Origin of the sequence: Pantoea sp. SO10, assembly GCF_005281435.1 — a bacterium.
In the GTDB taxonomy this organism is placed as follows: Bacteria; Pseudomonadota; Gammaproteobacteria; order Enterobacterales; family Enterobacteriaceae; genus Pantoea; species Pantoea leporis.
This window is the reverse complement of record NZ_CP040095.1, coordinates 3794093-3846775: the sequence shown is the minus strand read 5'-3', so window position 1 is coordinate 3846775 and position 52683 is coordinate 3794093. Positions and strand designations below refer to the sequence as shown.

Sequence of the window (52683 nt, the reverse complement as noted above, 5' to 3'; positions counted from 1 at the left end):
GCTGCGGTGCGTAACGCGGTGGATTTGAATGACAGATAACTGCGCAGCGCCGGCAACAGCGGCAAACGGCGCTGGCGATCGGCCATCAGGTCACGCGTGTAGAGCGGCTTCTGCGTACGCAACACGCGGGCGATGCGACTGAAGTGATACAGGCAGAAGTTGCCGACCGGATTATCCGGATGCTGGCGTGCAATTTTCTCCAGCGCGCCGAGCTGTTTCTCCATGTGAAAACGATCCGGCAGCTGATGGTAGAGAATCGCATCCGCCAGCACGCGCAGCCGCGCCGAGATAATTTTGGCGTTCCAGCGAATCACCGCTTCAGCGTGGCTCTCCTCAACCAGCTTCTGCACCTCTTCGGGCTGATGCAAACTCACGGAGATGTGTTCCTGTAAATCCAGCGCAACCTGGAAAGCGCGCGTCAGGCGTTTGTGGCTGTTATCGCGGCTCGCCGACAGCATATGCATTTGCTGATAACAGGTGGTGATGAGGTCGACCGCCTTTTGCTGGCGCGCCAGCAGCGGCGGCAGCGCTTTCTCTGGATCGGTCAGCTGCGTCAGTAAGGTGTATTTGGCATCGCAGTAATCCGCCAGCTCGCGGAACAGCAGGCTGAGCGATTCGCGCATCGGCTGCTCTTTCCACAGCCAGAACCAGAACCAGTTGAACAAGCCGTACCACAGCGTGCCGCCAATATAGAGCAGCGGCGGCACCCATATCGGCATGCGTCCCACTAAGCTGAGCGTAAAGATGGCGGCGATGAGTGTGGCGGGCAGCAGGCGCGCGTGCAGCGGGCCGATTTCGCCGGTTACGCCAATCAGCAGCGGCAGCGCCAGTAAAATCAGCGGCAGCGGTATCTGGTAAGCGGTGAGGATTTGCATCAGGAAACTGCCGGTGGCAAACAGCGAACCACCCACAATCAGGCGTTTGAAGAAGCGTTTGTGCGGCGTATCCAGTCCCGCCATGTTGCAGCAGGCGGGCACTAACGAGAACAGCAGACCTTTTTGCAGATCGCCAAACAGCCAACCGAGAGCCACAGGCAGGCACAGCACCAGCGTTTGCCGCAGCGCATAGTTAACTTCGGGATGATAGATGATTCGGCGCCACATCAGCTCATCGCAAATAGAAACGGCGCGATGTTGCCATCACGCCGTGGGTGAGAAGAAATTAGCGGGTGCCGTAAACGACGATGGTTTTACCGTGTGCGGAGATCAGGTTCTGATCTTCCAGCATTTTCAGGATACGACCCACGGTTTCGCGTGAGCAGCCCACGATCTGACCAATCTCCTGACGGGTGATTTTGATTTGCATCCCGTCTGGGTGAGTCATCGCATCTGGCTGTTTGGCCAGATTTAGCAGCGTTTGCGCAATACGTCCGGTGACATCGAGGAAGGCAAGGTTGCCCACTTTCTCAGATGTCACTTGCAGACGACGCGCCATTTGCGAAGAAAGTCGCATTAAAATATCCGGGTTTACCTGAATCAGCTGACGGAATTTTTTGTATGAAATTTCAGCCACTTCGCAGGCAGACTTCGCACGCACCCAAGCACTACGTTCCTGGCCTTCTTCGAAAAGACCGAGTTCGCCGATGAAATCCCCCTGATTGAGGTAGGAGAGAATCATCTCTTTGCCTTCTTCATCTTTAATCAGTACCGCTACGGAACCTTTTACGATGTAGTACAGCGTTTCCGCTTTCTCACCCTGATGGATGAGCGTGCTTTTGGATGGATATTTGTGAATATGGCAATGGGACAGGAACCATTCGAGTGTAGGGTCTGTTTGCGGTTTGCCGAGAACCATTCGCTATTATCCTCTGTTGTAATCGTGCCCAAAACACAGGGGGCATTTTTTTCCCTGTCAGGCGGTTTAATCGTCGAGCGTTTCCAGTAAAGGAAAAATTATTCCGGGTGGACTCTTAAGCTACGCTTTTGATTCTTCCGGCCTTCGTCTGTGATGACGAAAATATTTTCAGCACTGTTTGTAGCACAGCTTTTGCGAGCTGTCTTGTGTTGTCTCGCTTCAGCAGAAGGGGGATTACTCTGGATTGCTGTTTGTCAGGTGAAAGCGTACTCTGGCGGCAAAACCGCCGCTTCAGGAGAAAGAATCATGCAGGCACGAGTGAAATGGGTGGAAGGTCTTACCTTTCTCGGAGAATCCTCATCCGGCCATCAGGTATTGATGGATGGTAATTCCGGTGATAAAGCGCCAAGTCCAATGGAGATGGTGCTGATGGCCGCGGGCGGCTGTAGCGCTATTGATGTGGTGTCGATCCTGCAAAAAGGGCGCAGCGATGTGGCCGATTGCGAAGTGAAGCTCACATCGGAACGCCGTGAAGAAGCGCCACGCATTTTTACCCACATCAACCTGCATTTTATTGTCAGCGGTAAAGCATTGAGCGACAAGGCCGTTTCGCGTGCGGTTGATCTGTCAGCGGAAAAATATTGTTCGGTAGCGATCATGCTGGGTAAAGGCGTCGAAATTACCCACAGCTATGAGGTGATCGAGTTATAACTCGGATTGTAGCGGCGCAATTCATTGCGCAATAAATTGCGCCGCTACGGAATGACTTCGCTTATTCAATCCGCTTCCCTTCAATCAGTCGCTGTACCAGCGGCAGCATAATCAGCTCCATCGCCAATCCCATTTTGCCACCCGGCACCACCAGCGTATTGATGTGCGAAATAAACGATCCCTGAATCATCGCCAGCAGATAGGGGAACGCGATGCCTTCCAGACCACGGAAATGGATCACCACGAAGCTTTCGTCGAGCGACGGAATTTCGCGTGCGGCAAACGGGTTTGAGGTATCAACGGTCGGCACGCGCTGGAAGTTAATGTGGGTGCGCGAGAACTGTGGCGTGATGAAGTTAATGTAATCCTCCATTGACCGTACCACCGAATCCATCACCGCTTCGCGTGAATGGCCGCGCTCGCTGGTGTCACGCACCAGCTTCTGAATCCACTCAAGGTTAACAATCGGCACCACGCCAACCAGCAGATCGACATGCTCCGCCACATTTTGCTGCTGCGTGACCACGCCGCCGTGTAAGCCTTCATAGAACAGCACATCGGTGTTTTCCGGCAGCGGCTGCCACGGCGTAAAAGTGCCCGGCACCTGATTCCACGGCACGGCTTCATCGTAGGTATGTAGATATTTGCGCGATTCGCCAAGGCCGGTTTGGCCGTAATGTTTAAACGTCTGCTCCAGCAGGCCGAAGTCGTTGGCTTCCGGGCCGAAGTAGCTGATGTGACGCCCGAGATCGCGCGCCTTGCGGATCGCCATGTCCATTTCCGGACGTGTGTAGCGATGGAAACTGTCGCCTTCGAGTTCCGCCGCATGCAAATTCAGCTGCTGGAAAATTTTACGGAAGGCGAGGCTGGTGGTGGTGGTTCCGGCGCCGCTGGAACCGGTGACGGCAATAATTGGATGCCTGGCTGACATAACAGAGCTCCCTGTGAAGTCCGGCGATGAGCATTGTTACCACGAATTGCCGCGGGGTGCATCAGCCGCGGAATTCACCCTTCGGCATAATATTGATCGATTCATGCAGTTCCGACCACACCAGCACCACGTCGCCGCGCTCCAGTTGGCGGCGTACGTCGGTGACTTTTTGCAGCAAACTGCGTTCCTGCTCGCCGTAATCAGTGCCTTCGCGTAACACGAAGGTTTCAATCAGGTTTTCCAGCGTGTCCGCTTCGAGTTCTTGCCAGGGAATAATCACAATTACACATCCAGATAAGTTGAGAGCCAGTCGGGCACGCGCTGTTCCAGCCACATTTTCGGTTTAAGAACGGTGCCGCCGACGAAACCGACGTGGCCGCCTTGCTGCGTCAGCTGATACTGAATGGAGGCTGACAGCTGGTCAGGTTGCGGAATAACGGCATCGGTCATAAAGGGATCGTCTTGCGCGTGAATGATCAACAGCGGTTTACGCACGCCGGTCAGCAACGGCATCGCGCTGGCTCGTTGATAATAGTCGTTGGCGTCAATAAAACCGTGCGCACGTGCGGTTATCGCATCATCGAACTCGCGTAAGCGGCGGAAAGCACGTAACTGGCTGAGATCGACCGGCAGCGTGCCAGGCCAGGCGCGCAGTTTGCGCGTGGCGTTCTTTTTCAGCTGCGTCAGTAAATAGTGCTGATAAAAGCGTGAAAACCCCACATCCAGCTTGCCGCTGCAAGGCTCGAGCGCCAGCGGCGCTGAGATGGCGATGCCGGCATCAATCGGTACATCGTGACCTTGCTGACCCAGCAAACAAGCGAGCATGTTGCCGCCCAGCGAAACGCCGACGGCGGCGGTGGGTACGCTGCCCCATTCGCGCTGCAGCCAGTGAAGGAAGTAGGTGGCGTCTTCGGTTTCACCGGAGTGATAGATGCGCTTTAAGCGATTAGGCTCGCCGCTGCAGCCGCGAAAGTGCATTACCACCGCCAGCCAGCCGCGTGCCTGACACGCCTGCATCAGGCCGTGCGCATACGGGCTGCGAAAGCTGCCTTCCAGGCCGTGAAACATCACCATGCGCGGTTTATGACGCGCCTGCGCCGGATCTTCACTCCACGCTAAATCGACAAAATCGCCGTCCGGCAGGTCAAGACGCTGCCAGTGCGGACGTAACGTAACGCGGCGCCGCAGAATACGCGGCAGCAGCGTTTGCAGATGCGCGTTACTGAATCCGCGCAGGGGTTTAAAACGCTCGCCGCTGGGGCGATCAAAATAGCTTGGGTAAAGGCTTGTCTGATGCATAAGTCGCTGATAGCTTCGATGGGTTGTTCGCTTTACTGGGTGAGGAGCACCCGAATATACATGGAACTGAGTCTTTTTTTATCAATGTTAGGTTTTCTCTGGGTCGCGGCCATCACGCCCGGGCCCAATAATATGTTACTTACCGCCTCGGGTGCTAATTTTGGCTTCCTGCGCACCATTCCGCTGCTGATTGGTATCATGATTGGTATGCAAGTCATGTTGCTAATGGTGGCATTTGGCATCGGCGGCCTCATCCTGCTTTATCCCTCGCTGCATCTCATCCTGAAGATTGCCGGTAGCCTTTATCTGCTGTGGCTGGCATGGAAAATCGCCAGCGCCGAGTATGAAAAACTGGAAACCGACGATGTCACGGTGAAGCAGATGCCTTTCTGGCAAGGCGGCTTGCTGCAGTTGATCAACCCGAAAGCCTGGCTGATGGCGCTCGGCGCGGTGGCCAGCTTCAGCCTGGCGGGCAGCGAATATCTGCATTCGGTGGTGGCGATCAGCATCGGCATGTTCATGGTGAACGTGGTTTCCGGGGTGATCTGGATGGGCTTTGGCTCGCTGATTGGACGTCTGCTGCGCAGCCCACGCGCGTGGAAAATCTTCAATCTGGCGATGGGCTTGCTCACCGCTGCCTGCGTATTGCTGATTTGGCGCTAAGTTAGCTGGAAGCGCGTTCAACGCGCTTCCACGGCAATACTTCATGGACTACCGACGCGTTAGGCTGGCGGATGCGTTGCAGCAACAGCTGTACGCTGCGCACACCCATACGATTCATCGGCTGCTCAATCGTGGTCAGCGGTGGATTCAGGCTGCTGGTAAAGTTGATGCCATCAAATCCCACCACCGCTAAATCTTCCGGTACGCGTAAACCTGCTTCCAACGCCGCGTGGATGACGCCGACCGCCAACACATCTGATACCGCAAACACCGCATCCGGCGGTTCCGGCTGCGTGAGCAGTTCGCGCAAAGCCGCACTGCCCGCTTCGCAGGTGATATTCTCGGCATAAGCCACACCGCACCAGCTGAGATCCAGCTTCTCCAGCGCCGCGCGATATCCCTCTTCACGCTTATGTGAATAGAGGTAGCGCATATCACAGTTCACCAGCGCAATACGACGTCGGCCTTTGCTCGCCAGATAACGCACGGTTTCGAAAGCCGCTTCTTTATTATCAATCGCCACGCTTGAGGCGGCGATTGACGGATCGTATTCCGCGCACTGCACCCAAGGCTGATCGCCAATCAATTCTTTCAGCTCATGCAGGCTGCTGGCGGCATCCATGGTGATCACGCCGTCGACCACTTTGCCGGTGAGCAACGCAATGTAGGCCGCTTCGCGCCGCAGCTGCGATCCTGAGTTACACAGCAGAATGTGGTAACCCTGCGCTTCAGCTTCGGCTTCAATGCCCTGAACCACGCGTGAGCAGAATGGATTGGTGATGTCGGGAATCAGCACTAACAACATATGGCTTTGCGAAGTGCGCAACTGGCGCGCCAGCAGGTTGGGCTGATAGTCGCAGATGTCGATGGCCGCCAGCACTTTGGCACGCGTATCCGGGCGCACGCCGGGATTCTGGTTCAAAACCCGTGAAACGGTGGCTTTTGACACGCCAGCCAGGTGTGCGACTTTTTCTATCGACATGGATTCAGGACCGTTAGTAAAGAGTTAAAAAATGAGATCTCTATCAATATCACAGCTGCCATGTGAGCGTGTGACATATTTACCGCTTTCCCTTTTCTTTCCATTTGCACTTTTTGCATAGCCTTGCCCGATGTTGATCTAAGAACGGATCGTCATTAGGGATAATTTTTAATTCCTTTATGAAATTACTGTTGCTGGAGAAACTGCCCAGACAAAACACATTAGGGTGAATGATGATGGCAATGAAAAAAACAATAACGGCGGTCACAGCGGCTCTGGCCCTGATGGCGTTCCAGGCGCAAGCGGTCAACGTTACCGTGGCGTATCAGACCTCGGCTGAACCAGCCAAAGTGGCGCAGGCGGATAACACCTTCGCCAAAGAGAGCGGTGCTACCGTCGACTGGCGCAAATTTGATAGCGGGGCCAGCGTGTTACGTGCACTGGCGTCGGGCGACGTGCAGATTGGTAATATCGGTTCCAGCCCGCTGGCGGTCGCCGCCACGCAAAAGCTGCCGATTGAAGCTTTCCTGCTGGCCTCTCAGCTCGGTAACTCCGAAGCGCTGGTGGTGAAGAAAACCATCAAAGATCCTAAAGACCTGATTGGCAAGCGCATCGCCGTGCCGTTCATCTCGACTACGCACTACAGCTTCCTCGCCGCGCTCAAGCATTGGGGCATCAAGCCTTCGCAAGTGACCTTAGTCAACCTGCAGCCGCCGGCGATTATTGCTGCCTGGAAACGCGGTGACATTGACGGCGCTTACGTCTGGTCTCCGGCGGTTAACGAGCTGGAGAAAGATGGCAAGGTGCTGACGGACTCTTCGCAGGTCGGCAAGTGGGGCGCGCCAACGCTTGATGTGTGGGTGGTGCGTAAAGACTTTGCGCAGCAGCATCCAGAAATCGTCACCGCCTTTGCCCGCAGCGCCGTTGAAGCGCAGCAAGCTTACATTGCCAATCCGGATCAATGGCTGAAGCAGTCAGACAACCTGAGCAAGCTGGCGCGCCTGAGCGGTGTACCCGAAGCGGATGTGCCGGTGCTGGTAAAAGGCAACACGTACCTCACCGCGCAGCAGCAGGTGGAGCAGCTCGGCAAGCCGGTGAACAAGGCGATTGTCGATACTGCCGGCTTCCTGAAAGAGCAGGGCAAAGTGCCAGAAGCGGATAGCGATTACAGCAGCTTCGTCACCACGCGCTTCGTTGCACCCTTAGTGAAATAACCGGAGGCCGTATGCTTAACATCACCCATCTCAATGCGCGTTACGCCGGACAACCCGCGCTGCAGGACATCAACCTGCAGCTGGGCAGCCGAGACCTGCTGGTGGTGTTAGGTCCCTCCGGCTGTGGCAAAACCACGCTGCTGAACCTCATCGCCGGCTTTCTGCCGCTGGAATCTGGCAGCATTACGCTGGATGGCAAAGCGGTAAAAGGGCCGGGCGCTGAGCGCGGCGTAGTGTTTCAAAATGAAGGATTGCTGCCGTGGCGCAACGTGATCGATAACGTTTCGTTTGGTTTGCAACTGGCGGGAATGGCGAAGGCGGAGCGCCATACCATTGCACGCCGTTTGATCCGCAAAGTAGGACTGGAAGGTGCAGAGCAGCGTTATATCTGGCAGCTCTCTGGGGGTCAACGTCAGCGCGTGGGCATTGCGCGTGCGCTGGCGGCTGATCCTCAGTTGCTGCTGTTAGATGAGCCGTTTGGCGCGCTGGACGCCTTTACCCGTGAACAGATGCAAACCCTGCTGCTAACGCTGTGGCGTGATACCGGCAAGCAGATTCTGCTGATCACCCACGACATCGAAGAAGCGGTGTTCCTCGCCAGCGAACTGGTGCTGCTGTCGCCGGGACCGGGCCGCGTCGTGGAGCGTTTGAAACTCGACTTCGGCCAACGCTTCGCCGCCGGGGAACCGTGCCGCAGCATCAAATCCGATCCGGCGTTTATCGAACGTCGTGAATATGTACTGAATCAGGTGTTTTCCCAGCGTGAGGCGTTTATATGAGTGCAGTGATTGATGGGAAGACCCAAATGCGTCGTCGTGGACTGCGCTGGCCGTTCTCGCGCCAGTTCTCACTCAGCCTGCTCAGCGTGGGCTTGTTACTGCTGTTGTGGTGGGCTATTACCGCGCTCGGCTTAGTGGCACCGCTGTTCTTACCGCCGCCGCAAGTGGTGCTGCAGAAGCTGATATTGATTGCCAGCCCGCAAGGTTTTATGGACGCCACATTATGGCAGCATCTGGGTGCCAGCCTGGCGCGTATGCTGGTGGCGCTGTTCTTCGCCGCGCTGATTGGGATTCCGGTCGGCATCGCCATGGGCCTGAGCCCGGCGATTCGCGGCTTGCTTGATCCGCTGATCGAACTCTATCGCCCGGTGCCGCCGCTGGCTTATTTGCCGCTGATGGTGATCTGGTTTGGCATCGGCGAAACCTCGAAGATTTTACTGATTTATCTGGCGATTTTCGCGCCGGTGACTTTATCGACGCTGGCGGGAGTGAAGAATGCTCAGCAGGTACGGATTCGCGCGGCGCAGGCGCTGGGCGCATCGCGCTGGCAGCTGCTGCGCTACGTGATTCTGCCCGGCGCGCTGCCGGAGATTCTCACCGGCTTGCGTATTGGTCTCGGTGTAGGTTGGTCAACGCTGGTGGCGGCGGAACTGATTGCCGCTACGCGGGGACTCGGCTTTATGGTGCAGTCGGCCGGTGAGTTCCTCGCCACCGACGTGGTGCTGGCCGGTATCGCCGTGATTGCCCTGATTGCCTTTGGCTTAGAACTGGGTCTGCGCGCCTTGCAGCGCCGACTGACGCCCTGGAATGGAGAACAGCAATGAACGAACGACTTTCTTTTACCGCTCTGGGCCCGAATATCGGGGCGCAGGTTAGCGATGTCGATCTCAGCCGTCCGCTGAGTGATGCCCAGTTTGAACAGCTCTATCATGGCCTGCTGCGCCATCAGGTGCTGTTCCTGCGTAATCAGGTGATTACCCCGGAACAGCAGCGCGCGCTGGCGATTCGCTTTGGCGATCTGCATATCCATCCGGTCTATCCGCATGCGGAAGGCGTGGAAGAGATCATCGTGCTGGATACGCATCAGGATAATCCGCCGGATAACGACAACTGGCACACCGATGTGACCTTTATTCAAACCCCGCCGGCAATTGCAATCCTGGCTTCGAAGCTGCTGCCGGAAAGCGGCGGCGATACCTTGTGGTCAACCGGCATTGCGGCCTATGAAGCGCTGTCTGAACCGTTTAAGACGCTGTTGAATGGGCTGCAGGCGGAGCACGACTTTAAGAAGTCGTTTCAGGAGTACAAATACCGCAAAACCGAGGAAGAGCATCAGCGCTGGCAGCAAGCGGTGGCAAAGAACCCGCCGGTGCAGCATCCGGTGATTCGTACCCACCCGGTGAGCGGACGCAAGGCGCTGTTTGTCAACGAAGGTTTTACCACGCGTTTGTTGGGCTTGAGCGAAAAAGAGAGCGATACGCTGCTTAACTTCCTGTTTTGGCATAGCGCCAAACCGGAATTCCAGGTGCGCTGGCGCTGGCAGGAGAATGATGTGGCGATTTGGGATAACCGCGTGACCCAACACTATGCTAATGCGGATTATTATCCGGCGCGGCGGGTGATGCATCGTGCGACGGTGTTAGGGGATAAGCCGTTTTAATTTGGAATAGTGCTCGCATTCCCCCATCCCGGCCTTCCCCCGCTTGCGGGGGAAGGAGATGCTGCCACATGCAGCTTCATCACCAACATGTGGCAGCATCTTCCTCCCCCATTTATGGGGGAGGACCGAGGAGGGGGACAGCGCGCACACTCAACTCGCCAGCATCTGCTCCAGCTGTTCCTGCGCATCCAGCCACGCCATTTCGACCTCTTCCAGCGCGGCCTTGCTCTCGGCCTGACGTAGCAGCGCCACATTCAAATCGGCTTTGCGGCTCTGATCGTAAATCTCGCTGTCGGCTAACTGGGCTTCCGCGTCGCTGAGCTGGCTCTGCCACTTCACCATCTGCTTCTCAAGCTTCTCGATCTCTTTACGCAGCGGCTGCGTTTGTGCGCGCAGTTCGGCGTCGCGGCGTTTCTGGTCTTTGCGCGATTGCGCGCTGTTGCCGTTGTCCTGCTTCGGTGCGGCATCCTGTTGCGCTTGCTGCTTCTGCAAATCGCTCAGCCACTGCTGATAATCTTCCAGATCGCCCTCAAACACGTCGACCTTGCCGTCGTGCACCAGATAGAGATCGTCGGTGGTGGCGCGCAGCAGATGGCGATCGTGCGAGACCACCACCAGCGCGCCTTCGAAATCAATCAGCGCTTCGGTCAGCGCCTGACGCATATCAAGATCGAGGTGGTTAGTTGGTTCATCAAGCAGCAGCAGGTTCGGGCGCTGCCAGACGATTAATGCCAGCACCAGACGCGCTTTTTCGCCGCCGGAGAAACGTTCGGTAATTTCGCTGACTTTATCGCCCTGGAAGCCGAAGCCGCCAAGGTAGTCGCGCAACTGCTGCTCCAGCACTTTCGGCGCGATGCGTGATAAATGCTGCAAGGGTGATTCATCGGCGCGCAGATATTCCAGCTGATGCTGGGCGAAGTAACCGAGCTTAATGCCTTTCGCCAGGCCAACTTTGCCATCCAGCGCGTCGAGCTCACCGGCTAGCAGCTTAATCAGCGTCGATTTACCCGCGCCGTTACGGCCCAGCAGGCCAATACGTGAACCCGGCACAAGGTTGAGTTTGATGGCGTCGAGAATAATGCGTTCGCCATAACCGGCGGTAACGCGCTCCATCTTCAGCAACGGATTCGGCAAGCTTTCTGGCGCGCGGAAACTGAAGCTGAATGGGTTATCGACGTGTGCCGGCGCAATCAACTCCATGCGCTCCAGCATTTTGATGCGGCTCTGCGCCTGCTTGGCTTTGGTCGCCTGCGCGCGGAAGCGATCGATATACTTCTGCAGGTGCGCCACTTTTTCCTGCTGGCTCTGGAACAGCGCTTGCTGCTGCGCCAGCTTGGCGCCGCGCTGACGTTCGAACGAGCTGTAGTTACCGGTGTATTCAAACATCGTCTGCTGTTCGATGTGGATGATCTTATCGACCACCGGATCGAGGAAGTCGCGGTCGTGCGAAATCAGCACCAGCGTGCCTTCGTAGCTTTTCAGCCAGCGTTCAAGCCAGATCACCGCATCCAGATCGAGGTGGTTAGTCGGTTCATCCAGCAGCAGCAGATCGGAACGGCACACCAGCGCCTGCGCGAGGTTAAGGCGCATGCGCCAGCCACCGGAGAAATCGCTCACCGGCCGCATTAATTGTTCCTGGCTAAAGCCCAAACCGTGCAACAAACTTGATGCGCGAGCAGGTATGCTCCACGCCTGAATCGCATCCAGCTTGCCGTGCAGCAGGGCGATGGCGTTGCCATCGTTGCGCGCATTGGCGTCGGCCAATTCGGATTCAAGCTGACGATATTCACGGTCGCCGTCGATAACATACTCCAGCGCGGGTTTGCTCAGCGCCGGGGTTTCCTGATTGACCCACGCCAGCGCCCAGTTGCTCGGGAACGTAGCGTTACCTTCATCGCTGCTGATTTCGCCCTTCAGCAATGACAGCAGCGTCGATTTGCCGCAGCCATTTTTGCCCACTAAGCCAACTTTCTGGCCTGGGTTAATGGTGGCTGTTGCGTTATCCAGCAGCACATTGGTGCCGCGGCGAATTTGTAGTGCTGAAAAGACAATCATAAGCGCCGTATCGTCAGAATATGTTAATTTACCGGCAACATAATTCGAGAAAATTTGTTGCGTCGAGCATGGTAGCGGAATTCCTGTGCCGTGACGACGCTTTGGAGGGGAACGATGTCGCAGCCACCCAAAATATTGCTGCTTTACGCCCATCCGGAATCACAGGATTCGATTGCTAATCGGGTTTTGCTGCAGTCGGCTATGGAACTGGACCACGTCACGGTGCACGATTTATACGCCCACTATCCGGATTTTTTTATTGATATTCACTATGAGCAGCAGCTGCTGCGCGACCATCAAATCGTTGTATTCCAACATCCACTTTATACCTACAGCTGCCCGGCGCTCCTGAAGGAGTGGCTGGATCGTGTGCTGTCGCGCGGCTTTGCCAGCGGACCGGATGGTAATGCGCTGGAAGGCAAATACTGGCGCAGCGTGGTCACCACCGGCGAACCGGAAGCGGCTTATCACCCTAGCGGCCTGAATCGCTATCCGATGAGTGACATCATGCGTCCGTTTGAGCTGACGGCGCAGATGTGCCGCATGCACTGGATGACGCCGATGGTGATTTACTGGGCGCGTCGACAAACGCCGGAAGTGATGCGTAATTTTGCGCGCGCGTATGGTGACTGGCTGGCTTCACCGCTGCCGCAGGGAGGTGTGTGATGGAAGGCGAAACGTTACTGACGGCGGGCGTGATTTATCTGGTTGCGGCGGTGCTGATTGTGCCGATTGCGGCGCGTCTCGGCATTGGCGCGGTGCTGGGCTATCTGTTGGCCGGTATCGCGATTGGTCCGTGGGGTTTGGGGTTCATCAGCGACGTCGAGGAGATTTTGCACTTCTCGGAACTCGGCGTGGTGTTCCTGATGTTCATCATCGGGCTTGAACTGAACCCCTCGAAACTGTGGGCGCTGCGCCGTTCGATATTTGGCGTTGGTGCGGCTCAGGTGCTGATTTCCGCCGCCATTCTCGGCGGATTGCTGTGGCTGACCGATTTTAGCTGGCAGGCGGCGGTGATTGGCGGCATTGGTCTGGCAATGTCATCCACGGCGATGGCGCTGCAGCTGATGCGCGATAAAGGCATGAACCGCAGTGAATCGGGACAGCTCGGCTTCTCAGTGTTGCTGTTCCAGGATCTAGCGGTGATTCCCGCGTTGGCGCTGGTGCCGCTGCTGGCGGGCGGCGACAGCGGTCATGTTGACTGGTTGAAAGTTGGGATGAAAGTGCTGGCGTTCGGCGGGATGCTGATTGGTGGTCGTTATCTGCTGCGCCCGATTCTGCGCTTCATTGCCGCATCCGGCGTGCGCGAAGTGTTTACTGCCGCCTCGCTGCTGCTGGTGCTGGGTTCGGCACTGTTTATGGATGCGCTCGGTCTGTCGATGGCGCTCGGTACTTTCATCGCGGGTATTCTGTTGGCGGAAAGCGAGTATCGCCACGAGCTGGAAGTGGCCATCGAACCGTTCAAAGGTTTGTTGCTGGGCTTGTTCTTTATTTCGGTTGGCATGGCGCTGAATCTCGGCGTGCTTTATACCCACATCACTGAAATTTTGTTGGGCGTGCTGATTCTGGTGACGGTGAAAACGCTGGTGCTGTATGTGCTGGGGCGCATTTATGGCCTGCGCAGTTCGGAGCGCCAGCAGTTTGCCGGTGTATTAAGCCAGGGCGGCGAGTTCGCCTTTGTGCTGTTCTCGGCGGCGTCGTCGGCCAAAATGTTCAGCGGCGACCAAATGCCGCTGCTGCTGGTGACGGTGACGTTATCCATGATGACCACGCCGCTGCTGATGAACGGCATCGATCGTCTACTGGCGCACCGCTTTAATGAGCCCGATGAAAATGCCGAGAAGCACTTTGTTGAGGACGATCGGCCGCAGGTCATTGTGGTGGGCTTTGGTCGTTTTGGTCAGGTTGTTGGCCGTTTGCTGATGGCGAACAACAAGCGCATTACCGTGCTGGAGCGTGATATCTCCGCGGTGAGCCTGATGCGTAAATATGGCTATAAGGTTTACTATGGCGACGCCACCGAGCTGGAGCTGCTGCGTGCGGCGGGCGCGGAGAATGCGCAATCCATCGTCATTACCTGTAACGATCCGGAAGATTCGATGACCATCGTGCAACTGTGTCAGCAGCATTTCCCGCAGCTGGAAATCCTGGCGCGTGCGCGTGGACGTGTTGAGGCGCACGAACTGTTGCAGGCGGGTGTTACGCTGTTCTCGCGTGAGACGTTCTCCAGTGCGCTGGAGCTGGGTCGTAAAACGCTGATCTCGCTGGGCATGCATCCGCATCAGGCGCAGCGCGCGCAGCAACATTTCCGTCGTCTGGATATGCGTATGCTGCGTGAGCTGGTGCCCAGCCACGATGACAGCGCGCAGGTTTCGCGTGTGCGTGAGGCGCGGCGCGAGCTGGAGGATATCTTCCAGCGCGAAATGCAGCACGAGAAACGTCAGTTTGACGGCTGGGATGACGAGTAGAACTATACTTACTTAATCCGTTCACTAACGACGGCAGGAAACAGTATGCGTAAACAATTTATTGCCGGTGCGGTTTGCCCGCACTGCCAGGAAAAAGACACGTTGGCATTGTGGCGTGAGAACAATGTTGATGTGGTGGAGTGCGTCGAGTGCGGTCATCAAATGCGGGAAGCGGATAAGCAGGTGCGCGATCAGGTTCGCAGCAATGAGCAAGTGATCGGCATTTTTCATCCTGAGTAGCGCAATGGCTCAGCTTTTTTTAAGCTTGAACTTACAGCGGGATTGAATTCCGTTACAATCGGCGCCATTAACGCTGAGCAGTATGCAATAACACATTTGTTGGCATCCTCAGTCTTGAACCTTTCTGGTTGGTTATTGCACGCAAAATTGACCAATGGGACGGGATCTTAGTTCTCAACGGTTAGGAGATATCATGAAAGTAGCAAAAGACCTGGTGGTGAGCCTGGCGTATCAGGTTCGTACCGAAGACGGTGTGTTGGTTGACGAGTCACCGGTGAGTGCACCGTTGGACTATCTGCACGGTCATGGTTCCCTGATTTCTGGTCTGGAAAAAGCGCTGGAAAATCATGATGTAGGCGATAAGTTTGACGTGCATATTCCGGCGAACGACGCTTACGGTCAATACGATGACAACCTCGTACAGCGCGTGCCAAAAGACGTGTTTATGGGCGTTGACGAACTGCAGGTTGGCATGCGCTTCCTGGCAGAAACCGATCAGGGTCCAGTGCCGGTTGAAATCACCGAAGTTGAAGATGAGCACGTAGTGGTTGATGGTAACCACATGCTGGCGGGTCAGAACCTGAACTTCAACGTGGAAGTTGTGGCGATTCGCGCAGCGACCGAAGAAGAGCTGGCGCACGGTCACGTGCATGGCGCTGATGGTCATCATCACGATCATGACCACGACCATGGTCACGATCACGGCCAGGGCGGTTGTGGCACTGGCGGTTGCGGCTGCAGCCACTAATTAGTGTGATGCTGGCGAGGCCACCTTCGGGTGGCCTTTTCTTTTTAGTAATGTGGCGGCGGGGTTTCTTCAGATTGCGAGGCAATTATCGACGGCGCGCTATCTTTCACTTTATCGATTAACAGACGGACCTGCTCACGCAGTCTGATCATCTCCAGCTCATGCTGAACCACCGTTTGATTAAGCTGATCGATGGTGTATTCCTGAAAAGCCAGCTTGCTCTCCAGCGCCTCAAGGCGTTGTTCCCATTCTGTTGGTTGCATGATCTTTCCTCATCTTGCGGTGCTGCACGTTAGTCTGTTTCGGGCCTGATTCTACGGCCTTTCGCTTCAGAATCACCTGATATTTTACCTTTCCGCGCCATGCTGCATTGAAACGGCGCATAACGCCTATATCTCTGATGAAACTTCCTGAAGCAAAAAAGGTCGGAGGTTGGACGGGTAATTACATTGTGGGAGTGTTCGCCGCTGCCACGTAAAGTTATAGTGTGGGCCTCAGTCCGCAATGATTCCCGAGGTTAGAGGCTTCGGTTTTGGAGAAAGGATGAATTCACTGTTTAAAGTCACATTGTTAGCTACCACCATGGCCTTCGCGCTGAATGCACCGCTGGCAATGGCAGCAGAAACCGCCGCTGCTCCAGCTGACGCCGCTCAGGCTGCGCCGCAAGCACCGAAAAATGCTGCCTTCAAAAACGAAGACCAGCAATCAGCTTATGCACTTGGCGCGTCCCTGGGTCGCTACATGGACAACTCTCTGAAGGAACAAGAGAAGCTGGGCATCAAACTGGATAAAGATCAGTTGATCGCGGGTGTTCAGGACGCCTTTGGCGGCAAGAGCAAACTCTCTGATCAAGAGATCGAGCAAACCCTGCAGGCCTTTGAAGGCCGCGTAAAAGGTGCTGCTCAGGCGAAGATGGAAAAAGACGCGAAAGAGAACTCCGATAAGGGTTCCGCTTACGCTGACAAATTCGCTAAAGAAAAAGGCGTGAAGAAAACCGAATCTGGCCTGCTGTATCAGGTAGAGAAAGAAGGTACCGGTAGCGCGCCGAAAGACAGCGACACTGTGGTTGTGAACTACAAAGGGACGCTGATCGACGGTACTGAGTTCGATAACTCTTATACCCGCGGTGAGCCGCTGTCGTTCCGTCTGGACGGTGTGATTCTGGGCTGGACCGAAGGTCTGAAGCACGTGAAGAAAGGCGGTAAAATCAAGCTGGTGATCCCACCGAACCTGGCTTACGGCAAAAATGGCGTTCCGGGTATTCCGGCGAACTCCACGCTGGTGTTCGATGTTGAACTGCTCGACATCAAACCCGCGCCGAAAGCGGACGAAAAAGCGCAGGCTCCAGTCGCTGCCGATCAGAAAGCACAGTAATCTTAACTTTCTGCATCACGCCGCCCTCGGGCGGCGTTTTTATTGCGGAGAAGAGAGTAAAGGTCTGGCTAAAGACCAGCACATTTGCCAGACTAGCGCCTGCACAATTATCACAATATGAGTCTGCCCCAATGCTGTCGAGACAGGCTCCAGCCATTTAGGGTAATGTCTTCGATGTCTAATCCATTCAATCCCGGTGAACTGACTGACTTCGATTTACTGGAGCAACGTCCGTTCGAGCAAGCAGATTACGATATCCTCAAATCCTACGAAGCCGTTGTCGATGGCCTGGCGATGCTGATTGGCTCGCACTGCGAAATCGTGCTGCACTCGCTGGAAGATTTGAAGTGTTCTGCGGTGCGTATCGCCAACGGTGAACATACCGGGCGTAAAGTGGGTTCGCCGATTACCGATTTGGCGCTGCGTATGCTGCACGATATGCACGGCGCCGACAGCAATGTCTCCAGAGCCTACTTCACGCGCGCGAAAAGCGGTGTGCTGATGAAATCGGTCACGATCGCGATTCGTAATCGCCAGCAGCGCGTTATTGGCTTGCTGTGCATCAACATGAACCTCGACGTTCCGTTCTCGCAGATTATGTCGACCTTTATGCCGCCGGAGATGCAGCAGGTGGATTCCAACGTCAACTTTGCCAGCTCGGTGGAAGATCTGGTGATGCAGACGCTTGAGTTCGCGATTGAAGAAGTGAGCGCTGACCGTAACGTCTCTAATAATGCTAAGAATCGCCAGATCGTGCTCAATATGTATGAGAAGGGTATCTTCGACATTAAAGATGCGATTAACCAGGTGGCCGATCGCCTCAATATCTCCAAGCACACGGTTTACCTCTATATTCGTCAGTTTAAAAGCGGTGATTTTCAGGGGCAGGATCGCTAATGCGCTACACCTTGCTGGTCACCGGACCGGCATACGGCACGCAACACGCCAGCAGCGCGCTGCTGTTTGCGCGTGCACTCATCAAGGCCGGGCACCAGCTGGAGAGCGTGTTCTTCTATCGTGAAGGCGTGTTGAATGCCAACCAACTGAGCGCGCCGGCCAGCGATGAGGTGGATATGGTGCGTGAATGGCAGCAGTTGCGCGCTGAAAGTGGCGCCGTGCTGAATATCTGCGTGGCCGCAGCATTACGTCGTGGCGTAACCGACGCGCATGAAGCCGCGCGCTTACAACTGGCGGGCAGTAACTTGCAGCCGGGTTTTGAACTCAGCGGTTTGGGCGCATTGGCAGAAGCCGCGCTCAGCTGCGATCGTCTGGTGCAATTTTGATGAACCGCGTAGCTTTTCTATTTACTCAGGCACCGCACGGCAGCAGCGCGGGCAGGGAAGGGCTGGATGCTGTGCTGGCGACGGGCGCGCTAAGCGAAGATATCGGTCTGTTCTTTATCGGGGATGGCGTGCTGCAGCTCAATCGCGACCAACAACCTGAGCAAATTCTGGCGCGTAACTACATCGCGACCTTTGGCGTGCTGGAGTTGTACGATATTGACCAGTGTTTTGTCTGCGCCGATTCGCTGCTGGCGCGCGGGCAAAGTTTGACGGCCGAACGTGTGTTAAACGCTGAAGTGATGGATGCCGCATCGCTACGCGAGAAGCTGGCTTCCTATCATCGTGTTATTCGATTCTGAGAACTGATCATGCTCTACACGCTGCTGCAATCTCCCTGGCAATGCGACCTCGATAGCCTGCTGCTTTTATTGCAGGAAGGCGACGATCTACTTTTACTGCAGGATGGCGTCAGCGCCGCTTTGGCTGGCAGCCAAATGTTAATCAAGCTCAGCGCATCGCCGGCTACGCTGTGGGTATTAGAAGAAGATGTGGGCGCGCGCGGCCTGGATGAGCAAATTTCGACCAATGTAGCACGTTTGGACTATACTGGTTTCGTTGCGATGACAGCGAAGCATCCACAACAAGTGGCCTGGTAAGAGCGAAAACCTGGTTATTTCTTGACACCCTTTTGACACAGCCCTAAAATTCTGCCTCCTCGTAGTAATACGAGGCGATTTATTACGTGTTTACGAAGCAAAAAGCTAAATCCCAGGAGCTATTTAATGGCAACAGTTAACCAGCTGGTTCGCAAACCACGCGTACGCAAAGTTGCAAAGAGCAACGTGCCTGCGCTGGAAGCTTGCCCGCAGAAACGTGGTGTATGTACTCGTGTGTACACCACTACCCCTAAAAAACCAAACTCAGCACTGCGTAAAGTTTGCCGTGTGCGTTTGACCAACGGTTTTGAAGTTACCTCCTACATCGGTGGTGAAGGTCATAACCTGCAGGAACACTCAGTGATCCTGATCCGTGGCGGTCGTGTTAAAGACTTGCCAGGTGTGCGTTACCACACCGTTCGTGGCGCGCTGGACTGCTCAGGTGTTAAAGACCGTAAGCAGTCACGCTCCAAGTACGGCGTGAAGAAGCCAAAGGCTTAATGGTTCTCCGTTAAGTAAGGCCAAACGTTTTAACTTAAATGTCAAACTAAACTCGTAGAGTTTTGGACAATCCTGAATTAACAACGGAGTATTTCCATGCCACGTCGTCGCGTCATTGGTCAGCGTAAAATTCTGCCGGATCCTAAGTTCGGATCAGAGCTGCTGGCTAAATTTGTAAATATCCTGATGGTAGATGGTAAAAAATCTACTGCTGAATCTATCGTCTATACCGCGCTTGATACCCTGGCTCAACGCGCTGGTAAAGATGGCCTGGAAGCGTTCGAGGTTGCTCTCGAAAACGTACGTCCGACTGTCGAAGTTAAGTCACGTCGCGTTGGTGGTTCTACCTACCAGGTTCCAGTTGAAGTCCGTCCGGTTCGTCGTAATGCCCTGGCAATGCGTTGGATCGTAGAAGCTGCTCGTAAACGCGGTGATAAATCTATGGCTCTCCGCCTGGCGAACGAACTTTCTGATGCTGCAGAGAACAAAGGTACTGCAGTTAAGAAACGTGAAGACGTTCACCGCATGGCTGAAGCCAACAAGGCGTTCGCACACTACCGCTGGTAACAGCAACGTAGTTGTTATAAACCCAGCGGGCGTCCCAGTGACTCACCTGCTGGGCTTTTTTAACTTAGAACGTCTAAGAATCAGAGGAATCAAATGGCTCGTAAAACACCCATTGAGCGCTACCGTAACATTGGTATCAGTGCGCACATCGACGCCGGTAAGACTACAACTACCGAACGTGTTCTGTTCTACACCGGTGTAAACCACAAAATCGGTGAAGTTCATGACGGCGCAGCAACCATGGACTGGATGGAGCAGGAGCAGGAACGTGGTATTACCATCACGTCTGCTGCGACTACCTGTTTCTGGTCTGGTATGGCTAAGCAGTTTGAACCACACCACGTAAACATCATCGACACCCCGGGACACGTTGACTTCACCATCGAAGTTGAGCGTTCTATGCGTGTGCTTGATGGCGCAGTAATGGTTTACTGTGCAGTTGGTGGTGTTCAGCCACAGTCTGAAACCGTATGGCGTCAGGCTAACAAATATAAAGTTCCACGCATCGCGTTCGTTAACAAAATGGACCGCATGGGTGCTAACTTCCTGAAAGTTGTTGACCAGATGAAAGTGCGCTTGGGTGCAAACCCAGTTCCACTTCAGCTGGCTATCGGCGCAGAAGAAGGTTTCACCGGTGTTGTTGACCTGGTGAAAATGAAAGCGATCAACTGGAACGATGCCGATCAGGGCGTTACCTTCGTTTACGAAGATATTCCAGCTGATATGCAGGAACTCGCTGAAGAGTGGCGTGCGAAGCTGGTTGAAGCCGCTGCTGAAGGTTCTGATGAGCTGATGGAGAAATTCTTCGGCGGTGAAGAACTGACTGAAGAAGAGATCAAAACTTCTCTGCGTAAGCGCGTTCTGAAAAACGAAATCATCCTGGTGACCTGTGGTTCTGCATTTAAGAACAAAGGTGTTCAGGCGATGCTGGATGCGGTAGTTGAATACCTGCCAGCACCGACTGACGTTACCGCGATTAACGGTATGCTGGACGACGGTAAAGACACGCCGGCTGAGCGTCATTCCGATGACAAAGAGCCGTTTGCTGCACTGGCGTTCAAAATCGCTACCGACCCGTTTGTTGGTAACCTGACCTTCTTCCGCGTTTACTCTGGTGTTGTTAACACCGGTGACACCGTGTTCAACCCGGTTAAGTCAAACCGTGAGCGTCTGGGCCGTATCGTTCAGATGCACGCGAACAAACGTGAAGAGATCAAGGAAGTTCGTGCGGGCGATATCGCCGCTGCGATCGGTCTGAAAGACGTAACCACTGGTGACACCCTGTGTGACCCAGACAACGTCATCATTCTTGAGCGTATGGAATTCCCTGAGCCGGTAATCTCTATCGCCGTTGAGCCGAAAACCAAAGCTGACCAGGAAAAAATGGGTCTGGCTCTGGGTCGTCTGGCGAAAGAAGATCCATCATTCCGCGTATGGACTGATGAAGAAACCAACCAGACCATCATCGCAGGTATGGGTGAGCTGCACCTCGACATCATCGTTGACCGCATGAAGCGTGAATTCAACGTTGAAGCGAACGTCGGTAAACCTCAGGTTGCTTACCGTGAAGCGATTCGCGCGAAAGTTACCGATATCGAAGGTAAACACGCCAAGCAGTCTGGTGGTCGTGGTCAGTATGGTCATGTTGTTATCGACATGTACCCACTGGAGCCGGGCGTTAATCCGAAAGGTTACGAATTTGTCAACGATATCAAGGGCGGTGTGATTCCAACTGAATACATCCCTGCGGTTGATAAAGGTCTCCAGGAGCAGCTGAAATCAGGTCCACTGGCTGGTTATCCGGTAGTTGATCTGGGTGTTCGTCTGCACTTCGGTTCATACCATGATGTCGACTCCTCTGAGCTGGCGTTTAAACTGGCTGCTTCTTTAGCCTTTAAAGATGGCTTTAAGAAAGCACAACCTGTTCTGCTTGAGCCAATCATGAAGGTTGAAGTAGAGACTCCGGAAGAGAACACCGGTGACGTTATCGGTGACCTTAGCCGTCGTCGTGGTATGCTCAAAGGACAGGAATCTAACGCTACTGGCGTTCAGATCCATGCTGAAGTTCCGCTGTCTGAAATGTTCGGATATGCAACCCAGCTGCGTTCTCTGACCAAAGGCCGTGCTTCTTACTCCATGGAGTTCCTGAAGTACGATGATGCGCCGAACAACGTCGCTCAGGCCGTTATTGAAGCTCGTAGCAAATAAGCTACGGTTTAAAAATTGTGAACTGATGCCTTCATGACTCATGAAGGCACAACGTAAGGAATTATCGCCATGGCGAAAGAGCAATTTCAGCGTAACAAACTGCACGTAAACGTGGGCACCATCGGTCACGTCGACCACGGTAAAACCACCCTGACTGCAGCAATTACTACCGTACTGGCTAAAACCTACGGCGGTAAGGCAAGCAAATTCGATGAGATCGATAAAGCGCCAGAAGAGAAAGCACGTGGTATCACCATCAACACTTCTCACGTTGAATATGAAACCCCGTCTCGCCACTATGCGCACGTTGACTGCCCAGGCCACGCCGACTATGTGAAAAACATGATCACCGGTGCTGCGCAGATGGACGGCGCGATCCTGGTTGTTGCTGCGACTGATGGCCCAATGCCACAGACCCGTGAGCACATCCTGCTGGGTCGTCAGGTTGGCGTTCCTTACATCATCGTGTTCCTGAACAAGTGCGACATGGTTGATGATGAAGAGCTGCTGGAACTGGTAGAGATGGAAGTACGTGACCTGCTGTCAGCATATGACTTCCCAGGCGACGACACTCCAATCGTACGTGGTTCTGCTCTGAAAGCGCTGGAAGGCGACGCTGAGTGGGAAGCTAAGATCATTGAGCTGGCTGAGCACCTGGATACTTACATCCCAGAGCCAGTTCGTGCAATTGACAAGCCGTTCCTGCTGCCAATCGAAGACGTATTCTCAATCTCTGGCCGTGGTACCGTTGTTACCGGTCGTGTTGAGCGCGGTATCGTTAAAGTGGGCGACGAAGTTGAAGTTGTTGGCCTTAAAGACACTGTGAAATCAACCTGTACTGGCGTTGAAATGTTCCGCAAACTGCTGGACCAGGGTCAGGCAGGCGAGAACTGTGGTGTTCTGCTGCGTGGTATCAAGCGTGAAGACATCGAGCGTGGCCAGGTTCTGGCTAAGCCGGGTTCAATCAAGCCACATACCCAGTTCACTTCAGAAGTTTACGTTCTGTCTAAAGATGAAGGCGGCCGTCATACTCCGTTCTTCAAAGGCTACCGTCCTCAGTTCTACTTCCGTACTACTGACGTGACCGGTGACGTTCAACTGCCAGAAGGCGTTGAGATGGTAATGCCAGGCGACAACGTAAAAATGACCGTTACTTTGATCAAGCCAATCGCTATGGATCAGGGTCTGCGTTTTGCAATCCGTGAAGGCGGCCGTACTGTTGGTGCGGGTGTTGTTGCTGAAATTATCGCTTAATTGCGTTAATGTTGATGGCTGTTTCGGCAGTCATCGCAGCATGAAAAAGAGCACTTCGGTGCTCTTTTTTTATGTCTGAATTTTGCCGTTTCGATTAATCCCACATAAAAGCTGCGTTTGAAATAAAAACCATTCTCATTTACAATTTGATCATAAATTGTACGGGAGTCCGCAGTAAATGTACGTCTGCTTGTGTAACGCCGTGAGTGATAAAACTCTGCGCGAAGTGGTTCGCCGCTATCAACCCAAATCGATTCAACAATTGCGCCAGTTGGTTCCCATTGGAAAGCAATGTGGCAAGTGCGTGCGGTTTGCGCGTGAAATTATGGAAGATGAACTGCAAAACGTGCCGCTCTACAAAGAGATAGCTTAATAAAGTAATTCTGCACTTCCTAATACCCACAATAACTGTCGCGTTTTTTTGACTTCCTTTCATCCGCATCTACGCTCTATTTAGTTGGAAGCGGAGGAAGCAAAAATGAAGGGCGACAGTAAAATCATATTTCATCTCAACAAATTGCTGGGGAATGAACTGGTTGCGATTAATCAGTACTTCCTTCATGCGCGTATGTTCAAAAATTGGGGTCTGACCCGGCTCAATGACGTTGAGTATCATGAGTCAATCGATGAAATGAAACATGCGGACAAATACATCGAACGCATTCTTTTTCTTGAAGGAATTCCTAACCTGCAAGATCTAGGTCGATTACGCATCGGTGAAGACGTGCCGGAAATGCTGCAATCTGACCTGGCATTAGAACTGGAAGGCGCAAAGGATTTGCGTGAGGCGATAGCCTATGCCGACAAGGTTCATGACTACGTCAGCAGAGACATGATGATTGAGATTCTTACGGAAGAGGAAGGGCACATAGACTGGCTGGAAACGGAACTCGATCTGGTGAACAAACTCGGCCTGCAAAATTATCTTCAGTCTCAATTAAAAGATCAGAACGAACATTAGCCATATGCCCATCGTCACGCAAGCCCGCTCAGTCAAAACGATTGCTGCGGGTTTTTTTCGGTCTGTAACCAGATTGATGTGGTTAAAAACACAACACGGGTTGCTTCCTGAACTGATTTACGTATAATGCGCGGGCCTGCCGATATTGGTGTGGCGCGATTCGAGCAGAATCGCAGGGGATAGCTGTTTATGTATCGCCTAACAATACTCCCAATTGGGGAGTTATATGCTGAACGATTACACTCCTCCATCAATCGTAATGGATGCGGGTAGTAATTCTTTTCGTTTATAAAATGTTTGGAGCCTTGGTCTCATGTCGAACCAAAGAATCCGTATCCGTCTTAAAGCGTTTGATCATCGCCTGATCGATCAATCAACCGCGGAAATCGTTGAGACTGCCAAGCGCACTGGTGCGCAGGTACGTGGTCCGATCCCGCTGCCAACCCGCAAAGAGCGTTTTACCGTTCTGATCTCTCCGCACGTTAACAAAGACGCGCGTGATCAGTACGAAATCCGCACTCACAAGCGTCTGGTAGACATCGTTGAGCCAACTGAAAAAACCGTTGATGCTCTGATGCGTCTGGACCTGGCTGCCGGTGTTGACGTGCAGATCAGCCTGGGTTAATCAGGTCATCGAGCGATTGAGAGGTTGATACAATGATTGGTTTAGTCGGTAAAAAAGTGGGTATGACCCGCATCTTCACTGAAGATGGCGTTTCAATCCCAGTAACCGTTATCGAAGTTGAAGCAAACCGCGTTACTCAGGTCAAAGGCCTGGACAACGATGGTTACCAAGCTATTCAGGTTACCACCGGTGCTAAAAAAGCAAGCCGTGTGAGCAAGCCTGAAGCAGGTCATTTTGCTAAAGCTGGCGTTGACGCTGGCCGTGGTCTGTGGGAATTCCGCACCGAAGGTGAAGATTTCTCTGTTGGCCAGAGCATCAGTGTTGAAATTTTCGCTGACGTTAAAAAAGTAGACGTGACCGGTACCTCTAAAGGTAAAGGTTTCGCAGGTACCGTTAAGCGCTGGAACTTCCGTACCCAGGACGCTACGCACGGTAACTCCTTGTCACACCGCGTTCCGGGTTCTATCGGTCAGAACCAGACTCCGGGCAAAGTGTTCAAAGGCAAGAAAATGGCTGGTCAACTGGGTAATGAGCGCGTAACCGTTCAGAGCCTGGAAGTAGTACGTGTTGACGCTGAGCGCAACCTGCTGCTGGTCAAAGGTGGCGTCCCGGGTGCAACTGGGTGCGATCTGATTGTTAAACCAGCTGTGAAGGCGTAAGGGGATAGCAATGGAATTAGTACTGAAAGACGCGCAGAGCGCGCTGACTGTTTCCGAAACTACCTTCGGTCGTGATTTCAACGAAGCGCTGGTTCACCAGGTTGTTGTTGCTTATGCCGCTGGTGCTCGTCAGGGTACTCGCGCGCAGAAGACTCGTGCTGAAGTTACTGGTTCAGGCAAAAAGCCTTGGCGCCAGAAAGGTACCGGCCGTGCGCGTTCAGGTTCTGTAAAGAGCCCGATCTGGCGTTCAGGTGGCGTAACCTTCGCTGCACGTCCACAGGACCACAGTCAAAAAGTTAACAAAAAGATGTACCGCGGCGCGCTGAAAAGCATTCTGTCCGAGCTGGTACGTCAGGACCGTCTGATCGTTGTCGAGACGTTCTCTGTAGAAGCGCCTAAAACTAAGCTGCTGGTACAGAAACTGAAAGACATGGCGCTGCAAGATGTGCTGATCATCACCGGTGAACTGGATGAGAATCTGTTCCTGGCTGCGCGTAACCTGTACAAGGTTGACGTGCGTGATGCAGCGGGCATCGACCCAGTTAGCCTGATCGCCTTCGACAAAGTCGTTATGACTGCGGAAGCAGTTAAGCAAGTTGAGGAGATGCTGGCATGATCCGTGAAGAACGTCTGCTGAAAGTAGTGCGTGCACCGCACGTATCAGAAAAAGCATCTACTGCGATGGAAAAAACCAATACCATCGTTCTCAAAGTTGCTAAAGACGCGACCAAAGCAGAGATCGTTGCTGCTGTTGAGAAGCTGTTCGAAGTGGAAGTTAAAGACGTAAACACCCTGGTAGTTAAAGGGAAAGTTAAGCGTCACGGACAGCGTATCGGTCGTCGTAGCGACTGGAAAAAAGCTTACGTCACCCTGAAGGAAGGCCAGAATCTGGACTTCGTCGGCGGCGCTGAGTAAGTCGGAGGAGAAAGACAATGGCAGTTGTTAAATGTAAACCGACATCTCCGGGTCGTCGCCACGTAGTTAAAGTGGTGAACCCAGAGCTGCACAAGGGCAAACCATTTGCTCCGCTGGTAGAAAAAAACAGCAAATCCGGTGGTCGTAACAACAATGGTCGTATCACTACCCGTCATATCGGTGGTGGTCACAAGCAGGCTTACCGTATTGTTGACTTCAAACGCAACAAAGATGGTATCCCAGCAGTTGTTGAGCGTCTTGAGTACGATCCGAACCGTTCTGCGAACATCGCACTGGTTCTGTACAAAGATGGCGAGCGCCGTTACATCCTGGCCCCTAAAGGCCTGAAAGCCGGCGATCAGATTCAATCTGGCGTTGATGCTGCGATTAAAGCAGGTAACACCCTGCCGATGCGTAACATCCCGGTGGGTTCTACCGTTCATAACGTAGAAATGAAACCAGGCAAAGGCGGTCAGATTGCTCGCTCAGCTGGTACTTACGTGCAGATCGTTGCGCGTGAAGGTTCCTACGTTACCCTGCGTCTGCGTTCAGGCGAAATGCGCAAAGTTGAATCCGAATGTCGTGCAACTCTTGGCGAAGTTGGCAACTCTGAGCACATGCTGCGCGTACTGGGTAAAGCTGGTGCAACCCGTTGGCGTGGTGTTCGTCCTACCGTTCGCGGTACTGCGATGAACCCAGTCGATCACCCGCACGGTGGTGGTGAAGGTCGTAACTTTGGTAAGCACCCGGTAACTCCGTGGGGCGTTCAGACCAAAGGTAAGAAGACCCGTAGCAACAAGCGTACTGATAAATTTATCGTACGTCGCCGTAGCAAATAATTTTAGAGGATAAGCCATGCCACGTTCTCTCAAGAAAGGTCCTTTTATTGACCTGCACTTGCTGAAGAAGGTAGAGAAAGCGGTGGAAAGCGGTGACAAGAAGCCCCTGCGCACTTGGTCCCGTCGTTCAACGATCTTCCCTAACATGATCGGTTTGACCATCGCTGTCCATAATGGTCGTCAGCACGTTCCTGTCTTTGTTTCCGACGAAATGGTCGGCCACAAACTGGGTGAATTTGCACCGACACGTACTTATCGCGGCCATGCTGCAGATAAGAAAGCCAAGAAGAAATAAGTAGGAGGAAGAGATGGAAACTATTGCTCAACATCGCCATGCTCGTTCTTCTGCTCAGAAGGTTCGCCTGGTGGCAGACCTGATTCGCGGTAAGAAAGTGTCGCAGGCTCTGGATATTCTGACCTACACCAACAAGAAAGCTGCTGTGTTGGTTAAGAAAGTCCTGGAATCTGCCATTGCGAACGCCGAACACAACGATGGCGCTGATATCGACGATCTGAAAGTCGCGAAAATCTTCGTAGACGAAGGCCCAAGCATGAAGCGCATTATGCCGCGTGCGAAAGGTCGTGCAGATCGCATCCTGAAGCGCACCAGCCACATTACTGTGGTTGTGTCCGATCGCTGAGACTCTGGAGACTAGCAATGGGTCAGAAAGTACATCCTAATGGTATTCGCCTGGGTATTGTAAAACCATGGAACTCTACCTGGTTTGCGAACACCAAAGAATTCGCTGACAACCTGGACAGCGATTTTAAAGTCCGTCAGTTCCTGACCAAGGAACTGTCTAAAGCGTCTGTATCTCGTATCGTTATCGAGCGTCCGGCTAAGAGCATCCGTGTGACTATTCACACTGCTCGCCCGGGTATCGTTATCGGTAAAAAAGGTGAAGACGTAGAAAAACTGCGTACGGTCGTCGCGAAAATCGCTGGCGTTCCTGCACAGATCAACATCGCCGAAGTCCGTAAGCCGGAACTGGACGCTAAATTGGTTGCTGATAGCATCACTTCACAGCTGGAGCGTCGTGTGATGTTCCGTCGTGCTATGAAGCGTGCTGTACAGAACGCAATGCGTCTGGGCGCGAAGGGTATTAAAGTCGAAGTCAGCGGCCGTTTGGGCGGTGCCGAGATCGCACGTACCGAATGGTACCGTGAAGGTCGCGTACCGTTGCACACACTGCGTGCAGATATTGACTACAACACCTCTGAAGCGCACACCACTTATGGTGTAATCGGCGTTAAGGTATGGATCTTCAAAGGCGAGATCCTGGGTGGTATGGCTGCTGTTGAACAACCGGAACCGGCTGCTCAACCTAAAAAGCAGCAGCGTAAAGGCCGTAAGTAAGGAGAGTCGCTGATGTTACAACCAAAGCGTACGAAATTCCGTAAAGTGCACAAAGGCCGCAACCGTGGTCTGGCGCAAGGTACGGATGTCAGCTTCGGTACTTTCGGTCTGAAAGCTGTTGGCCGTGGTCGTCTGACTGCTCGTCAGATCGAAGCAGCACGTCGTGCTATGACCCGTGCAGTTAAGCGTCAAGGTAAAATTTGGATCCGTGTATTCCCGGACAAACCAATTACCGAGAAGCCGCTGGAAGTGCGTATGGGTAAAGGTAAGGGTAACGTGGAGTATTGGGTTGCCCTCATTCAACCGGGTAAAGTCCTGTATGAAATGGACGGAGTTTCGGAAGAATTGGCCCGTGAAGCCTTCAAGCTGGCAGCAGCAAAACTGCCTATCAAAACCACCTTTGTTACTAAGACGGTGATGTAATGAAAGCAAATGAGCTGCGTGAAAAAAGCGTTGAAGAGCTGAACACTGAGCTACTTAACCTGCTGCGTGAGCAGTTTAACCTGCGCATGCAAGCAGCATCCGGCCAACTTCAGCAAACCCATCTGCTGAAAGAAGTTCGCCGTAATGTTGCACGTGTTAAGACTTTACTGACTGAGAAGGCGGCGTAATGACCGATAAAATCCGTACTCTGCAGGGTCGTGTTATTAGTGACAAAATGCAGAAATCTGCAGTTGTCGCTATCGAACGTGTCGTGAAACACCCGATCTACGGTAAATTCATCAAGCGTACGACTAAGCTGCACATCCATGACGAGAACAACGAATGCGGTATTGGTGACGTGGTTGAAATCCGCGAAACCCGTCCGCTGTCTAAGACTAAGTCTTGGACGCTGGTTCGCGTTGTAGAGAAAGCGGTTCTGTAATAGAATCCGTTTCCTCTAAAAAATAAAACGAACGGCTCGTCTGAGCCGTTCGTTTTTTCTACCCATGTGCGAGAACCGGTGTTATAATGCCGCGCCCTCAATTATGGGGCTTTTTAACGACCTGAGGTTTGGGTCCCGAAGTAGTAGTTGACATTAGCGGAGCACTAAAATGATCCAAGAACAGACTATGCTGAACGTCGCCGACAACTCCGGTGCACGTCGCGTAATGTGTATCAAGGTTCTGGGTGGCTCGCACCGTCGCTACGCAGGCGTCGGCGATATCATCAAAGTGACCATCAAGGAAGCAATTCCTCGTGGCAAGGTGAAAAAAGGTGATGTCCTGAAAGCGGTAGTGGTGCGCACCAGGAAGGGTGTTCGTCGCCCGGACGGTTCTGTCATTCGCTTCGATGGTAATGCATGCGTTATTTTAAACAATAACAGCGAGCAACCTATCGGTACGCGTATTTTTGGGCCGGTAACTCGTGAACTTCGTACTGAAAAGTTCATGAAAATTATCTCTCTGGCACCAGAAGTACTCTAAGGAGCGAGCAATGGCAGCGAAAATCCGTCGTAACGACGAAGTTATCGTGCTTACCGGCAAAGACAAAGGTAAACGCGGTAAAGTAAAGAACGTCCTGACTTCTGGTAAAGTCATCGTTGAAGGTATCAACCTGGTTAAGAAACATCAGAAGCCGGTTCCGGCCCTGAACCAGCCAGGTGGCATCGTTGAAAAAGAAGCGGCTATTCAAGCTTCCAACGTTGCACTCTTCAATGCGGCAACCGGCAAGGCTGACCGTGTAGGCTTTAGATTCGAAGACGGCAAAAAAGTCCGTTTCTTCAAGTCTAATAGCGAAACTATCAAGTAATTTGGAGTAGTACGATGGCGAAACTGCATGATTACTACAAAGACGAAGTAGTCCAGAAACTCATGACAGAGTTCGGCTACAATTCTGTCATGCAAGTCCCTCGGGTCGAGAAGATCACCCTGAACATGGGTGTTGGTGAAGCGATCGCTGACAAGAAACTGCTGGATAACGCAGCAGCTGACCTGGCAGCAATCTCCGGTCAAAAACCGCTGATCACCAAAGCACGCAAATCAGTTGCAGGCTTCAAAATCCGTCAGGGCTATCCGATCGGCTGTAAAGTAACTCTGCGCGGTGAGCGTATGTGGGAGTTCTTTGAGCGTCTGATCACTATTGCTGTACCACGTATTCGTGACTTCCGCGGTTTATCTGCTAAGTCGTTCGACGGTCGTGGTAACTACAGCATGGGCGTTCGTGAGCAGATCATCTTCCCAGAAATCGATTATGACAAAGTCGATCGCGTTCGTGGTTTGGATATTACCATTACCACTACTGCGAAATCTGATGATGAAGGCCGTGCTCTGCTGGCTGCCTTTGAATTCCCATTCCGCAAGTAAGGTAGGGTTACTTAATGGCTAAGCAATCGATGAAAGCACGCGAAGTTAAGCGTGTGAAATTAGCAGACAAGTTCTTCGCCAAGCGCGTTGAACTGAAAGCGATCATTTCTGATGTGAACGCATCCGACGAAGATCGTTGGGATGCCGTTCTCAAGCTGCAGAGTCTGCCGCGTGATTCCAGCCCTTCCCGTCAGCGTAACCGCTGCCGTCAGACAGGTCGTCCGCACGGTTTCTTGCGGAAGTTTGGGTTGAGCCGTATCAAGGTCCGTGAAGCCGCAATGCGCGGTGAAATCCCGGGTCTTAAAAAGGCTAGCTGGTAATTGTCACCATTTGAATCACGGGAGTAACACAGATGAGCATGCAAGATCCGATCGCGGATATGCTGACCCGTATCCGTAACGGTCAGGCCGCGAACAAAGTTGCGGTCTCTATGCCTTCCTCCAAGCTGAAAGTGGCAATTGCCAACGTGCTGAAGGAAGAAGGCTATATTGAAGATTTTAAAATCGAAGGCGATATCAAGTCTGAGCTGGAGGTTACTTTAAAGTATTTCCAGGGCAAGGCTGTGGTAGAGAGCATTCAGCGTGTTAGTCGTCCAGGTCTGCGCATCTATAAGAAAAAAGATGAGCTGCCAAAAGTAATGGCTGGTCTGGGCATCGCTGTAATCTCTACCTCTAAAGGTGTCATGACTGATCGTGCAGCGCGCCAAGCTGGTCTTGGTGGCGAAATTATCTGCTACGTAGCGTAATCGGAGGAATAAAATGTCTCGTGTTGCAAAAGCACCTGTCGTTGTTCCTGCGGGCGTAGAGGTAAAACTCAGCGGTCAGGAAGTTTCGATCAAAGGCAAAAACGGCGAGCTGACTCGTACTATCAACAGTGCTGTAGAAGTTAAGCATGCAGACAACGCCCTGACTTTCGCTCCACGCGAAGGTTATGCGGATGGTTGGGCACAAGCAGGTACTGCTCGTGCGCTGCTGAACGGCATGGTTATCGGTGTTACCGAAGGCTTCACCAAGAAGCTGCAACTGGTTGGTGTTGGTTATCGTGCAGCTGTTAAAGGCAACTCTGTGAGCTTGGCCCTTGGCTTCTCTCACCCTGTTGACCATGCACTGCCGGCCGGCATCACTGCTGAATGTCCAACTCAGACTGAGATCGTGCTGAAAGGCGCGGATAAACAGCTGATTGGTCAGGTTGCAGCTGATCTGCGCGCCTACCGTCGTCCTGAGCCTTATAAAGGCAAGGGTGTTCGTTACGCCGACGAAGTCGTGCGTACCAAAGAGGCTAAGAAGAAGTAAGGTAACACTATGGATAAGAAATCTGCTCGTATCCGTCGTGCGACCCGTGCACGTCGCAAGCTCAAAGAGCTGGGTGCTACTCGCCTGGTGGTACATCGTACCCCGCGTCATATCTACGCACAGGTGATCGCCCCGAACGGTTCCGAAGTTCTGGTTGCTGCTTCTACTGTAGAAAAAGCTATTGCCGAACAACTGAAGTATACCGGTAACAAAGACGCCGCTGCAGCTGTAGGTAAAGCTCTGGCTGAGCGCGCTGTTGAGAAAGGCATTACTAATGTCTCTTTCGACCGTTCCGGGTTCCAATATCATGGTCGTGTCCAGGCACTGGCAGATGCTGCCCGTGAAGCTGGCCTTCAGTTCTAAGGTAGAGGTCTAAGATGTCAAACATCGAGAAACAAGCTGGCGAACTGCAGGAAAAACTGATCGCGGTAAACCGTGTATCTAAAACTGTAAAAGGTGGTCGTATTTTCTCCTTCACCGCACTGACTGTAGTGGGTGATGGTAACGGCCGCGTTGGTTTTGGTTACGGTAAAGCGCGTGAAGTTCCAGCAGCGATCCAGAAAGCGATGGAGAAAGCCCGTCGCAATATGATTAACGTCGCGCTGACTCACGGCACCCTGCAGCACCCTGTTAAAGGTGCTCACACAGGTTCTCGTGTGTTCATGCAGCCAGCTTCTGAAGGTACCGGTATCATCGCCGGCGGTGCAATGCGCGCCGTTTTAGAAGTTGCTGGAGTACATAACGTTCTGGCTAAAGCGTATGGTTCTACCAACCCGATTAACGTGGTTCGTGCAACTATCGATGGCCTGGGCAATATGAATTCTCCGGAAATGGTCGCTGCCAAGCGTGGTAAATCCGTTGAAGAAATTCTGGGGTAATCACGATGGCTAAGACAATTAAAATTACACAAACCCGCAGTTCAATCGGCCGCCTGCCTAAGCACAAAGCGACTCTGGTTGGCTTGGGTCTGCGTCGCATCAATCACACCGTTGAGCGTGAAGATACGCCTGCTGTACGCGGTATGATTAACGCGATTTCCTACATGCTGAAAGTGGAGGAGTAAGAGATGCGTTTAAACACTCTGTCTCCGGCCGAAGGGTCTAAACACGCTTCTAAGCGTCTGGGTCGTGGTATCGGTTCTGGCCTCGGTAAAACTGGTGGTCGTGGTCACAAAGGTCAGAACTCTCGTTCTGGCGGTGGCGTACGTCGCGGTTTCGAGGGTGGCCAGATGCCTCTGTACCGTCGTCTGCCGAAATTCGGTTTCACCTCTCGCAAAGCAATGATCACTACAGAAGTTCGTCTGTCTGATCTGGCGAAAGTTGAAGGCGGTATTGTTGACCTGAATACGCTGAAAGCGGCCAATATTATCGGTGTTCAGATTGAATTCGCGAAAGTGATTCTTTCTGGTGAAGTTTCTGCACCGGTAACGGTTCGCGGTCTGCGTGTCACCAAAGGTGCTCGTGCTGCAATCGAAGCTGCTGGCGGTAAAATCGAGGAATAAGTAGCAGATGGCAAAGCAACCGGGATTAGATTTTCAAAGTGCCAAAGGTGGCTTTGGTGAACTGAAGCGCAGACTGTTGTTTGTAATCGGTGCACTCATTGTCTTCCGAATTGGCTCTTTTATTCCAATCCCCGGTATCGATGCCACTGTACTTGCCAAACTGCTTGAGCAACAGCGTGGCACCATCATTGAAATGTTCAACATGTTCTCTGGTGGTGCTCTCAGTCGTGCCTCAATCTTCGCTCTGGGTATTATGCCGTATATTTCGGCTTCTATTATTATCCAGCTGCTGACGGTGGTTCATCCAGCGTTAGCTGAGATTAAGAAAGAGGGTGAAGCTGGTCGTCGCAAGATTAGCCAGTACACTCGCTACGGCACACTGGTTCTGGCTGTATTCCAGTCGATCGGTATTGCTACCGGTTTACCGAATATGCCTGGAATGCAGGGGCTGGTAATGAATCCAGGCTTTGCATTCTACTTTACCGCTGTTGTAAGTCTGGTTACTGGGACAATGTTCCTGATGTGGCTGGGCGAACAGATTACTGAGCGAGGTATCGGTAACGGTATCTCGATCATTATCTTCGCAGGTATTGTTGCGGGACTTCCGCCGGCCATTGGCCATACCATCGAGCAAGCGCGGCAAGGTGACCTGCACTTCCTTCTGTTGCTGTTGGTTGCAGTTCTAGTATTTGCAGTGACGTTCTTTGTTATTTTCGTCGAGCGTGGCCAGCGCCGCATTGTGGTCAACTACGCTAAACGTCAGCAAGGTCGTCGTGTATATGCTGCACAGAGCACACATTTACCGTTGAAAGTGAATATGGCGGGTGTAATCCCAGCTATTTTTGCTTCCAGCATTATTCTGTTCCCGGCGACCATAGCATCATGGTTCGGGGGCGGTACCGGTTGGAACTGGCTGACAACAATTTCGCTGTATTTGCAACCAGGACAGCCGCTTTATGTGCTACTCTATGCGACTGCAATCATCTTCTTCTGTTTCTTCTACACGGCGTTGGTTTTCAACCCACGTGAAACAGCAGATAACCTGAAGAAGTCTGGTGCATTCGTACCGGGAATTCGTCCGGGAGAGCAAACGGCGAAGTACATCGATAAAGTAATGACACGTCTGACCTTAATCGGCGCACTGTATATTACTTTTATCTGCCTGATCCCGGAGTTCATGCGTGATGCTATGAAAGTTCCATTCTACTTTGGCGGCACATCGCTGCTCATCGTAGTGGTCGTCATCATGGACTTTATGGCTCAAGTGCAAACTCTGATGATGTCGAGTCAGTACGAGTCTGCATTGAAGAAAGCTAACCTGAAGGGCTACGGCCGTTAATTCGGGTGCTTGAGAAGTTACGGAGAGTAAAAATGAAAGTTCGTGCTTCCGTCAAGAAATTATGTCGTAACTGCAAAATCATTCGCCGCGACGGTGTCGTACGTGTGATCTGCAGCGCCGAGCCAAAGCATAAACAGCGCCAAGGCTGATATTGTCACATATTTTTCTTGCAAAGTCGGGTTGAGCTGGCTAGATTAGCCAGCCAATCTTTTGTATGTCGATGCGTTACCATTTGAGTATCCTGAAAACGGGCTTTTCAGCATGGGACGCATTTGTTTAATTATAGGAGTGCATAGTGGCCCGTATAGCAGGCATTAACATTCCTGATCAAAAACATACCGTTATCGCATTAACTTCGATTTTCGGTATCGGTAAAACTCGTTCTAAAGCCATCTGCGCTTCAACGGGTATTGCTGAAAATGTTAAGATCAGAGAGCTGTCTGAAGAACAAATTGAACAGCTGCGTGAAGCAGTTGGTAAATTCGTTGTTGAAGGTGATCTGCGCCGTGAAATCACCCTGAGCATCAAGCGTCTGATGGACCTTGGTTGCTATCGTGGTTTACGCCATCGTCGTGGTCTGCCAGTTCGCGGTCAGCGTACTAAGACCAATGCACGTACCCGTAAGGGTCCGCGTAAACCGATCAAGAAATAATCGGGGTGAGTAAATAATGGCAAAGGCACCAGTTCGTGCACGTAAGCGTGTAAGAAAACAAGTCTCAGATGGCGTGGCTCATGTCCATGCATCTTTTAACAACACCATCGTTACAATTACTGATCGTCAGGGTAACGCACTGGGTTGGGCAACCGCCGGTGGTTCCGGTTTCCGCGGTTCACGTAAATCTACTCCGTTTGCTGCTCAGGTAGCTGCAGAGCGCTGTGCAGAAGCAGTGAAAGATTACGGTATTAAGAATCTGGAAGTTATGGTTAAGGGTCCGGGTCCAGGACGCGAATCAACAATTCGTGCTCTGAACGCTGCTGGTTTCCGCATCACTAATATTACTGATGTGACTCCAATCCCTCACAACGGTTGTCGTCCGCCGAAAAAACGTCGCGTTTAATCGCCCGTTTTTAGGTTAGTTGGAGAAAGAAAATGGCAAGATATTTGGGTCCTAAGCTCAAGCTGAGCCGTCGTGAGGGTACCGACTTATTCCTTAAGTCTGGCGTTCGCGCGATCGATACCAAGTGCAAAATTGAACAACCACCTGGTCAGCATGGTGCGCGTAAACCGCGTCTGTCTGACTACGGCGGCCAGTTGCGTGAAAAGCAGAAAGTTCGTCGTATGTACGGCGTGCTGGAGCGTCAGTTCCGCAACTACTATAAAGAAGCAGCACGTCTGAAAGGCAACACAGGTGAAAACCTGCTGGCCCTGCTGGAAGGCCGTCTGGATAACGTTGTTTACCGTATGGGCTTTGGCGCCACTCGTGCAGAAGCACGTCAGCTGGTTAGCCATAAATCTATCCTGGTGAACGGTCGCGTTGTTAACATCGCTTCTTATCAGGTATCTCCGAATGATGTCGTAAGCATCCGTGAGAAAGCCAAACAGCAATCTCGCGTGAAGGCCGCTCTGGAGCTGGCTGAGCAGCGTGAAAAGCCAACCTGGCTGGAAGTTGATGCTACTAAGATGGAAGGTGTGTTCAAGCGTATTCCTGAACGTACTGATCTGTCTGCGGACATTAACGAACACCTGATCGTCGAGCTTTACTCTAAGTAAAGCTTAGTACCAAAGAGAGGACACAATGCAGGGTTCTGTGACAGAGTTTCTAAAACCGCGCCTGGTAGATATCGAGCAAGTGAGTTCGACGCACGCCAAGGTGACCCTTGAGCCGTTAGAGCGTGGCTTTGGCCATACTCTTGGCAACGCACTGCGCCGTATTCTGCTTTCTTCCATGCCGGGTTGCGCGGTGACCGAGGTTGAGATTGATGGTGTGCTTCATGAGTACTCCACCAAAGAGGGCGTACAGGAAGATATCCTGGAAATCCTGCTTAACCTGAAAGGGTTGGCGGTAAGAGTTCAAGGTAAAGATGAAGTCATCCTTACTCTGAATAAATCTGGCATTGGCCCTGTGACTGCAGCCGACATCACCCACGACGGTGATGTTGAAATCGTCAAGCCGCAGCATGTGATCTGCCACCTGACCGATGAAAACGCATCTATTAGCATGCGTATCAAAGTTCAGCGTGGTCGTGGTTATGTGCCGGCTTCTGCCCGAATTCATTCGGAAGAAGATGAGCGCCCAATCGGCCGTCTGTTGGTTGACGCTTGCTACAGCCCTGTAGACCGTATTGCCTACAATGTTGAAGCAGCGCGTGTAGAACAGCGTACCGACCTGGACAAGCTGGTCATCGAAATGGAAACCAACGGCACAATCGATCCTGAAGAGGCGATTCGTCGTGCGGCAACCATCCTGGCAGAACAACTGGAAGCTTTCGTTGACTTACGTGATGTACGTCAGCCGGAAGTAAAAGAAGAGAAACCAGAATTCGATCCGATCCTGCTGCGCCCTGTTGACGATCTGGAATTGACTGTCCGCTCTGCTAACTGCCTCAAGGCAGAAGCTATCCACTACATCGGTGATCTGGTACAGCGTACCGAGGTTGAGCTGCTTAAAACGCCTAACCTGGGTAAAAAATCTCTTACCGAGATTAAAGATGTGCTTGCTTCACGTGGTTTGTCTCTGGGCATGCGCCTGGAAAACTGGCCACCAGCAAGCATTGCTGATGAATAACCCGATCACAGGTTAAGGTTTCACTGAGAAGGATAAGGTCATGCGCCATCGTAAGAGTGGTCGTCAACTGAACCGCAACAGCAGCCATCGTCAGGCTATGTTCCGCAACATGGCTGGTTCTCTGGTTCGTCATGAGATCATTAAGACGACTCTGCCGAAAGCCAAAGAGCTGCGCCGCGTAGTTGAGCCGCTGATTACTCTTGCCAAGACCGACAGCGTAGCTAATCGTCGTCTGGCATTCGCCCGCACTCGTGATAACGAGATCGTGGCAAAACTGTTTAACGAGCTGGGCCCGCGTTTCGCGAGCCGTGCCGGTGGTTACACTCGCATTTTGAAGTGTGGCTTCCGTGCTGGTGACAACGCTCCGATGGCTTACATCGAGCTGGTTGATCGTCCAGAAGCTCAAGCAGAAGCTACTGCAGAGTAATTTGCAGTATCGTAAAAAACCCGCTTCGGCGGGTTTTTTATTGTCCGTAATTCCTTTCCATTTACCCCCCTTTCGCTATGCTGATGGCTGATACACCCATCAGGAACTCCCTTATGTGGCTAATTGATCAACTTGCAGAGCAACACATACGTGAAGCTCAGGAAAAGGGTGAGCTGAGTAATTTGCCCGGCGAAGGTGCACCTTTACAGCTAGATGATGACAGCGGAGTGCCAGTTGAACTGCGCACGGCATATCGGCTGTTGAAAAACTCTGGTTACTTACCTCCGGAACTTGAATTGCGTCGAGAAGCATTGGCGGTAAACGATCTGCTACGCGAACTGGATCCTGATGATGGCAAGGCGCGAGAATTATCGAAACGCTTAGTTTTGCTAGAAATAAAACTCCAGCAAGCCGGAATCAGTACCGATTTTTTGCGCGGCGAGTATAGCGATAACATCCATCATCATTTGCAGCGGGAGAAATAGCATGTATCGGATTGGCCAGCTGGCAAAAATGGCGGATGTGACGCCAGACACCATCCGCTTTTATGAAAAACAGCAGATGATGAATCATGAGGTACGTACTGAGGGCGGCTTTCGTCTTTATAGCGACGATGATTTACAGCGGCTGCGTTTTATTCGTTATGGTCGCCAACTTGGATTTAGCTTAGAGTCAATCCGTGGTTTATTGTCGATCCGCATCGATCCTGAACATCATACTTGCCAGGAATCCAAAGCCATTGTGGCGAAACGATTGGATGAAGTGAATGGCATGATTGCAGAACTACAGAAGATTCAACGTTCATTGCATCGTTTAGCTGAAACCTGCTGCGGCGACATACATAGCAGCGCTTGCTGTTCAATACTTGAAGCTCTGGAGAGAGGTGAGGAGCCGCAGCCTGAAATTTGTTGTAGTAAGGATTGAATTTTGCGCTGGAAGGAATATAGTTGCGCCGTTAATAACCGGAGGACGAGATGACTCGCTATCAGCACCAAAAAGGTAAAATCAACGATAATGCACTGGAAGCATTATTACATGATCCACTGTTTAGGCAGCGCATTGAGAAGAATCAGAAAGGAAAGGGCAGCTATCAACGTAAAGACAAACATGGCAAAGGACGTAACTGGGAGGCCAGTGATAAGCAGAAAAGTTTATCACTGGCCTTCTTCTTTAAAGACAAAAAAGCCGCCTTACGTGGGCGGCTTTTTTATTATAATTTATCGTGATTTTGTTGTTTTAACAGGTCACGGATTTCAGTGAGCAGTAACTCTTCATTCGTCGGCTTAGGTGCCGCTTTCTCAACTTCTTTTTTCTGATACAGCTTGTTCATTACTTTAATTGCCAGGAATATCGCGAAGGCAACAATAACGAAATCGAACACGGTCTGAATAAAGTTACCGTACTCCATTACCACAGCAGGAATATCACCTTCTGCCGGTTTTAATATCCATTTAAACTGTTTGAAATCGACGCCACCAATCAGCAAGCCAAGTGGCGGCATGATGATATTGGCGACCAGTGAAGAAACAATCTTACCAAAAGCGGCACCGATGATGACACCTACCGCCAGATCAACCACGTTCCCGCGCATTGCAAAATCACGAAACTCTTTGAATAAACTCATTGTTATCTCCTTGCCTTGGCCAATGGCTAAAGTCTAACAAACCTTTGTGCAATTGCCATTAGAACAATGGATTAAGCGAAATTTTCACGGCTGGCTTTCGCCCGCAGCTTTTACAGGAAGAATGGACTTGGCTGGAACAGGCGCTCAACATCGGGCACAAACTTCTTATCCGTCAGGAACATAATTACGTGATCGCCCTGTTCGACGCGCACGTTATCATTGGCGATGATCACCTCATCACCGCGCACCACAGCACCGATAATGGTTCCCGGCGGCAACTTAATATCTTCTATCAAACGCCCAACCACGCGTGAGGTGGTTTCATCGCCGTGTGCGATCGCTTCGATTGCTTCTGCAATACCGCGACGCAGTGAGGACACGCCCACGATATCGGCTTTACGTACGTGACTTAGCAGCGCCGAGATCGTGGCTTGTTGCGGCGAGATCGCAATGTCGATCACGCTACCTTGAACAAGATCGACGTAGGCGCGGCGCTGGATCAGCACCATTACTTTTTTCGCACCCATTTTCTTAGCCAGCATGGCCGACATAATATTGGCTTCATCGTCGTTAGTGACCGCGATGAAGAGATCCACCTGATCGACATGCTCTTCGGCCAGCAATTCCTGATCCGAGGCGTCACCGTAAAACACGATAGTATCGTGCAAGCGTTCTGCTAATTCTGCCGCGCGCTGTTGATTACGTTCAATCAACTTGACGCTGTACTGTTTTTCCAGGCGCTGCGCCAATCCAAAGCCGATATTGCCGCCGCCAACTAGCATGATGCGCTTATACGGTTTTTCCAGACGCTGCATTTCACTCATCACCGCGCGGATATGTTGGCTCGCGGCAATAAAGAACACTTCATCGCCGGCTTCCACAATCGTAGAACCTTGGGGACGAATGGGGCGATCCTGACGAAAAATCGCCGCGACTCGCGTATCAATATGCGGCATATGTTCACGCATGATCGACAAAGGATTCCCGACCAGCGGTCCGCCATAATAGGCTTTAACCACTGCGAGGCTCACTTTGCCTTCGGCAAAATTCACTACCTGAAGTGCGCCAGGATACTGAATCAGGCGGTAGATATTGTCGATCACCAACTGCTCAGGGGAGATCAGATGATCAATTGGTACGGCTTCAGGTACAAACAGCTTCTCAGCATCGCGTAAGTATTCAGCGGCGCGAATACGCGCGATGCGATTGGGCGTATTAAAAAGGGAATACGCAATCTGACAAGCCACCATGTTGGTTTCATCGGAGTTGGTTACCGCTACCAGCATATCCGCATCTTCAGCACCGGCTTCACGCAAAATACGCGGATGGGATCCGTGACCATGCACGACGCGCAGATCAAATTTGTCCTGCAAAACGCGTAAACGCGTCGCATCGCTATCGACGACGGTGATATCGTTATTTTCCCCGACCAGATTTTCTGCCAGGGTTCCGCCGACCTGGCCGGCGCCGAGGATAATGATTTTCATGGCTTAGATGCTCTTGTCAGTATGCGCAGCACTATTTTTTCATCAGCTTAGCGTAGAAGAAGCCGTCGCCGCCATCGATGGTCGGGAAAACCTGCCAGCCATTATCCTGGCCCTGTGGCAACGTCTCGGCCACGGCGTCGCTGTGCGCTGCCAAAAAGGCACTGATTTGATTGTGATTCTCTTCCGGCAATATTGAGCAGGTGGCATATATCATCGTGCCGCCAGATTTTAGACGCGGCCAGACGGCCTCAAGTATTTCGCACTGTAGATTCGCCAGCTCAGGAATATCACGATCGCGACGTAGCCACTTGATGTCTGGATGGCGGCGAATAACGCCTGTGGCAGAGCAGGGCGCATCGAGCAGGATACGATCAAACAGCATATCGCCACACCATTCTGCCGGTGTACGACCATCGCCCTGACGCACTTCGGCCTGCATGCCCAGGCGCTGTAAGTTCTCATGCACACGGAGCAGGCGTTGCGGGTCAACATCGACGGCTAAGACTTTGGCCTGCGGCGCGATTTCGAGGATATGCGTGGTTTTACCACCTGGAGCAGCACAGAGATCGAGAATAGTTTCCCCATTTTTTGGCTCAAGCAGCAGTGCGCAACGTTGTGCAGAAAGATCCTGCACCGTCACCCAACCTTGATCGAAACCCGGCAGCTGGCTGACTGGAGCGGGTGATTCCAGTCGCAATGCATCTTGTGCATCGCCAGGAAAAGCAACTTTCTCTTCTGCCTGCAATAGCGCCAGCCAGGCATCGCGATTGTAATGCTGGCGATTGACGCGCAGCCACATCGGCGGTCGCTGATTGTTAGCTTCAACAATCTGTTGCCACTGTTCTGGCCATGCCGCTTGCAGACGTTTCAGCAACCAGCCTGGATGCCAGTAACGTTGCGAGCCCTGATCGACTTCGGCTAACAGCGCTTCTTGCTGGCGCAGGAACTGGCGCAACACGCCATTTAACAGGCCTTTCAAAGCCGTGCGCTTCAGGACTTCAGCACCCGCCACGGTTTCTGCCAGCGCCGCATGGGCCGGCACGCGGGTATATAGCAGCTGATAGAGGCCAACCATCAACAGATAATGCAACACGCGCTGCTTACCGGTTAAGGTGCGCTCCATCAGTTTGCCGATTAAGGCTTCCAGCTGCGGCAGCGTGCGCATCACGCCAAAACAGAGTTCTTGCAGCAGCGCGCCATCTTTATCGGATAGGTTCTTTTGCGCGCTCGGCAAAATAGCACTTAGCGATTCGCCTTTGTCCACAACGCGTTCAATGAGTTGCGCGGCCAGGCTGCGCAAGTTGGTAGCTTTTTTCATGTTATTTCATCAAACAAAAAGCCCGGTCAAACCGGGCTTGGAGGATCAGGCCAGAACGGTTCCAGGTACGAACCATTCGCGGCGCGAATTGAGCAGGTCCTGAGCGGACATGGCTTTTTTACCGGCAGGTTGCAGCGATACCAGATTCAGCACACCATCGGCCGTTGCGATCTGAATGCCTTGTTTATCAGCATGGACGATTTCACCGGGTTGCTTGTTCTGATGCGGCAAAACCGTTGCCTGCCAGACTTTTACCGGTTGCTCTTCAATCATGAAATAGCTCATTGGCCATGGATTGAAGGCACGAATACAACGTTCCAACTGCGCTGCGGAAAGTGACCAATCGAGACGTGCTTCTTCTTTGCTCAGTTTCTCGGCATAAGAGACAAGCGCTTCATCCTGAACTTCTGGCCTGGCATTACCGCTTGCCAGCAGATCCAGCGTTAGCAGCATGCCTTGCGGGCCGAGTTGCGCCAGCTTCTCATACAGCGACGCGCTGGTGTCTTCAGCCGTAATTGGGCAGGAGAGTTTATGCAGCATGTCGCCGGTATCGAGGCCAACATCCATCTGCATAATGGTGACACCGGTTTCGGTATCGCCAGCCCAGAGAGAGCGTTGGATGGGTGCAGCACCGCGCCAGCGTGGCAGCAGCGAACCATGCACATTAATACAACCCAGGCGCGGCATCGCCAGCACGGCTTTTGGCAGGATCAAGCCATAAGCGACCACCACCATGATATCGGCCTGCAGATCGTCAACCAGATGCTGGTTCTCTTCAGGCTTCAGGGATTTTGGCTGAAATACCGGAATATCGTGCGCCTGTGCCAGGACTTTGACCGGGCTTGACGTAAGCTTATTGCCGCGTCCGGCTGGACGATCGGGCTGGGTAAAGACGCCAACAACCTGATGCTCAGAAGCAAGTAGCGCGTCTAAATGACGCGCTGCAAAGTCAGGTGTACCGGCAAAGATAATTTTGAGCGGTGCAGACACAGTTTAACCTTCAATGAGCACTTAATCTTCGCGTGCGTTTAGGCGGGCCAATTTTTCCAGTTTCTGTTTGATACGCTGACGTTTCAGTGGCGACAGATAATCAATGAAAAGTTTGCCATCGAGATGATCGATTTCATGCTGGATGCAAATCGCCAGCAGACCGTCGGTTTCCAGCTCAAAGCTTTTGCCGTCACGATCCTGCGCACGCACCTTGACCCACTCTGCGCGCGGCACAAAAGCACGTTGCTCAGGAATAGAAAGGCAGCCTTCTTCAATACCGGTTTCACCGCTTTTTTCCAGCAGTTCCGGATTAATCAGCACCAAACGCTCGTCACGGTTTTCAGAAACATCAATAACAATGATGCGCTGATGAATATCGACTTGGGTCGCCGCTAAGCCAATACCTTCTTCGGCGTACATGGTTTCAAACATGTCGTCGACAATACGCTGCACGTCTGCGTTTACGGTTGCCACCGGCGCAGCGATTTTGCGAAGGCGATCATCAGGGAAATGTAATACCTGCAAAACTGACATAAATATCCAGATCTGTATGCGTTGAAGAAAAGATTACTGCCTCATATTGTAGACTTTTTGATGTCTGATTGACAGCATTGCACCGCATGATAGCGCGGCTGACAGGGAGTGCAGCATGGAGAGAATTGAATGGATGCTCAGGCTGGCAAATGTGAAAGGCTTAAGCTCTGGAGTTGTCAGACATTTAGCTGAGGCATTGCAGGATAATGCTCAGGTTGATGACGATCTTTTACTGGATCAGGGATTAAACGAAACCCAGCGACAACAGTTTAAAGAGCTTTGTCCACGCCAGTTAGCACGAACACATCTATGGCTGGAGGATGAACAGCATCATGTAGTTACCTGTATCGACGAACATTATCCCTCGGCGTTAGCGGAAATCAGTCGACGTCCCTCATTGCTGTATGTCGCGGGAAATATGGACATCTTGCAGACGCCCCAACTCGGTGTCGTGGGCAGCCGTCACTGCACGCATTATGGTAAGCAATGGGGAAGCTGGTTTACGCAGCAATTAGCGCTAAGTGGATTGACCATCACCAGCGGCCTTGCGCGCGGAATCGATGGCGTGGCGCATCGGGCCGCGTTAGAAGTGCAGGGCAAAACCGTTGCAGTATTAGGCAGCGGCCTGCAGCATATCTACCCTAAAAGTCATCAAGCGTTAGCACGTGAGATCATCGCTGGCGGTGGCGCACTGATCTCGGAATTCCCCCTTGATACGGCACCGCATGCGGTTAACTTTCCGCGGCGTAATCGCATCATCAGTGGTTTAAGTCTTGGCGTACTGGTAGTTGAAGCCACGTTAAAAAGCGGTTCGCTGGTGACGGCACGCTACGCTTTGGAACAAAATCGTAACGTTTATGCATTACCCGGCGCGCTAGGCAATCCGGGTAGTGAAGGTACGCACTGGCTTATCCAGCAAGGCGCGCTGCTGGTGGCGCATCCTAACAATATCCTTGAAGATTTACATTCAACGCTGCAATGGTTGCCTGATAGCAGTTCAGAAACAATATATTCACAACACAGTGACGATGTGCCATTGCCATTTGCAACTGTGTTGGCTAACGTAGGTGATGAGGTTACACCTGTTGACGTCGTCGCTGAACGTGCCGGCCAACCTGTGCCAGTTATCGCAGCTCACCTGCTGGAGCTGGAGTTAGCAGGATGGATCGCAGCTGTACCCGGCGGCTATGTCCGATTGAGGAGGGCATGCCATGTTCGACGTACTTATGTACTTGTTTGAGACGTATATCCACAACGAAGCTGAAATGCGCGTTGATCAGGATAAATTGACCGATGATTTAACCGATGCCGGTTTTCATCGTGAAGATATCTACAATGCGTTGAATTGGCTTGAGCGGTTAGCGGATTATCAGGAAGGCTTGGTTGCGCCAGTACTCATGGCAAACGATCCGCTCTCAATGCGAATCTATACCGAAGAGGAAAACCAGCGTTTAGATGCAGAATGTCGCGGTTTTATTTTGTTCCTGGAACAGGTCCAGGTGCTGAATATGGAAACGCGCGAGATGGTCATCGAACGTGTAATGGCCCTTGATACCCTCGAATTCGATCTTGAAGATCTCAAATGGGTGGTGTTGATGGTGCTGTTTAACATCCCAGGATGTGAAAACGCCTATCAGCAAATGGAAGAACTGTTATTCGACGTCAATGAAGGTATGCTGCATTAATAATTTGCGATTGATGCAACCGGTAATATGAGTAAATCAGCACTATTTTCCGTGCCTAAACACGATCCCTGCCCCGCTTGCGGGGCAGAATTAGTCATACGTTCCGGCAAACACGGCCCTTTTCTGGGGTGTGTAAATTATCCAACCTGCGATTACATTCGCCCGCTGAAAAGTCAGGGAGATGGACACGTCGTTAAAGTGCTGGAAGGCCATGCATGCCCCCAGTGTGGCGCAGACAAAGTTCTGCGTCAGGGGCGATTTGGCATGTTCGTGGGTTGCAGTCACTACCCGGAATGTGATTACACCGAAACTATCGACAAGCCTGATGAAACAGCTATCGCCTGTCCGCAATGTCAGAGCGGTAAACTGGTACAGCGGCGCTCGCGCTATGGCAAAACCTTCTACTCTTGCGATCGCTATCCAGATTGCCAGTTTGTCCTTAACGCAGCGCCGGTTGAAGGCGTTTGCCCGCATTGCCAGTTCCCTTTATTAATAGAGAAGAAAACCGCACAAGGCATGAAGCGCTTCTGCGCCAGCAAACGCTGCGGTAAGCCCATCGTCCAGGACGCATCATCATCATGAAGCCAAGCCAGTATTCAGCGGGTAGTCTCGATTTTTGCATTGAGAGGCTACAGCAAAAGGAAGTTATCGCCTATCCAACCGAAGCTGTATTTGGATTGGGCTGCGATCCCGACAGCGAGAATGCCGTAATGGCGCTTTTGGCGCTCAAGCAGCGTCCAGTCGAGAAGGGACTCATTTTGATTGCAGCCGATTACGCGCAGCTGGAACCTTATATCGCCGACCGTGAACTCTCTGTGCTGCAGCGCGAGCGTATGTTTGCCAGTTGGCCTGGCCCGGTAACCTATGTAGTGCCAGCTTCGCCACATACGCCGCGTTGGTTAACGGGGCGTTTTGACTCACTGGCCATTCGCGTTAGCGATCATCCGGACGTACAGGCTTTGTGTCGCGGTTTTGGTAAACCTCTGGTTTCGACCAGCGCCAATCTTTCCGGCGAACCGCCTTGTCGTAATGCGGAAGAGGTTGCTAAGCAATTTGGTCCGCAGTTCCCGGTCTTACATGCTGAAACGGGTGGGCGACTGAATCCTTCTGAAATCCGCGACGTTATTAGCGGTGAACTTATTCGTCAGGGCTAACGTATGGAAAATTTTGCCGTATTTGGTCACCCGATTGCGCATAGCAAATCTCCTTTCATTCATAGCTTGTTCGCTGAGCAAACCGGCATTGAGCATCAATATGGCAAGGAGTGCGCGCCACTTGAGGGTTTTCCTCAGTCGATCGCCGATTTTTTTGCGCATGGCGGCAAAGGTGCCAATGTCACGCTGCCTTTTAAACAGCAGGCGTGGGAATTTGCCGATGAGCTTAGCGAGCGTGCGGCATTGTCTGGTGCGGTTAATACGTTAAAGAAAGATGCGCAGGGCAAGATCTTCGGCGATAACACCGATGGCATCGGCTTGCTCAGCGATCTGGAACGACTGCAGATGATCCATCAAGGCGATCGAATTCTGCTGGTGGGCGCCGGTGGTGCTGCGCGTGGCGTAATCCTGCCGCTGCTTTCATTCGGATGTTCGCTGGTGGTAGTGAATCGCACCGTGGCACGCGCCGAGCAGCTGGCAGAGATTTTCCAGCATAGCGGGGATATCAAAGCGGCCAGCTTTGAGCAATTAGCGGATCAGCAATTTGATCTGATCATTAATGCGACCTCGAGCGGTGTTGATGGCAAAGTTCCGGCGTTAGCCACATCGCTAATTAATGCGCAAACGCGTTGTTATGACATGTTTTATCAACAAGGTTTGACGCCATTCTTACTGTGGTGCCAGCAGCAGGGCGCGCAGCAGCTGGCGGATGGTGTTGGCATGTTAGTAGGGCAAGCCGCTCACGCTTTCCATTTATGGCATGGCGTGATGCCAGAGATCACGCCAGTGATAGCCAAACTAAAGCAGTCGATGCAACAGGGATAAAATTGGCGATCAGGAATGAGATTGGCTTTCCTGAGAGAGATATTCATTCTTCCAACCGACATAGTTATTGGATGAGTAAAGCAGCCCGGCGATTTCCGCTTCACTGAGTGGGCGGACCTGCTTAACCGGGCTGCCTAAATACAGGTAGCCACTTTCCAGTCGTTTACCTGGCGGCACCAAACTGCCAGCGCCAATCATCACATCATCTTCAACGATCACGCCGTCCAGCAGAATGGATCCCATTCCAACCAGTACGCGATTGCCGATAGTACAGCCGTGCAGCATCGCTTTATGCCCTACCGTGACATCTTCGCCAACAATCAGCGGATAACCTTCCGGATTGCTGCTGGACTTGTGAGTGACGTGCAGTACGCTGCCATCCTGAATATTGCTTCTTTTGCCTATCACCACTTTATTGACGTCACCACGAATCGCAACCAGCGGCCAGATGCTAACGTCATCGTCGAGTTGTACTTCACCCACCACCACGCTGCTGTTATCGATCATCACGCGATCGCCTTGTTGCGGGAAATGGTTCTTATAAGGTCGTAGGGCTGTGGACATGATCTTCTCCTTTTACGTTTTTACCCAAGCCTGCGGCTTAAAAGGCGGATAAACAAGATGATTTTTGAGCGGATCGCTCGCGATCGCAGCGAAAAGAGTGAAAACTCGCCAGTCGATTAAAAAGATCGAAAAAAGGGGTTGTGCAAAAAATTCGGATCCCTATAATGCGCCACCACTGAGACGGCAAAGCGGCAACGCAGACGACTCAGCAGGGAGTGAAGAAATTCATCCCGCCGGATGAAAACGCTGAAAAAAGTGTTTGACTCCGAAGGAGAGTAGCGTAGTATACGCCACCTCGCGACAGACGGTTCAGCCGCTGTTCGCAACGCTCTTTAACAATTTATCAGACAATCTGTGTGGGCACTCGCAGGATTGATATCCGCGTCTCCGGACGCAAAAAAATATCAAAGCCTCACGAGTGAACACATAATGAAATTCATTATGACGTTTTACAGATGAGCACCGCTGAACTGGTTTCAGCAAATCAAACTTAAATTGAAGAGTTTGATCATGGCTCAGATTGAACGCTGGCGGCAGGCCTAACACATGCAAGTCGAACGGTAGCACAGAGAGCTTGCTCTCGGGTGACGAGTGGCGGACGGGTGAGTAACGTCTGGGAAACTGCCCGATGGAGGGGGATAACTACTGGAAACGGTAGCTAATACCGCATAACGTCGCAAGACCAAAGTGGGGGACCTTCGGGCCTCACACCATCGGATGTGCCCAGATGGGATTAGCTAGTAGGTGGGGTAATGGCTCACCTAGGCGACGATCCCTAGCTGGTCTGAGAGGATGACCAGCCACACTGGAACTGAGACACGGTCCAGACTCCTACGGGAGGCAGCAGTGGGGAATATTGCACAATGGGCGCAAGCCTGATGCAGCCATGCCGCGTGTATGAAGAAGGCCTTCGGGTTGTAAAGTACTTTCAGCGGGGAGGAAGGCGGTGAAGTTAATAGCTTCACCGATTGACGTTACCCGCAGAAGAAGCACCGGCTAACTCCGTGCCAGCAGCCGCGGTAATACGGAGGGTGCAAGCGTTAATCGGAATTACTGGGCGTAAAGCGCACGCAGGCGGTCTGTCAAGTCGGATGTGAAATCCCCGGGCTTAACCTGGGAACTGCATTCGAAACTGGCAGGCTGGAGTCTTGTAGAGGGGGTAGAATTCCAGGTGTAGCGGTGAAATGCGTAGAGATCTGGAGGAATACCGGTGGCGAAGGCGGCCCCCTGGACAAAGACTGACGCTCAGGTGCGAAAGCGTGGGGAGCAAACAGGATTAGATACCCTGGTAGTCCACGCCGTAAACGATGTCGACTTGGAGGTTGTTCCCTTGAGGAGTGGCTTCCGGAGCTAACGCGTTAAGTCGACCGCCTGGGGAGTACGGCCGCAAGGTTAAAACTCAAATGAATTGACGGGGGCCCGCACAAGCGGTGGAGCATGTGGTTTAATTCGATGCAACGCGAAGAACCTTACCTACTCTTGACATCCAGAGAACTTAGCAGAGATGCTTTGGTGCCTTCGGGAACTCTGAGACAGGTGCTGCATGGCTGTCGTCAGCTCGTGTTGTGAAATGTTGGGTTAAGTCCCGCAACGAGCGCAACCCTTATCCTTTGTTGCCAGCGGTCCGGCCGGGAACTCAAAGGAGACTGCCAGTGATAAACTGGAGGAAGGTGGGGATGACGTCAAGTCATCATGGCCCTTACGAGTAGGGCTACACACGTGCTACAATGGCGCATACAAAGAGAAGCGACCTCGCGAGAGCAAGCGGACCTCATAAAGTGCGTCGTAGTCCGGATCGGAGTCTGCAACTCGACTCCGTGAAGTCGGAATCGCTAGTAATCGTAGATCAGAATGCTACGGTGAATACGTTCCCGGGCCTTGTACACACCGCCCGTCACACCATGGGAGTGGGTTGCAAAAGAAGTAGGTAGCTTAACCTTCGGGAGGGCGCTTACCACTTTGTGATTCATGACTGGGGTGAAGTCGTAACAAGGTAACCGTAGGGGAACCTGCGGTTGGATCACCTCCTTACCTGAAGATACCTTCCCGCGAAGTGCTCACACAGATTGTCTGATAGAAAGTAACGAGCAGAAAAAACCTCTACAGGCTTGTAGCTCAGGTGGTTAGAGCGCACCCCTGATAAGGGTGAGGTCGGTGGTTCAAGTCCACTCAGGCCTACCAAATTTCTTCTCATGCTGCGTTAAAGCGCCGCTCGTATAGTGAACTATACGTCGCGCCACTTTGCCTTGCCTGAAAAGAAATTACCGTTTGTCAAAAACGGAACTCCTGGTGAGTGGTAGTAGTGGTCTCTGCAGTAACTGTATGGGGCTATAGCTCAGCTGGGAGAGCGCCTGCCTTGCACGCAGGAGGTCAGCGGTTCGATCCCGCTTAGCTCCACCATTACAGTGACTCAAAACAATACTTCAGAGCAAACCGGAAACGGTGTGCTGCGAAGTATTATGCTCTTTAACAATCCGGAACAAGCTGAAAATTGAAACGACGTATCGTCTTCATTCTCCGTAATAAGAATGAAGCGGCGATATGTTCGAGTCTCTCAAATGCTTGCAGTCTGCACGCGTTGCAAAACGCCTGTGGGTTGTGAGGTTAAGCGACTAAGCGTACACGGTGGATGCCCTGGCAGTCAGAGGCGATGAAGGACGTGCTAATCTGCGTAAAGCGTCGGTAAGGTGATATGAACCGCTACAGCCGACGATGTCCGAATGGGGAAACCCGGTGCACCCAGTGCATCATCGCAACATGAATACATAGTGTTGCGAGGCGAACCCGGGGAACTGAAACATCTAAGTACCCGGAGGAAAAGAAATCAACCGAGATTCCCCCAGTAGCGGCGAGCGAACGGGGAACAGCCCAGAACCTGAATCAGTTTGTGCGTTAGTGGAAGCGTCTGGAAAGTCGCGCGATACCGGGTGATAGCCCCGTACACGAAAGTGCACATTCTGTGAGTTCGAAGAGTAGGGCGGGACACGTGGTATCCTGTCTGAATATGGGGGGACCATCCTCCAAGGCTAAATACTCCTGACTGACCGATAGTGAACCAGTACCGTGAGGGAAAGGCGAAAAGAACCCCGGCGAGGGGAGTGAAACAGAACCTGAAACCGTGTACGTACAAGCAGTGGGAGCCTCTTTATGGGGTGACTGCGTACCTTTTGTATAATGGGTCAGCGACTTATATTCTGTAGCAAGGTTAACCGTATAGGGGAGCCGCAGGGAAACCGAGTCTTAACTGGGCGTTAAGTTGCAGGGTATAGACCCGAAACCCGGTGATCTAGCCATGGGCAGGTTGAAGGTTGGGTAACACTAACTGGAGGACCGAACCGACTAATGTTGAAAAATTAGCGGATGACTTGTGGCTGGGGGTGAAAGGCCAATCAAACCGGGAGATAGCTGGTTCTCCCCGAAAGCTATTTAGGTAGCGCCTCGTGAACTCATCTCCGGGGGTAGAGCACTGTTTCGGCTAGGGGGCCATCCCGGCTTACCAACCCGATGCAAACTGCGAATACCGGAGAATGTTATCACGGGAGACACACGGCGGGTGCTAACGTCCGTCGTGAAGAGGGAAACAACCCAGACCGCCAGCTAAGGTCCCAAAGTCATGGTTAAGTGGGAAACGATGTGGGAAGGCACAGACAGCCAGGATGTTGGCTTAGAAGCAGCCATCATTTAAAGAAAGCGTAATAGCTCACTGGTCGAGTCGGCCTGCGCGGAAGATGTAACGGGGCTAAACCATGCACCGAAGCTGCGGCAGCGACGCGTATGCGTTGTTGGGTAGGGGAGCGTTCTGTAAGCCGTTGAAGGTGTGCTGTGAGGCATGCTGGAGGTATCAGAAGTGCGAATGCTGACATAAGTAACGATAAAGCGGGTGAAAAGCCCGCTCGCCGGAAGACCAAGGGTTCCTGTTCAACGTTAATCGGAGCAGGGTGAGTCGACCCCTAAGGCGAGGCTGAAAAGCGTAGTCGATGGGAAGCAGGTTAATATTCCTGCACTTGGTGTTACTGCGAAGGGGGACGGAGAAGGCTAGGTTATCCGGGCGACGGTTGTCCCGGTTTAAGCGTGTAGGCGGAGAGTTCAGGTAAATCCGGACTCTTATTAACGCTGAGGCGTGACGACGAGCCACCACGGTGGTGAAGTAACTGATGCCCTGCTTCCAGGAAAAGCCTCTAAGCTCCAG

The 52683-nt window shown here is 52.4% G+C and carries 70 protein-coding genes, 2 tRNA genes, 2 rRNA genes and 1 pseudogene (2 of these 75 only partly in view); 61 read left to right on the top strand and 14 right to left on the bottom strand.

Going from position 1 to position 52683, the window contains the following annotated elements; translation table 11 throughout:
* On the bottom strand, positions 1-1103 hold the 5' portion of the coding sequence (locus FCN45_RS17840; protein WP_137386646.1) for a YccS/YhfK family putative transporter. It extends 976 nt beyond the left edge of the window; the window shows 1103 of its 2079 coding nt (coding positions 1-1103); its start codon is at positions 1101-1103; its stop codon lies beyond the left edge, outside the window.
* A gap of 58 nt (positions 1104-1161) precedes the next feature.
* Complete coding sequence (crp, locus tag FCN45_RS17835) at positions 1162-1794, bottom strand: cAMP-activated global transcriptional regulator CRP (RefSeq protein WP_003852956.1); 633 nt, start codon at positions 1792-1794, stop codon at positions 1162-1164.
* Between the two features lie 306 nt (positions 1795-2100).
* Between crp and FCN45_RS17830 the strand changes: the two genes are divergently transcribed.
* Entirely contained in the window at positions 2101-2505 is a 405-nt protein-coding gene (locus FCN45_RS17830; protein ID WP_101762649.1) for an OsmC family protein, read from the top strand.
* 61 nt (positions 2506-2566) lie between these two features.
* Here the strand turns inward: FCN45_RS17830 and FCN45_RS17825 are convergent, their stop codons facing one another.
* The 3 genes from FCN45_RS17825 to FCN45_RS17815 form a co-directional block, all read right to left on the bottom strand.
* Positions 2567-3436: a phosphoribulokinase gene (locus tag FCN45_RS17825; protein ID WP_101762648.1), complete on the bottom strand. Its 870-nt coding sequence runs from the start codon at positions 3434-3436 to the stop codon at positions 2567-2569.
* A 61-nt stretch (positions 3437-3497) separates the two neighbouring features.
* Positions 3498-3716 (bottom strand): YheU family protein, encoded by a 219-nt coding sequence (locus FCN45_RS17820; protein ID WP_137386645.1) that lies wholly within the window; start codon positions 3714-3716, stop codon positions 3498-3500.
* A gap of 2 nt (positions 3717-3718) precedes the next feature.
* Positions 3719-4735: a hydrolase gene (locus FCN45_RS17815; RefSeq protein WP_101762647.1), complete on the bottom strand. Its 1017-nt coding sequence runs from the start codon at positions 4733-4735 to the stop codon at positions 3719-3721.
* 60 nt (positions 4736-4795) lie between these two features.
* Here FCN45_RS17815 and FCN45_RS17810 point away from each other — a divergent pair, with 60 nt between their 5' ends.
* Positions 4796-5398, top strand: a complete 603-nt coding sequence (locus tag FCN45_RS17810; protein WP_110867604.1) for a LysE family translocator — start codon at positions 4796-4798, stop codon at positions 5396-5398.
* 1 nt (position 5399) lies between these two features.
* Here the strand turns inward: FCN45_RS17810 and FCN45_RS17805 are convergent, their stop codons facing one another.
* Positions 5400-6380, bottom strand: a complete 981-nt coding sequence (locus tag FCN45_RS17805; protein WP_137386644.1) for a LacI family DNA-binding transcriptional regulator — start codon at positions 6378-6380, stop codon at positions 5400-5402.
* A 233-nt stretch (positions 6381-6613) separates the two neighbouring features.
* On the opposite strand from FCN45_RS17805, the gene tauA reads away from it, so the two are divergent.
* The 4 genes from tauA to tauD are packed head-to-tail and all read left to right on the top strand — an operon-like array spanning position 6614 to position 10033.
* Complete coding sequence (gene tauA / locus FCN45_RS17800; protein ID WP_137386643.1) at positions 6614-7594, top strand: taurine ABC transporter substrate-binding protein; 981 nt, start codon at positions 6614-6616, stop codon at positions 7592-7594.
* 11 nt (positions 7595-7605) lie between these two features.
* The gene (gene tauB / locus FCN45_RS17795; protein WP_137386642.1) at positions 7606-8373 is read left to right on the top strand and encodes a taurine ABC transporter ATP-binding subunit; all 768 of its coding nucleotides are present in this window, start codon (positions 7606-7608) and stop codon (positions 8371-8373) included.
* A complete protein-coding gene (tauC, locus tag FCN45_RS17790; protein WP_101762642.1) occupies positions 8370-9197 on the top strand; it encodes a taurine ABC transporter permease TauC in 828 nt (275 codons plus the stop codon). Before tauB ends, tauC begins: the two co-directional genes overlap by 4 nt.
* Complete coding sequence (gene tauD / locus FCN45_RS17785) at positions 9194-10033, top strand: taurine dioxygenase (RefSeq protein WP_137386641.1); 840 nt, start codon at positions 9194-9196, stop codon at positions 10031-10033. The genes tauC and tauD overlap by 4 nt, the downstream gene beginning before the upstream one ends.
* A 150-nt stretch (positions 10034-10183) precedes the next feature.
* On the opposite strand, the gene FCN45_RS17780 is transcribed toward tauD, so the two are convergent.
* Positions 10184-12088: an ABC transporter ATP-binding protein gene (locus tag FCN45_RS17780; protein WP_137386640.1), complete on the bottom strand. Its 1905-nt coding sequence runs from the start codon at positions 12086-12088 to the stop codon at positions 10184-10186.
* Positions 12089-12202: 114 nt separating this feature from the next.
* Between FCN45_RS17780 and kefG the strand changes: the two genes are divergently transcribed.
* The 4 genes from kefG to slyD all read left to right on the top strand — a co-directional run bounded on the left by kefG (position 12203) and on the right by slyD (position 15544).
* Positions 12203-12754: a glutathione-regulated potassium-efflux system ancillary protein KefG gene (kefG, locus tag FCN45_RS17775; protein ID WP_137386639.1), complete on the top strand. Its 552-nt coding sequence runs from the start codon at positions 12203-12205 to the stop codon at positions 12752-12754.
* Positions 12754-14556 (top strand): glutathione-regulated potassium-efflux system protein KefB, encoded by a 1803-nt coding sequence (gene kefB / locus FCN45_RS17770; protein ID WP_110867600.1) that lies wholly within the window; start codon positions 12754-12756, stop codon positions 14554-14556. Before kefG ends, kefB begins: the two co-directional genes overlap by 1 nt.
* A 45-nt stretch (positions 14557-14601) precedes the next feature.
* Positions 14602-14796 (top strand): YheV family putative zinc ribbon protein, encoded by a 195-nt coding sequence (locus FCN45_RS17765; RefSeq protein WP_007892203.1) that lies wholly within the window; start codon positions 14602-14604, stop codon positions 14794-14796.
* A gap of 193 nt (positions 14797-14989) precedes the next feature.
* Positions 14990-15544, top strand: coding sequence for a peptidylprolyl isomerase (gene slyD / locus FCN45_RS17760; protein ID WP_049851962.1), 555 nt, complete (start codon positions 14990-14992; stop codon positions 15542-15544).
* A 44-nt stretch (positions 15545-15588) separates the two neighbouring features.
* Here slyD and FCN45_RS17755 read toward each other — a convergent pair whose 3' ends face one another.
* The gene (locus tag FCN45_RS17755) at positions 15589-15807 is read right to left on the bottom strand and encodes a protein SlyX (protein WP_137386638.1); all 219 of its coding nucleotides are present in this window, start codon (positions 15805-15807) and stop codon (positions 15589-15591) included.
* A gap of 280 nt (positions 15808-16087) precedes the next feature.
* Between FCN45_RS17755 and fkpA the strand changes: the two genes are divergently transcribed.
* The 42 genes and pseudogenes from fkpA to FCN45_RS17545 all read left to right on the top strand — a co-directional run.
* Positions 16088-16918: an FKBP-type peptidyl-prolyl cis-trans isomerase gene (fkpA, locus tag FCN45_RS17750; protein ID WP_137386637.1), complete on the top strand. Its 831-nt coding sequence runs from the start codon at positions 16088-16090 to the stop codon at positions 16916-16918.
* A 174-nt stretch (positions 16919-17092) separates the two neighbouring features.
* Entirely contained in the window at positions 17093-17815 is a 723-nt protein-coding gene (locus FCN45_RS17745) for a transcriptional regulator (RefSeq protein ID WP_007886240.1), read from the top strand.
* Positions 17815-18201, top strand: coding sequence for a sulfurtransferase complex subunit TusD (tusD, locus tag FCN45_RS17740; RefSeq protein ID WP_137386636.1), 387 nt, complete (start codon positions 17815-17817; stop codon positions 18199-18201). The genes FCN45_RS17745 and tusD overlap by 1 nt, the downstream gene beginning before the upstream one ends.
* Positions 18201-18560, top strand: coding sequence for a sulfurtransferase complex subunit TusC (gene tusC, locus FCN45_RS17735; RefSeq protein ID WP_137386635.1), 360 nt, complete (start codon positions 18201-18203; stop codon positions 18558-18560). Before tusD ends, tusC begins: the two co-directional genes overlap by 1 nt.
* 9 nt (positions 18561-18569) lie before the next feature.
* Entirely contained in the window at positions 18570-18857 is a 288-nt protein-coding gene (tusB, locus tag FCN45_RS17730) for a sulfurtransferase complex subunit TusB (RefSeq protein ID WP_137386634.1), read from the top strand.
* Positions 18858-18983: 126 nt separating this feature from the next.
* Positions 18984-19358 (top strand): 30S ribosomal protein S12, encoded by a 375-nt coding sequence (gene rpsL / locus FCN45_RS17725; RefSeq protein WP_006120575.1) that lies wholly within the window; start codon positions 18984-18986, stop codon positions 19356-19358.
* Between the two features lie 96 nt (positions 19359-19454).
* A complete protein-coding gene (rpsG, locus tag FCN45_RS17720) occupies positions 19455-19925 on the top strand; it encodes a 30S ribosomal protein S7 (protein WP_007886246.1) in 471 nt (156 codons plus the stop codon).
* A gap of 93 nt (positions 19926-20018) precedes the next feature.
* On the top strand, positions 20019-22133 hold the full coding sequence (gene fusA / locus FCN45_RS17715) for an elongation factor G (protein WP_101762633.1): 2115 nt from the start codon (positions 20019-20021) through the stop codon (positions 22131-22133).
* A gap of 69 nt (positions 22134-22202) precedes the next feature.
* The gene (tuf, locus tag FCN45_RS17710) at positions 22203-23387 is read left to right on the top strand and encodes an elongation factor Tu (protein WP_110867595.1); all 1185 of its coding nucleotides are present in this window, start codon (positions 22203-22205) and stop codon (positions 23385-23387) included.
* Positions 23388-23565: 178 nt separating this feature from the next.
* Positions 23566-23760, top strand: coding sequence for a bacterioferritin-associated ferredoxin (gene bfd / locus FCN45_RS17705; RefSeq protein WP_008104746.1), 195 nt, complete (start codon positions 23566-23568; stop codon positions 23758-23760).
* Positions 23761-23865: 105 nt separating this feature from the next.
* Complete coding sequence (gene bfr / locus FCN45_RS17700; RefSeq protein ID WP_101762566.1) at positions 23866-24348, top strand: bacterioferritin; 483 nt, start codon at positions 23866-23868, stop codon at positions 24346-24348.
* Positions 24349-24661: 313 nt separating this feature from the next.
* A complete protein-coding gene (gene rpsJ, locus FCN45_RS17695) occupies positions 24662-24973 on the top strand; it encodes a 30S ribosomal protein S10 (RefSeq protein WP_006120582.1) in 312 nt (103 codons plus the stop codon).
* A gap of 32 nt (positions 24974-25005) precedes the next feature.
* Positions 25006-25632, top strand: coding sequence for a 50S ribosomal protein L3 (gene rplC, locus FCN45_RS17690; RefSeq protein ID WP_008104741.1), 627 nt, complete (start codon positions 25006-25008; stop codon positions 25630-25632).
* A gap of 10 nt (positions 25633-25642) precedes the next feature.
* Entirely contained in the window at positions 25643-26248 is a 606-nt protein-coding gene (gene rplD, locus FCN45_RS17685) for a 50S ribosomal protein L4 (protein WP_007891650.1), read from the top strand.
* Positions 26245-26547 carry a 50S ribosomal protein L23 gene (gene rplW / locus FCN45_RS17680; RefSeq protein WP_007891652.1) on the top strand — a complete coding sequence of 101 codons (303 nt, stop codon included), beginning with the start codon at positions 26245-26247 and terminating at the stop codon, positions 26545-26547. Before rplD ends, rplW begins: the two co-directional genes overlap by 4 nt.
* A gap of 17 nt (positions 26548-26564) precedes the next feature.
* Positions 26565-27386: a 50S ribosomal protein L2 gene (gene rplB, locus FCN45_RS17675; protein WP_007891654.1), complete on the top strand. Its 822-nt coding sequence runs from the start codon at positions 26565-26567 to the stop codon at positions 27384-27386.
* 16 nt (positions 27387-27402) lie between these two features.
* Positions 27403-27681: a 30S ribosomal protein S19 gene (gene rpsS, locus FCN45_RS17670; RefSeq protein WP_001138115.1), complete on the top strand. Its 279-nt coding sequence runs from the start codon at positions 27403-27405 to the stop codon at positions 27679-27681.
* 13 nt (positions 27682-27694) lie between these two features.
* On the top strand, positions 27695-28027 hold the full coding sequence (gene rplV, locus FCN45_RS17665; RefSeq protein ID WP_007891659.1) for a 50S ribosomal protein L22: 333 nt from the start codon (positions 27695-27697) through the stop codon (positions 28025-28027).
* 17 nt (positions 28028-28044) lie between these two features.
* Positions 28045-28743, top strand: a complete 699-nt coding sequence (rpsC, locus tag FCN45_RS17660) for a 30S ribosomal protein S3 (RefSeq protein WP_007891660.1) — start codon at positions 28045-28047, stop codon at positions 28741-28743.
* 12 nt (positions 28744-28755) lie between these two features.
* Positions 28756-29166 (top strand): 50S ribosomal protein L16, encoded by a 411-nt coding sequence (gene rplP, locus FCN45_RS17655; protein ID WP_015962145.1) that lies wholly within the window; start codon positions 28756-28758, stop codon positions 29164-29166.
* Positions 29166-29354 carry a 50S ribosomal protein L29 gene (gene rpmC, locus FCN45_RS17650; protein WP_007891662.1) on the top strand — a complete coding sequence of 63 codons (189 nt, stop codon included), beginning with the start codon at positions 29166-29168 and terminating at the stop codon, positions 29352-29354. The genes rplP and rpmC overlap by 1 nt, the downstream gene beginning before the upstream one ends.
* Entirely contained in the window at positions 29354-29608 is a 255-nt protein-coding gene (gene rpsQ / locus FCN45_RS17645) for a 30S ribosomal protein S17 (protein ID WP_007891663.1), read from the top strand. Before rpmC ends, rpsQ begins: the two co-directional genes overlap by 1 nt.
* 169 nt (positions 29609-29777) lie before the next feature.
* Positions 29778-30149 (top strand): 50S ribosomal protein L14, encoded by a 372-nt coding sequence (rplN, locus tag FCN45_RS17640; protein ID WP_006120590.1) that lies wholly within the window; start codon positions 29778-29780, stop codon positions 30147-30149.
* Positions 30150-30159: 10 nt separating this feature from the next.
* Positions 30160-30474: a 50S ribosomal protein L24 gene (gene rplX, locus FCN45_RS17635; protein WP_007891664.1), complete on the top strand. Its 315-nt coding sequence runs from the start codon at positions 30160-30162 to the stop codon at positions 30472-30474.
* A gap of 14 nt (positions 30475-30488) precedes the next feature.
* Complete coding sequence (gene rplE, locus FCN45_RS17630) at positions 30489-31028, top strand: 50S ribosomal protein L5 (RefSeq protein WP_007891665.1); 540 nt, start codon at positions 30489-30491, stop codon at positions 31026-31028.
* A gap of 14 nt (positions 31029-31042) precedes the next feature.
* Complete coding sequence (gene rpsN / locus FCN45_RS17625; RefSeq protein WP_007891666.1) at positions 31043-31348, top strand: 30S ribosomal protein S14; 306 nt, start codon at positions 31043-31045, stop codon at positions 31346-31348.
* A 32-nt stretch (positions 31349-31380) separates the two neighbouring features.
* Positions 31381-31773 (top strand): 30S ribosomal protein S8, encoded by a 393-nt coding sequence (rpsH, locus tag FCN45_RS17620; protein ID WP_007891668.1) that lies wholly within the window; start codon positions 31381-31383, stop codon positions 31771-31773.
* A gap of 13 nt (positions 31774-31786) precedes the next feature.
* A complete protein-coding gene (gene rplF, locus FCN45_RS17615) occupies positions 31787-32320 on the top strand; it encodes a 50S ribosomal protein L6 (protein WP_008104735.1) in 534 nt (177 codons plus the stop codon).
* Positions 32321-32329: 9 nt separating this feature from the next.
* Complete coding sequence (gene rplR, locus FCN45_RS17610) at positions 32330-32683, top strand: 50S ribosomal protein L18 (RefSeq protein WP_008104733.1); 354 nt, start codon at positions 32330-32332, stop codon at positions 32681-32683.
* Between the two features lie 14 nt (positions 32684-32697).
* A complete protein-coding gene (gene rpsE / locus FCN45_RS17605) occupies positions 32698-33198 on the top strand; it encodes a 30S ribosomal protein S5 (protein WP_007891679.1) in 501 nt (166 codons plus the stop codon).
* Between the two features lie 5 nt (positions 33199-33203).
* Positions 33204-33383, top strand: a complete 180-nt coding sequence (gene rpmD / locus FCN45_RS17600; RefSeq protein ID WP_007891681.1) for a 50S ribosomal protein L30 — start codon at positions 33204-33206, stop codon at positions 33381-33383.
* 3 nt (positions 33384-33386) lie between these two features.
* Positions 33387-33821 carry a 50S ribosomal protein L15 gene (gene rplO / locus FCN45_RS17595; protein WP_007891684.1) on the top strand — a complete coding sequence of 145 codons (435 nt, stop codon included), beginning with the start codon at positions 33387-33389 and terminating at the stop codon, positions 33819-33821.
* Between the two features lie 7 nt (positions 33822-33828).
* On the top strand, positions 33829-35160 hold the full coding sequence (gene secY / locus FCN45_RS17590; RefSeq protein WP_007891686.1) for a preprotein translocase subunit SecY: 1332 nt from the start codon (positions 33829-33831) through the stop codon (positions 35158-35160).
* A gap of 32 nt (positions 35161-35192) precedes the next feature.
* Positions 35193-35309: a 50S ribosomal protein L36 gene (gene rpmJ / locus FCN45_RS17585; protein ID WP_004160566.1), complete on the top strand. Its 117-nt coding sequence runs from the start codon at positions 35193-35195 to the stop codon at positions 35307-35309.
* A 146-nt stretch (positions 35310-35455) separates the two neighbouring features.
* Positions 35456-35812, top strand: a complete 357-nt coding sequence (gene rpsM / locus FCN45_RS17580) for a 30S ribosomal protein S13 (RefSeq protein ID WP_034830736.1) — start codon at positions 35456-35458, stop codon at positions 35810-35812.
* A 16-nt stretch (positions 35813-35828) separates the two neighbouring features.
* Positions 35829-36218 carry a 30S ribosomal protein S11 gene (gene rpsK, locus FCN45_RS17575; protein ID WP_004160563.1) on the top strand — a complete coding sequence of 130 codons (390 nt, stop codon included), beginning with the start codon at positions 35829-35831 and terminating at the stop codon, positions 36216-36218.
* A 32-nt stretch (positions 36219-36250) separates the two neighbouring features.
* Complete coding sequence (gene rpsD / locus FCN45_RS17570) at positions 36251-36871, top strand: 30S ribosomal protein S4 (protein ID WP_007891687.1); 621 nt, start codon at positions 36251-36253, stop codon at positions 36869-36871.
* 25 nt (positions 36872-36896) lie between these two features.
* Positions 36897-37886, top strand: a complete 990-nt coding sequence (rpoA, locus tag FCN45_RS17565) for a DNA-directed RNA polymerase subunit alpha (protein ID WP_007891688.1) — start codon at positions 36897-36899, stop codon at positions 37884-37886.
* A gap of 40 nt (positions 37887-37926) precedes the next feature.
* The gene (rplQ, locus tag FCN45_RS17560) at positions 37927-38313 is read left to right on the top strand and encodes a 50S ribosomal protein L17 (RefSeq protein WP_008104728.1); all 387 of its coding nucleotides are present in this window, start codon (positions 37927-37929) and stop codon (positions 38311-38313) included.
* A gap of 113 nt (positions 38314-38426) precedes the next feature.
* Entirely contained in the window at positions 38427-38798 is a 372-nt protein-coding gene (locus tag FCN45_RS17555; protein ID WP_137386633.1) for a DUF1992 domain-containing protein, read from the top strand.
* A 1-nt stretch (position 38799) separates the two neighbouring features.
* Positions 38800-39237, top strand: a complete 438-nt coding sequence (zntR, locus tag FCN45_RS17550; RefSeq protein ID WP_137386632.1) for a Zn(2+)-responsive transcriptional regulator — start codon at positions 38800-38802, stop codon at positions 39235-39237.
* 50 nt (positions 39238-39287) lie between these two features.
* Positions 39288-39479: pseudogene (locus FCN45_RS17545) on the top strand (alternative ribosome-rescue factor A); the annotation flags it as partial.
* A 44-nt stretch (positions 39480-39523) separates the two neighbouring features.
* Here FCN45_RS17545 and mscL read toward each other — a convergent pair.
* The 5 genes from mscL to def form a co-directional block, all read right to left on the bottom strand.
* Positions 39524-39937 (bottom strand): large-conductance mechanosensitive channel protein MscL, encoded by a 414-nt coding sequence (mscL, locus tag FCN45_RS17540; protein WP_007891693.1) that lies wholly within the window; start codon positions 39935-39937, stop codon positions 39524-39526.
* Positions 39938-40047: 110 nt separating this feature from the next.
* On the bottom strand, positions 40048-41424 hold the full coding sequence (trkA, locus tag FCN45_RS17535) for a Trk system potassium transporter TrkA (protein WP_007891694.1): 1377 nt from the start codon (positions 41422-41424) through the stop codon (positions 40048-40050).
* Positions 41425-41455: 31 nt separating this feature from the next.
* A complete protein-coding gene (gene rsmB, locus FCN45_RS17530; protein WP_137386631.1) occupies positions 41456-42742 on the bottom strand; it encodes a 16S rRNA (cytosine(967)-C(5))-methyltransferase RsmB in 1287 nt (428 codons plus the stop codon).
* Between the two features lie 45 nt (positions 42743-42787).
* A complete protein-coding gene (gene fmt, locus FCN45_RS17525; protein WP_137386630.1) occupies positions 42788-43732 on the bottom strand; it encodes a methionyl-tRNA formyltransferase in 945 nt (314 codons plus the stop codon).
* A gap of 21 nt (positions 43733-43753) precedes the next feature.
* Positions 43754-44266, bottom strand: coding sequence for a peptide deformylase (gene def / locus FCN45_RS17520; protein ID WP_008104717.1), 513 nt, complete (start codon positions 44264-44266; stop codon positions 43754-43756).
* Positions 44267-44381: 115 nt separating this feature from the next.
* On the opposite strand from def, the gene dprA reads away from it, so the two are divergent.
* From dprA to aroE, 5 genes are read left to right on the top strand one after another with little or no spacing between them, the layout of a single operon-like run.
* Entirely contained in the window at positions 44382-45506 is a 1125-nt protein-coding gene (gene dprA / locus FCN45_RS17515; protein WP_110867590.1) for a DNA-protecting protein DprA, read from the top strand.
* Positions 45478-45951 carry a DUF494 family protein Smg gene (gene smg, locus FCN45_RS17510; RefSeq protein WP_007891699.1) on the top strand — a complete coding sequence of 158 codons (474 nt, stop codon included), beginning with the start codon at positions 45478-45480 and terminating at the stop codon, positions 45949-45951. The genes dprA and smg overlap by 29 nt, the downstream gene beginning before the upstream one ends.
* A gap of 27 nt (positions 45952-45978) precedes the next feature.
* Positions 45979-46533 (top strand): type I DNA topoisomerase, encoded by a 555-nt coding sequence (locus FCN45_RS17505; protein WP_101762573.1) that lies wholly within the window; start codon positions 45979-45981, stop codon positions 46531-46533.
* A complete protein-coding gene (gene tsaC, locus FCN45_RS17500; RefSeq protein ID WP_137386629.1) occupies positions 46530-47105 on the top strand; it encodes an L-threonylcarbamoyladenylate synthase type 1 TsaC in 576 nt (191 codons plus the stop codon). The genes FCN45_RS17505 and tsaC overlap by 4 nt, the downstream gene beginning before the upstream one ends.
* Before the next feature lie 3 nt (positions 47106-47108).
* The gene (gene aroE / locus FCN45_RS17495; RefSeq protein WP_137386628.1) at positions 47109-47930 is read left to right on the top strand and encodes a shikimate dehydrogenase; all 822 of its coding nucleotides are present in this window, start codon (positions 47109-47111) and stop codon (positions 47928-47930) included.
* A gap of 9 nt (positions 47931-47939) precedes the next feature.
* On the opposite strand, the gene FCN45_RS17490 is transcribed toward aroE, so the two are convergent.
* A complete protein-coding gene (locus FCN45_RS17490) occupies positions 47940-48494 on the bottom strand; it encodes a gamma carbonic anhydrase family protein (protein ID WP_137386627.1) in 555 nt (184 codons plus the stop codon).
* A gap of 492 nt (positions 48495-48986) precedes the next feature.
* On the opposite strand from FCN45_RS17490, the gene FCN45_RS17485 reads away from it, so the two are divergent.
* From FCN45_RS17485 to FCN45_RS17470, 4 genes are all read left to right on the top strand, one after another.
* Positions 48987-50525: ribosomal RNA gene (locus FCN45_RS17485) — 16S ribosomal RNA — on the top strand.
* A 73-nt stretch (positions 50526-50598) separates the two neighbouring features.
* Positions 50599-50675 (top strand) — tRNA-Ile (locus tag FCN45_RS17480).
* Between the two features lie 143 nt (positions 50676-50818).
* Positions 50819-50894, top strand: a tRNA-Ala gene (locus FCN45_RS17475).
* Positions 50895-51096: 202 nt separating this feature from the next.
* Positions 51097-52683: ribosomal RNA gene (locus tag FCN45_RS17470) — 23S ribosomal RNA — on the top strand (it continues 1318 nt past the right edge of the window).
* The 16S and 23S rRNA genes sit together here with 2 tRNA genes alongside, the layout of an rRNA operon.

Coding starts and splice junctions, on each gene's coding strand:
- tsaC (WP_137386629.1), top strand. CDS start 46,530: ATGAAGCCAAGCCAGTATTCAGCGGGTAGTCTCGATTTTTGCATTGAG.
- rpmC (WP_007891662.1), top strand. CDS start 29,166: ATGAAAGCAAATGAGCTGCGTGAAAAAAGCGTTGAAGAGCTGAACACT.
- rpmJ (WP_004160566.1), top strand. CDS start 35,193: ATGAAAGTTCGTGCTTCCGTCAAGAAATTATGTCGTAACTGCAAAATC.
- FCN45_RS17810 (WP_110867604.1), top strand. CDS start 4,796: ATGGAACTGAGTCTTTTTTTATCAATGTTAGGTTTTCTCTGGGTCGCG.
- rplF (WP_008104735.1), top strand. CDS start 31,787: ATGTCTCGTGTTGCAAAAGCACCTGTCGTTGTTCCTGCGGGCGTAGAG.
- rpsQ (WP_007891663.1), top strand. CDS start 29,354: ATGACCGATAAAATCCGTACTCTGCAGGGTCGTGTTATTAGTGACAAA.
- rpsE (WP_007891679.1), top strand. CDS start 32,698: ATGTCAAACATCGAGAAACAAGCTGGCGAACTGCAGGAAAAACTGATC.
- FCN45_RS17815 (WP_101762647.1), bottom strand. CDS start 4,735: ATGCATCAGACAAGCCTTTACCCAAGCTATTTTGATCGCCCCAGCGGC.
- FCN45_RS17830 (WP_101762649.1), top strand. CDS start 2,101: ATGCAGGCACGAGTGAAATGGGTGGAAGGTCTTACCTTTCTCGGAGAA.
- def (WP_008104717.1), bottom strand. CDS start 44,266: ATGTCAGTTTTGCAGGTATTACATTTCCCTGATGATCGCCTTCGCAAA.
- FCN45_RS17765 (WP_007892203.1), top strand. CDS start 14,602: ATGCGTAAACAATTTATTGCCGGTGCGGTTTGCCCGCACTGCCAGGAA.
- tusD (WP_137386636.1), top strand. CDS start 17,815: ATGCGCTACACCTTGCTGGTCACCGGACCGGCATACGGCACGCAACAC.
- rpsD (WP_007891687.1), top strand. CDS start 36,251: ATGGCAAGATATTTGGGTCCTAAGCTCAAGCTGAGCCGTCGTGAGGGT.
- smg (WP_007891699.1), top strand. CDS start 45,478: ATGTTCGACGTACTTATGTACTTGTTTGAGACGTATATCCACAACGAA.
- rplQ (WP_008104728.1), top strand. CDS start 37,927: ATGCGCCATCGTAAGAGTGGTCGTCAACTGAACCGCAACAGCAGCCAT.
- rpsL (WP_006120575.1), top strand. CDS start 18,984: ATGGCAACAGTTAACCAGCTGGTTCGCAAACCACGCGTACGCAAAGTT.
- rplC (WP_008104741.1), top strand. CDS start 25,006: ATGATTGGTTTAGTCGGTAAAAAAGTGGGTATGACCCGCATCTTCACT.
- slyD (WP_049851962.1), top strand. CDS start 14,990: ATGAAAGTAGCAAAAGACCTGGTGGTGAGCCTGGCGTATCAGGTTCGT.
- tauB (WP_137386642.1), top strand. CDS start 7,606: ATGCTTAACATCACCCATCTCAATGCGCGTTACGCCGGACAACCCGCG.
- FCN45_RS17755 (WP_137386638.1), bottom strand. CDS start 15,807: ATGCAACCAACAGAATGGGAACAACGCCTTGAGGCGCTGGAGAGCAAG.
- bfd (WP_008104746.1), top strand. CDS start 23,566: ATGTACGTCTGCTTGTGTAACGCCGTGAGTGATAAAACTCTGCGCGAA.
- tusC (WP_137386635.1), top strand. CDS start 18,201: ATGAACCGCGTAGCTTTTCTATTTACTCAGGCACCGCACGGCAGCAGC.
- FCN45_RS17780 (WP_137386640.1), bottom strand. CDS start 12,088: ATGATTGTCTTTTCAGCACTACAAATTCGCCGCGGCACCAATGTGCTG.
- rplP (WP_015962145.1), top strand. CDS start 28,756: ATGTTACAACCAAAGCGTACGAAATTCCGTAAAGTGCACAAAGGCCGC.
- rpsH (WP_007891668.1), top strand. CDS start 31,381: ATGAGCATGCAAGATCCGATCGCGGATATGCTGACCCGTATCCGTAAC.
- FCN45_RS17490 (WP_137386627.1), bottom strand. CDS start 48,494: ATGTCCACAGCCCTACGACCTTATAAGAACCATTTCCCGCAACAAGGC.
- rpsJ (WP_006120582.1), top strand. CDS start 24,662: ATGTCGAACCAAAGAATCCGTATCCGTCTTAAAGCGTTTGATCATCGC.
- rplX (WP_007891664.1), top strand. CDS start 30,160: ATGGCAGCGAAAATCCGTCGTAACGACGAAGTTATCGTGCTTACCGGC.
- FCN45_RS17505 (WP_101762573.1), top strand. CDS start 45,979: ATGAGTAAATCAGCACTATTTTCCGTGCCTAAACACGATCCCTGCCCC.
- secY (WP_007891686.1), top strand. CDS start 33,829: ATGGCAAAGCAACCGGGATTAGATTTTCAAAGTGCCAAAGGTGGCTTT.
- rpmD (WP_007891681.1), top strand. CDS start 33,204: ATGGCTAAGACAATTAAAATTACACAAACCCGCAGTTCAATCGGCCGC.
- tauC (WP_101762642.1), top strand. CDS start 8,370: ATGAGTGCAGTGATTGATGGGAAGACCCAAATGCGTCGTCGTGGACTG.
- rplR (WP_008104733.1), top strand. CDS start 32,330: ATGGATAAGAAATCTGCTCGTATCCGTCGTGCGACCCGTGCACGTCGC.
- tauA (WP_137386643.1), top strand. CDS start 6,614: ATGATGGCAATGAAAAAAACAATAACGGCGGTCACAGCGGCTCTGGCC.
- FCN45_RS17805 (WP_137386644.1), bottom strand. CDS start 6,380: ATGTCGATAGAAAAAGTCGCACACCTGGCTGGCGTGTCAAAAGCCACC.
- rpsN (WP_007891666.1), top strand. CDS start 31,043: ATGGCTAAGCAATCGATGAAAGCACGCGAAGTTAAGCGTGTGAAATTA.
- trkA (WP_007891694.1), bottom strand. CDS start 41,424: ATGAAAATCATTATCCTCGGCGCCGGCCAGGTCGGCGGAACCCTGGCA.
- aroE (WP_137386628.1), top strand. CDS start 47,109: ATGGAAAATTTTGCCGTATTTGGTCACCCGATTGCGCATAGCAAATCT.
- rpoA (WP_007891688.1), top strand. CDS start 36,897: ATGCAGGGTTCTGTGACAGAGTTTCTAAAACCGCGCCTGGTAGATATC.
- rplV (WP_007891659.1), top strand. CDS start 27,695: ATGGAAACTATTGCTCAACATCGCCATGCTCGTTCTTCTGCTCAGAAG.
- rplW (WP_007891652.1), top strand. CDS start 26,245: ATGATCCGTGAAGAACGTCTGCTGAAAGTAGTGCGTGCACCGCACGTA.
- tauD (WP_137386641.1), top strand. CDS start 9,194: ATGAACGAACGACTTTCTTTTACCGCTCTGGGCCCGAATATCGGGGCG.
- rsmB (WP_137386631.1), bottom strand. CDS start 42,742: ATGAAAAAAGCTACCAACTTGCGCAGCCTGGCCGCGCAACTCATTGAA.
- kefG (WP_137386639.1), top strand. CDS start 12,203: ATGTCGCAGCCACCCAAAATATTGCTGCTTTACGCCCATCCGGAATCA.
- crp (WP_003852956.1), bottom strand. CDS start 1,794: ATGGTTCTCGGCAAACCGCAAACAGACCCTACACTCGAATGGTTCCTG.
- bfr (WP_101762566.1), top strand. CDS start 23,866: ATGAAGGGCGACAGTAAAATCATATTTCATCTCAACAAATTGCTGGGG.
- rplO (WP_007891684.1), top strand. CDS start 33,387: ATGCGTTTAAACACTCTGTCTCCGGCCGAAGGGTCTAAACACGCTTCT.
- rpsK (WP_004160563.1), top strand. CDS start 35,829: ATGGCAAAGGCACCAGTTCGTGCACGTAAGCGTGTAAGAAAACAAGTC.
- tusB (WP_137386634.1), top strand. CDS start 18,570: ATGCTCTACACGCTGCTGCAATCTCCCTGGCAATGCGACCTCGATAGC.
- kefB (WP_110867600.1), top strand. CDS start 12,754: ATGGAAGGCGAAACGTTACTGACGGCGGGCGTGATTTATCTGGTTGCG.
- rplD (WP_007891650.1), top strand. CDS start 25,643: ATGGAATTAGTACTGAAAGACGCGCAGAGCGCGCTGACTGTTTCCGAA.
- rpsC (WP_007891660.1), top strand. CDS start 28,045: ATGGGTCAGAAAGTACATCCTAATGGTATTCGCCTGGGTATTGTAAAA.
- rplE (WP_007891665.1), top strand. CDS start 30,489: ATGGCGAAACTGCATGATTACTACAAAGACGAAGTAGTCCAGAAACTC.
- FCN45_RS17745 (WP_007886240.1), top strand. CDS start 17,093: ATGTCTAATCCATTCAATCCCGGTGAACTGACTGACTTCGATTTACTG.
- fusA (WP_101762633.1), top strand. CDS start 20,019: ATGGCTCGTAAAACACCCATTGAGCGCTACCGTAACATTGGTATCAGT.
- zntR (WP_137386632.1), top strand. CDS start 38,800: ATGTATCGGATTGGCCAGCTGGCAAAAATGGCGGATGTGACGCCAGAC.
- tuf (WP_110867595.1), top strand. CDS start 22,203: ATGGCGAAAGAGCAATTTCAGCGTAACAAACTGCACGTAAACGTGGGC.
- FCN45_RS17555 (WP_137386633.1), top strand. CDS start 38,427: ATGTGGCTAATTGATCAACTTGCAGAGCAACACATACGTGAAGCTCAG.
- mscL (WP_007891693.1), bottom strand. CDS start 39,937: ATGAGTTTATTCAAAGAGTTTCGTGATTTTGCAATGCGCGGGAACGTG.
- rpsS (WP_001138115.1), top strand. CDS start 27,403: ATGCCACGTTCTCTCAAGAAAGGTCCTTTTATTGACCTGCACTTGCTG.
- rplB (WP_007891654.1), top strand. CDS start 26,565: ATGGCAGTTGTTAAATGTAAACCGACATCTCCGGGTCGTCGCCACGTA.
- rplN (WP_006120590.1), top strand. CDS start 29,778: ATGATCCAAGAACAGACTATGCTGAACGTCGCCGACAACTCCGGTGCA.
- fkpA (WP_137386637.1), top strand. CDS start 16,088: ATGAATTCACTGTTTAAAGTCACATTGTTAGCTACCACCATGGCCTTC.
- rpsG (WP_007886246.1), top strand. CDS start 19,455: ATGCCACGTCGTCGCGTCATTGGTCAGCGTAAAATTCTGCCGGATCCT.
- FCN45_RS17825 (WP_101762648.1), bottom strand. CDS start 3,436: ATGTCAGCCAGGCATCCAATTATTGCCGTCACCGGTTCCAGCGGCGCC.
- dprA (WP_110867590.1), top strand. CDS start 44,382: ATGGAGAGAATTGAATGGATGCTCAGGCTGGCAAATGTGAAAGGCTTA.